Origin of the sequence: Sorangium sp. So ce327 (assembly GCF_051530205.1) — a bacterium.
GTDB lineage: Bacteria > Myxococcota_A > Polyangia > Polyangiales > Polyangiaceae > Sorangium > Sorangium cellulosum_B.
In genome coordinates this window covers 10,952,947-11,009,956 of record NZ_CP150330.1, presented here as the reverse complement: position 1 = coordinate 11,009,956, position 57,010 = coordinate 10,952,947, and the positions used below count along the sequence as shown (strand labels likewise).

General features: G+C 71.3%; 46 protein-coding genes and 3 pseudogenes (1 of these 49 cut by a window edge). 20 read left to right on the top strand and 29 right to left on the bottom strand.

Features of this window, described 5'->3' with window-relative positions:
* Positions 1–495 carry the 5' end (the start) of a hypothetical protein gene (locus tag WME95_RS41295; protein ID WP_437904747.1) on the bottom strand. 1,947 nt of this gene lie to the left of the window's left edge, so the window shows 495 of its 2,442 coding nt (coding positions 1–495); the start codon lies at positions 493–495; its stop codon lies beyond the left edge, outside the window.
* Between the two features lie 576 nt (positions 496–1,071).
* On the opposite strand from WME95_RS41295, the gene WME95_RS41290 reads away from it, so the two are divergent.
* The 3 genes from WME95_RS41290 to WME95_RS41280 all read left to right on the top strand — a co-directional run bounded on the left by WME95_RS41290 (position 1,072) and on the right by WME95_RS41280 (position 9,105).
* Positions 1,072–2,820 (top strand): S53 family peptidase, encoded by a 1,749-nt coding sequence (locus WME95_RS41290; protein WP_437904746.1) that lies wholly within the window; start codon positions 1,072–1,074, stop codon positions 2,818–2,820.
* A 70-nt stretch (positions 2,821–2,890) separates the two neighbouring features.
* The gene (locus WME95_RS41285; protein WP_437904745.1) at positions 2,891–6,349 is read left to right on the top strand and encodes a poly-gamma-glutamate biosynthesis protein PgsC/CapC; all 3,459 of its coding nucleotides are present in this window, start codon (positions 2,891–2,893) and stop codon (positions 6,347–6,349) included.
* Positions 6,346–9,105, top strand: coding sequence for a hypothetical protein (locus WME95_RS41280; protein WP_437904744.1), 2,760 nt, complete (start codon positions 6,346–6,348; stop codon positions 9,103–9,105). The genes WME95_RS41285 and WME95_RS41280 overlap by 4 nt, the downstream gene beginning before the upstream one ends.
* A 138-nt stretch (positions 9,106–9,243) precedes the next feature.
* On the opposite strand, the gene WME95_RS41275 is transcribed toward WME95_RS41280, so the two are convergent.
* Genes WME95_RS41275 through WME95_RS41265 form a run of 3 tightly spaced genes read right to left on the bottom strand, consistent with a single transcriptional unit; the run spans position 9,244 to position 11,219 of the window.
* Positions 9,244–9,444: a hypothetical protein gene (locus WME95_RS41275; protein WP_437904743.1), complete on the bottom strand. Its 201-nt coding sequence runs from the start codon at positions 9,442–9,444 to the stop codon at positions 9,244–9,246.
* Between the two features lie 3 nt (positions 9,445–9,447).
* A complete protein-coding gene (locus tag WME95_RS41270) occupies positions 9,448–9,885 on the bottom strand; it encodes a hypothetical protein (protein ID WP_437904742.1) in 438 nt (145 codons plus the stop codon).
* On the bottom strand, positions 9,882–11,219 hold the full coding sequence (locus WME95_RS41265; RefSeq protein WP_437904741.1) for an AAA family ATPase: 1,338 nt from the start codon (positions 11,217–11,219) through the stop codon (positions 9,882–9,884). Before WME95_RS41265 ends, WME95_RS41270 begins: the two co-directional genes overlap by 4 nt.
* Before the next feature lie 514 nt (positions 11,220–11,733).
* Between WME95_RS41265 and WME95_RS41260 the strand changes: the two genes are divergently transcribed.
* Together WME95_RS41260 and WME95_RS41255 are read left to right on the top strand one after the other, a co-directional pair.
* Positions 11,734–12,816, top strand: coding sequence for a PEGA domain-containing protein (locus WME95_RS41260; protein WP_437904740.1), 1,083 nt, complete (start codon positions 11,734–11,736; stop codon positions 12,814–12,816).
* 26 nt (positions 12,817–12,842) lie between these two features.
* Entirely contained in the window at positions 12,843–13,691 is an 849-nt protein-coding gene (locus tag WME95_RS41255; protein ID WP_437904739.1) for a formylglycine-generating enzyme family protein, read from the top strand.
* Positions 13,692–13,853: 162 nt separating this feature from the next.
* Here the strand turns inward: WME95_RS41255 and WME95_RS41250 are convergent, their stop codons facing one another.
* Complete coding sequence (locus tag WME95_RS41250; RefSeq protein WP_437904738.1) at positions 13,854–15,095, bottom strand: AAA family ATPase; 1,242 nt, start codon at positions 15,093–15,095, stop codon at positions 13,854–13,856.
* A 506-nt stretch (positions 15,096–15,601) separates the two neighbouring features.
* On the opposite strand from WME95_RS41250, the gene WME95_RS41245 reads away from it, so the two are divergent.
* Positions 15,602–21,013 (top strand): hypothetical protein, encoded by a 5,412-nt coding sequence (locus tag WME95_RS41245; protein WP_437904737.1) that lies wholly within the window; start codon positions 15,602–15,604, stop codon positions 21,011–21,013.
* Between the two features lie 291 nt (positions 21,014–21,304).
* Here the strand turns inward: WME95_RS41245 and WME95_RS41240 are convergent, their stop codons facing one another.
* Positions 21,305–21,736 (bottom strand): nuclear transport factor 2 family protein, encoded by a 432-nt coding sequence (locus WME95_RS41240; RefSeq protein ID WP_437904736.1) that lies wholly within the window; start codon positions 21,734–21,736, stop codon positions 21,305–21,307.
* 228 nt (positions 21,737–21,964) lie between these two features.
* On the opposite strand from WME95_RS41240, the gene WME95_RS41235 reads away from it, so the two are divergent.
* The gene (locus WME95_RS41235) at positions 21,965–22,399 is read left to right on the top strand and encodes a hypothetical protein (protein ID WP_437904735.1); all 435 of its coding nucleotides are present in this window, start codon (positions 21,965–21,967) and stop codon (positions 22,397–22,399) included.
* Here the strand turns inward: WME95_RS41235 and WME95_RS41230 are convergent.
* The 8 genes from WME95_RS41230 to WME95_RS41195 all read right to left on the bottom strand — a co-directional run bounded on the left by WME95_RS41230 (position 22,389) and on the right by WME95_RS41195 (position 30,549).
* Positions 22,389–23,006, bottom strand: a complete 618-nt coding sequence (locus WME95_RS41230; RefSeq protein ID WP_437904734.1) for a CAP domain-containing protein — start codon at positions 23,004–23,006, stop codon at positions 22,389–22,391. The genes WME95_RS41235 and WME95_RS41230 overlap by 11 nt on opposite strands.
* A gap of 433 nt (positions 23,007–23,439) precedes the next feature.
* Positions 23,440–24,564 carry an alpha/beta hydrolase family esterase gene (locus WME95_RS41225; protein WP_437904733.1) on the bottom strand — a complete coding sequence of 375 codons (1,125 nt, stop codon included), beginning with the start codon at positions 24,562–24,564 and terminating at the stop codon, positions 23,440–23,442.
* 215 nt (positions 24,565–24,779) lie between these two features.
* On the bottom strand, positions 24,780–26,690 hold the full coding sequence (locus WME95_RS41220) for an aldo/keto reductase (RefSeq protein ID WP_437904732.1): 1,911 nt from the start codon (positions 26,688–26,690) through the stop codon (positions 24,780–24,782).
* A gap of 190 nt (positions 26,691–26,880) precedes the next feature.
* A complete protein-coding gene (locus WME95_RS41215) occupies positions 26,881–27,870 on the bottom strand; it encodes an RNA polymerase subunit sigma-70 (protein ID WP_437904731.1) in 990 nt (329 codons plus the stop codon).
* Positions 27,860–28,501, bottom strand: coding sequence for a glutathione S-transferase family protein (locus WME95_RS41210; protein WP_437904730.1), 642 nt, complete (start codon positions 28,499–28,501; stop codon positions 27,860–27,862). The genes WME95_RS41215 and WME95_RS41210 overlap by 11 nt, the downstream gene beginning before the upstream one ends.
* A gap of 206 nt (positions 28,502–28,707) precedes the next feature.
* Complete coding sequence (locus WME95_RS41205; protein ID WP_437904729.1) at positions 28,708–29,883, bottom strand: WD40/YVTN/BNR-like repeat-containing protein; 1,176 nt, start codon at positions 29,881–29,883, stop codon at positions 28,708–28,710.
* A gap of 1 nt (position 29,884) precedes the next feature.
* Positions 29,885–30,163 (bottom strand): MoaD/ThiS family protein, encoded by a 279-nt coding sequence (locus WME95_RS41200; protein WP_437545718.1) that lies wholly within the window; start codon positions 30,161–30,163, stop codon positions 29,885–29,887.
* Positions 30,164–30,291: 128 nt separating this feature from the next.
* Positions 30,292–30,549 carry a LysR substrate-binding domain-containing protein gene (locus WME95_RS41195; RefSeq protein ID WP_437904728.1) on the bottom strand — a complete coding sequence of 86 codons (258 nt, stop codon included), beginning with the start codon at positions 30,547–30,549 and terminating at the stop codon, positions 30,292–30,294.
* 41 nt (positions 30,550–30,590) lie between these two features.
* Here WME95_RS41195 and WME95_RS41190 point away from each other — a divergent pair.
* Positions 30,591–30,692, top strand: a pseudogene (locus WME95_RS41190) (SDR family oxidoreductase); the annotation flags it as partial.
* A gap of 16 nt (positions 30,693–30,708) precedes the next feature.
* On the opposite strand, the gene WME95_RS41185 reads toward WME95_RS41190, so the two are convergent.
* From WME95_RS41185 to WME95_RS41175, 3 genes are all read right to left on the bottom strand, one after another.
* Positions 30,709–31,941 (bottom strand): flavin-dependent oxidoreductase, encoded by a 1,233-nt coding sequence (locus WME95_RS41185; RefSeq protein ID WP_437911083.1) that lies wholly within the window; start codon positions 31,939–31,941, stop codon positions 30,709–30,711.
* A gap of 256 nt (positions 31,942–32,197) precedes the next feature.
* Positions 32,198–32,470 (bottom strand): hypothetical protein, encoded by a 273-nt coding sequence (locus WME95_RS41180; RefSeq protein ID WP_437904727.1) that lies wholly within the window; start codon positions 32,468–32,470, stop codon positions 32,198–32,200.
* Positions 32,471–32,853: 383 nt separating this feature from the next.
* Positions 32,854–36,168 carry a kelch repeat-containing protein gene (locus WME95_RS41175; protein ID WP_437904726.1) on the bottom strand — a complete coding sequence of 1,105 codons (3,315 nt, stop codon included), beginning with the start codon at positions 36,166–36,168 and terminating at the stop codon, positions 32,854–32,856.
* Between the two features lie 840 nt (positions 36,169–37,008).
* On the opposite strand from WME95_RS41175, the gene WME95_RS41170 reads away from it, so the two are divergent.
* Positions 37,009–37,317 (top strand): hypothetical protein, encoded by a 309-nt coding sequence (locus WME95_RS41170; protein WP_437904725.1) that lies wholly within the window; start codon positions 37,009–37,011, stop codon positions 37,315–37,317.
* Positions 37,318–37,323: 6 nt separating this feature from the next.
* Here the strand turns inward: WME95_RS41170 and WME95_RS41165 are convergent.
* The 3 genes and pseudogenes from WME95_RS41165 to WME95_RS41155 form a co-directional block, all read right to left on the bottom strand.
* A pseudogene (locus tag WME95_RS41165) lies at positions 37,324–37,761 on the bottom strand (LysR substrate-binding domain-containing protein); the annotation flags it as partial.
* Between the two features lie 97 nt (positions 37,762–37,858).
* Positions 37,859–38,317 (bottom strand): N-acetyltransferase family protein, encoded by a 459-nt coding sequence (locus WME95_RS41160; RefSeq protein ID WP_437904724.1) that lies wholly within the window; start codon positions 38,315–38,317, stop codon positions 37,859–37,861.
* 53 nt (positions 38,318–38,370) lie between these two features.
* The gene (locus WME95_RS41155) at positions 38,371–38,979 is read right to left on the bottom strand and encodes a GyrI-like domain-containing protein (protein ID WP_437904723.1); all 609 of its coding nucleotides are present in this window, start codon (positions 38,977–38,979) and stop codon (positions 38,371–38,373) included.
* A 606-nt stretch (positions 38,980–39,585) separates the two neighbouring features.
* On the opposite strand from WME95_RS41155, the gene WME95_RS41150 reads away from it, so the two are divergent.
* Complete coding sequence (locus WME95_RS41150) at positions 39,586–40,788, top strand: IS110 family transposase (RefSeq protein WP_437904722.1); 1,203 nt, start codon at positions 39,586–39,588, stop codon at positions 40,786–40,788.
* 589 nt (positions 40,789–41,377) lie between these two features.
* Here the strand turns inward: WME95_RS41150 and WME95_RS41145 are convergent.
* The 3 genes from WME95_RS41145 to WME95_RS41135 all read right to left on the bottom strand — a co-directional run bounded on the left by WME95_RS41145 (position 41,378) and on the right by WME95_RS41135 (position 43,461).
* Positions 41,378–42,244 carry an alpha/beta fold hydrolase gene (locus tag WME95_RS41145; RefSeq protein WP_437904721.1) on the bottom strand — a complete coding sequence of 289 codons (867 nt, stop codon included), beginning with the start codon at positions 42,242–42,244 and terminating at the stop codon, positions 41,378–41,380.
* Positions 42,234–42,380, bottom strand: coding sequence for a hypothetical protein (locus WME95_RS41140; protein ID WP_437904720.1), 147 nt, complete (start codon positions 42,378–42,380; stop codon positions 42,234–42,236). Before WME95_RS41140 ends, WME95_RS41145 begins: the two co-directional genes overlap by 11 nt.
* Before the next feature lie 238 nt (positions 42,381–42,618).
* A complete protein-coding gene (locus tag WME95_RS41135) occupies positions 42,619–43,461 on the bottom strand; it encodes a hypothetical protein (protein WP_437904719.1) in 843 nt (280 codons plus the stop codon).
* 208 nt (positions 43,462–43,669) lie between these two features.
* On the opposite strand from WME95_RS41135, the gene WME95_RS41130 reads away from it, so the two are divergent.
* From WME95_RS41130 to WME95_RS41115, 4 genes are all read left to right on the top strand, one after another.
* Positions 43,670–44,605: a LysR family transcriptional regulator gene (locus WME95_RS41130; protein WP_437904718.1), complete on the top strand. Its 936-nt coding sequence runs from the start codon at positions 43,670–43,672 to the stop codon at positions 44,603–44,605.
* A gap of 114 nt (positions 44,606–44,719) precedes the next feature.
* Complete coding sequence (locus WME95_RS41125) at positions 44,720–45,802, top strand: zinc-dependent alcohol dehydrogenase family protein (RefSeq protein WP_437904717.1); 1,083 nt, start codon at positions 44,720–44,722, stop codon at positions 45,800–45,802.
* A gap of 115 nt (positions 45,803–45,917) precedes the next feature.
* Positions 45,918–46,790: an SDR family NAD(P)-dependent oxidoreductase gene (locus WME95_RS41120; protein ID WP_437911082.1), complete on the top strand. Its 873-nt coding sequence runs from the start codon at positions 45,918–45,920 to the stop codon at positions 46,788–46,790.
* Positions 46,750–46,881, top strand: a complete 132-nt coding sequence (locus WME95_RS41115) for a hypothetical protein (protein ID WP_437904716.1) — start codon at positions 46,750–46,752, stop codon at positions 46,879–46,881. The genes WME95_RS41120 and WME95_RS41115 overlap by 41 nt, the downstream gene beginning before the upstream one ends.
* A 15-nt stretch (positions 46,882–46,896) precedes the next feature.
* On the opposite strand, the gene WME95_RS41110 is transcribed toward WME95_RS41115, so the two are convergent.
* Positions 46,897–47,451 carry a hypothetical protein gene (locus WME95_RS41110; RefSeq protein ID WP_437904715.1) on the bottom strand — a complete coding sequence of 185 codons (555 nt, stop codon included), beginning with the start codon at positions 47,449–47,451 and terminating at the stop codon, positions 46,897–46,899.
* A 410-nt stretch (positions 47,452–47,861) separates the two neighbouring features.
* Between WME95_RS41110 and WME95_RS41105 the strand changes: the two genes are divergently transcribed.
* Positions 47,862–48,542 (top strand): TetR/AcrR family transcriptional regulator, encoded by a 681-nt coding sequence (locus WME95_RS41105; protein WP_437904714.1) that lies wholly within the window; start codon positions 47,862–47,864, stop codon positions 48,540–48,542.
* Positions 48,543–48,677: 135 nt separating this feature from the next.
* Positions 48,678–49,430, top strand: a complete 753-nt coding sequence (locus WME95_RS41100; protein WP_437904713.1) for an SDR family NAD(P)-dependent oxidoreductase — start codon at positions 48,678–48,680, stop codon at positions 49,428–49,430.
* A gap of 187 nt (positions 49,431–49,617) precedes the next feature.
* On the opposite strand, the gene WME95_RS41095 is transcribed toward WME95_RS41100, so the two are convergent.
* A complete protein-coding gene (locus WME95_RS41095; RefSeq protein WP_437904712.1) occupies positions 49,618–50,103 on the bottom strand; it encodes a DUF4260 domain-containing protein in 486 nt (161 codons plus the stop codon).
* A 113-nt stretch (positions 50,104–50,216) separates the two neighbouring features.
* On the opposite strand from WME95_RS41095, the gene WME95_RS41090 reads away from it, so the two are divergent.
* Positions 50,217–51,266 (top strand): LysR family transcriptional regulator, encoded by a 1,050-nt coding sequence (locus WME95_RS41090; RefSeq protein WP_437904711.1) that lies wholly within the window; start codon positions 50,217–50,219, stop codon positions 51,264–51,266.
* Here the strand turns inward: WME95_RS41090 and WME95_RS41085 are convergent.
* From WME95_RS41085 to WME95_RS41070, 4 genes are all read right to left on the bottom strand, one after another.
* A complete protein-coding gene (locus tag WME95_RS41085; RefSeq protein WP_437904710.1) occupies positions 51,187–51,609 on the bottom strand; it encodes a hypothetical protein in 423 nt (140 codons plus the stop codon). The genes WME95_RS41090 and WME95_RS41085 overlap by 80 nt on opposite strands.
* Positions 51,610–51,619: 10 nt before the next feature.
* Positions 51,620–51,820, bottom strand: coding sequence for a hypothetical protein (locus WME95_RS41080; RefSeq protein ID WP_437904709.1), 201 nt, complete (start codon positions 51,818–51,820; stop codon positions 51,620–51,622).
* A gap of 517 nt (positions 51,821–52,337) precedes the next feature.
* Positions 52,338–52,697: an addiction module protein gene (locus WME95_RS41075; RefSeq protein ID WP_437904708.1), complete on the bottom strand. Its 360-nt coding sequence runs from the start codon at positions 52,695–52,697 to the stop codon at positions 52,338–52,340.
* Positions 52,698–53,037: 340 nt separating this feature from the next.
* Positions 53,038–53,988 (bottom strand): TauD/TfdA dioxygenase family protein, encoded by a 951-nt coding sequence (locus WME95_RS41070; RefSeq protein ID WP_437904707.1) that lies wholly within the window; start codon positions 53,986–53,988, stop codon positions 53,038–53,040.
* A 558-nt stretch (positions 53,989–54,546) separates the two neighbouring features.
* Between WME95_RS41070 and WME95_RS41065 the strand changes: the two are divergent.
* The 3 genes and pseudogenes from WME95_RS41065 to WME95_RS41055 form a co-directional block, all read left to right on the top strand.
* Positions 54,547–55,056: pseudogene (locus WME95_RS41065) on the top strand (transposase); the annotation flags it as partial.
* 436 nt (positions 55,057–55,492) lie between these two features.
* Positions 55,493–55,852, top strand: a complete 360-nt coding sequence (locus tag WME95_RS41060; protein WP_437904706.1) for a transposase — start codon at positions 55,493–55,495, stop codon at positions 55,850–55,852.
* Complete coding sequence (locus tag WME95_RS41055; RefSeq protein ID WP_437904705.1) at positions 55,852–56,994, top strand: IS3 family transposase; 1,143 nt, start codon at positions 55,852–55,854, stop codon at positions 56,992–56,994. The genes WME95_RS41060 and WME95_RS41055 overlap by 1 nt, the downstream gene beginning before the upstream one ends.
* Positions 56,995–57,010: the final 16 nt, after the last annotated feature.

Genomic DNA, 57,010 nt, shown 5'->3' with positions numbered 1-57,010 from the left:
CGGCGCCTTCTTGAGCACCCAGGGCGCCGCCGAGACGCCGAGCGCGCCGAGCTCCGGCGCGCGCTCCCCCGCCGGGAGCGGGAAGAAGCCGACGACATCGCCGGCGCTCAGGCGGAGCAGCTCGGGCGGCATCCGGACGACCGGCGCGGCGCTCGCGGCGCTCGTGGCGTTCGTGGCGCCCGCGCGGCTCGCGGCGCCGCCGCCGCAGAACGCGTCGGCCGGGGGGATCAGCAGCGCGCCGCGCGCGCGCCCGCGCTCGAGAAGCCCGGGGAGCGAGCGCTCGCAGAGCCCCTCGCGCAGCGCCTCGGGCGAGGCCGTGACGAGCAGCACCTGCGCGGACGGCGCGGCGTCGGCGAGCGCGGACGCGGTGAGGCCGCGCGCCACGTAGTCGAGCCGATCGAGCGGCGCCACGGCGGCGATCAGCGCCCCCGCGACGATCGAGAGCACGTCAGGCGTGAGCCACCCGAAGCGCATCGCCTCCGCCTGCGCGGCCATCGGGCGCGGGATGCGAAAGGGCTTGGGGATCCGCGGACGGTAAGTCTTCGCCATAATCGCTGAAGGCCGCGGCCCTCGAGGGGGGCGCGGGACGCCCCGGGCAGCCTGAGCGTCGCATCGTGGTCGAATCAATACAATTGTCCACCCGGGTCCGCCGCGCCAAAAACATCGGCTGTGCGACGAGACCGTCGCTCCCAGGGCAGCAGGCGCAGCCGTCGCGCCCGCCTCTAACGTCCTCCGGTGCGCCGCGATCTCCGACCTGGCCGCGGCGCCGCGGTGTGTTCTGGGCCGCGGCGCCGCGGTGTGTCCCGGGCCGGGGCGGAGCGGTTCGCGACAGGGTGCGACGTGGTGCTCCCAACGCTCCGCCGACGCGCGTTGTGTTGCGGGCGGCGCACGTGTGATGCGACGTCAGCGCGCTGTGACGATTCGGCTGGATCGGCCTGTCGGAAGCGGTTTGAATCCTTGGTGCCTATGCGCCGTGCTTCACCTGTGCTTCGTGCCGCGCCCGTCCTTGGTCTGCTCAGCTTGGTCAGCAGCGTGGCCTTCTCGGCCTCTGGCTGTGGCTGCGAGTCGGATGTGAAGATCGCAGATTCTTCGGGCAGCGGGGGCGCGGGCGGCGGCGCTGGCGGCGGGGGCGGCGGCGGCGCGGCCGGGAGCGGCGGCGGCGCGGCCGGGGGCGGCGGTGGCGGCGGCGGCGGCGCGGCCGAGGCCGGCGGCGGTGGGGCCGGCGGCGCCGGTGGGGAGGAGCTGCCGGACGAGCTGCCCGACTTCACCGAGGAGGAGCGTGAGCCCACCGAGGCCACGGACGGCATCCCGAGCCCGCTGCCGGGCGTGTACACCGACAAGGGCGTGGCCGGGGGCGACGAGGTGGTCCGCGCGCTGATGGGCTTCCCCATCCGCAACTCGGGGCTGCTCGAGCAGCGGATCGCCGAGATCTACGACCCGGCGAGCCCGCGGTTCCGCCAGTACCTCACCCGCGACGAGTGGATCGCCGCGTACGCGCCGCGGGAGCGCGACGTTCACCTCGTGAAGCTCTGGCTCGAGGAGCAGGGGATGCAGGTGAACTTCACGGCCACGAACCGGCTGCTGATCCAGTTCACCGGCACGGTGAGCCAGTTCAACGAGACCTTCGACACGGAGCTCCGGGTCTTCGAGCGGGAGAACCCTCAGGCGGGGAATCCGCCCTTCGACGTCTTCGGCTCCCTCGGCCAGCTCACCGTGCCGACGTGGGTGTCCGCTCGCACGACCGGCATCATCACCGCGGATCTCGCGGCGAGCACCCGGGCGCTCCCGGGTGAGGCCGGGGAGATCGAGCCGGATCCGCCGCCCGGCGTCGAGCGGGGGCTGACCCCGGCGCAGATCGCGGGCGCGTACGACGTCGATGATCTCTACGAGCTCGGGTTCACCGGCGAGGGCGTGAAGCTCGGGGTCACGATCGGCGCGACCTTCAAGTACAAGGACCTGCAGTCGTTCTGGCGGGCGCTCGGCGTGGAGCGGGCGAACCCCGAGGTCGTCCAGACGATGGAGCCGGTCGCGACGCGCTACGTGGAGTCGACGCTCGACGTGGCGTGGTCGGGCGGCCTCGCGCCGGGCGCGGACCTCGTGGTGTACCAGGGCCCCGACGCGCGCAACACGTCGATGGTCTACACGTTCAACGAGGCCATCGGCCGCGGCGAGGTGTCGGTCATCACGGACTCGTTCGCCCACCGCGAGGACTCCGAGCCGCCGGCCGTGCGGCTCCAGTACCACCGCTCGGCGCAGATGGCCGCGGCGCTCGGGATCACCGTGGTCGCGGCGACAGGCGACTCGGCGCAGACCGACACGCCCTCGGCGAGCCCGTACGTGACCGGGGTCGGCGGGACGTCGCTCTCGCTCGGCGAGGACGGCGAGGTCGAGGACGAGCGCGCCTGGTCCGGCTCCGGCTCCGGCCCGACGCTCTCGTTCCCGATCCCCTCCTGGCAGGTCGGGATCGTCGAGGGATCCGGCGGCAAGCGGGCGGTCGCGGACGTCGCCATGCACGCCGCGACCTCGCCGAGGCCGTACTGGGTCTACTACCTCGGCGAGTGGCGGACGTACGGCGGGACGTCGTTCTCGGCGCCCGCGTTCGCGGGGCTCATGGCCGTGGTGAACAGCTACCGCGCCGCGCAGGGCCTGCCGCGCGCCGGGTTCCTCAACGCGATCCTCTACACGACCCCCGCGGTGCAGGCGACGTTCCGCGACGTCGTGCGCGGCGAGACGGAGTTCTTTGCCGCGGGGCCCGGCTGGGACTACCCGACGGGCTGGGGCGCGCCGAGCGCGATCGGCCTGGCCACCACGCTGCCGTAGCGCGCCCGCGCCGGCAACCGCGCCGGGCGCCGGCGCGCGCCGACCCGCCCCGCCGCCGCCGTCCCGCCGCATGCTCGAGAACCTGCCGCTCTTTCCCCCGAACGGGCTCGATCGGAGCCTCCACACCGCGGTCCTGATCGGCCTCGTCTTCGGGACGTTCTTCACCGAGACGCTCGGCTGGACGTACGCGGGGCTCGTCGTGCCCGGCTACCTCGCGACGGTGTTCTTCGCGGCCCCGGTCACCGCGGTGTTCATCGTCGCGGAGTCGATCGTGACGTACCTGTTCGTCGCGCTGATCGGCCGCTGGATCACCCGGACGGGCGCGTGGTCCACGGCGTTCGGGCGCGAGCGGTTCTACCTGTTCATCGTCGGCGCGGTGATCGTGCGGCTCTTCGTCGAGGGCTTCGTCGTGCCCGAGGTCTCGGCGCGCTACGACTTCGTGCACTCGCGGGAGCTCTACAGCATCGGGCTCGTGCTGGTGCCGCTCATCGCGAACGCCTTCTGGAACAGCGGCCTCCTGCGCGCGGCGCCGCGGCTCGCGCTCGTCACGGCGCTGACGGCGCTCGTGCTCGGCGTGCTGCTCCGGACGACGAACCTCTCGGTCTCGCGCTTCCAGGTGCTCAACGAGAGCCTGTCGCTCGAGTTCCTCGAGCTGCCGAAGGCCCACATCATCCTGGTCATCGGCGCGCTGCTCGGCGCGCGCAACAACGTCCGCTACGGGTGGGACTACAACGGCATCCTCGTGCCCGGCCTGCTCGCCGTGGCGTGGTACGAGCCGACGAAGCTGCTCACGACGACGATCGAGGCGCTCGTCGTCTTCTACCTCTCGCGCTGGATCACCTCGGTCCGCCCGTTCTCGCGGATGCTGCTCGTGGGGCCGCGGCGGATGATCTTCGTGTACGTGCTCGGCTTCGTCCTGAAGATGGCGATCGGCTTCGCCATGGTGCGGTACGCGCCGGGGCTGCAGATGGTCGACTACTTCGGCTTCGGTTACCTGCTCCCGAGCCTGCTCGCCGTGAAGATGTGGAACAAGGAGCACGTCGGCATCGTGATCATGCCGACGATCCAGGTGTCGCTCACCGCGTTCCTCGTCGGCAACGGCGTCGGCTACGCGCTCGTGGCGCTCGGCTGGGGCGGCGCGCCGCCGCCGCCCGCGGCCGCGGCGAGGCCGCTGCCGCGCATCGAGAGCGCCGCGCTGTCGCTCGTGCTGGCGGACACGGCGCCCCGGCCCGGCCCGCGCCCGAGGGCGGCCGCGATCGCCGCCGACATCGAGTCGCGGCGGATCGCCCACCGGCTCGCGCGCGGCGTGCTGCGCGACGGGCGGCCGGCGGACGAGCTGCTCGGCGCGGCGGAGCGCGCGCGGGTGTCGGTGGCGCGGGAGGGCGACGGCGAGCGGCCGTGGTACGTGCTGAGCCCGCGGTTCGACGATCCGGACGACACGCCGAGCGCGCCGCGGGCGGCGATCCGGAAGCGCGTCGGCCGGAGCGCGATGTCCGCGCCCGCGCCCGAGTGGCTGGTGCTGGCCGCGCCCACCGAGCTCGGCTCGGCGCTGCCGGCGGTGGCGCTCCGGGTCGCGGAGCTGCTCGACGCGGCGGGGGTCGTGCTGCTGTCGCGCCACGGGGCGATCCGGCGCCACGACGAGGCGTTCGTGGCCGCGATGATCGACGCCCTGGAGAACCCCCAGGTGCTCCTCGTCGAGCCGGGCGGCGGCGACGGGCCGGAGCTCAGCGTGGTCGGCTCGCCGGCGGGGCTGCCCGTCGTGTCGATCGGCCTGGGGCTCGGCGCCGAGACGGCGATGACGTTCCGCCCGGCGGCGGAGCCGGCCACGCCCCTCGGCGACGCGCCGCGCTTGCACGTGCCACGCGAGGTCGCCGAGGCGGTCGGCGCGCGCTCGCTCGGCGCGCCGGAGGCCGTGCGCTGGACCGGGACGCTGGAGGAGGAGCTCGCGAAGCGGATGGTGTCCTTGACGGAGGTCCAGCCGGGCCGCTTCCGCCCGCCGTCGCTCGAGGAGCTCAGGCTGTTCGACGCCGTGGTGGCGCCGCGGCTGATCGCGGCGGCGACGCGCCCCGACGGCGCGTCCGGCGCGGCGCCGCCGACCGCGTGGGAGCGGGCGATCCTCGGGCGCCTCGGCTTCCGCGAGGTGCGCATCGGCGGCACCGACGCGGCGCCGGCGGCGTGGGGCATCGCGGAGCCCGGGCCGGCCGAGGGCGGCCCGGAGCGGCGCGGGAACCCGGCGTGGCTCGTGCTGGCGCATGCGTCGGCGTCGCCGCCGGCGGCGTCGACGAGCGCCATCTTGCCCGCGGCGCCCTCGACGGAGGCGGTGAGGTCGCCGCTGACGGGCGCGATGCTCGTCGAGGTGCCCGCGCCGCGGTGGCAGATCGGGGCGTTCGGCGCGGGGCTCGCGCTCGCCGACGCGCTCTCGGCGCAGTCGCTGCTGCTCGCCGGGGCGGTGCCCACGGCGGAGCCGGGCGGGGCCGCCGACGTGCGGCGCGCCGAGGGGCTGCGCAGCTACTTCCAGCGGGCGCACGAGGTCTGGGTCGGGGACGGCGGCAACGCGCTGTCGGTGCAGGCGATCGAGGCGGATCGGACGTACGAGCGGGACGCGGTGATCTCGTTCGGGTACGAGGTCGTGCGGCCGGGGCACGTGCCGACGTTCGCTGGGCCGCTGCTGGAGACGCTGCGCGATCTCGAGCTGCGCGTCGGGATCTTCGACGGCTCGCGCGAGCAGGTGCCGTTCAGCGGCGCGACGGACATGGCGATGGCCTACGCGAAGCGGTTCGCCGAGGGGCGGTTCGCGATCGTGTACCTGGGCAGCGCGATCCGGCGCTTCTTCGAGCTCCGGCGCTTCGTGGAGCCGGGGCAGGGGGAGACGCGCCTCGAGGCGCGGCTCGCGCGGCTCGGCGTGACGCCCGAGCCGATCGACGTGGCCGCGCGGGCTCAGGCGCTCGCGTCGTGCGCGGGGAGCGCCGGCGCAGGCGCGAGCGGGGACGAGCTCTGCCCGACCCGGGCGGTGACCGCGGCGTGCGATCTCTCCGCTGCGATAGAGCCCTTCCGGCGCTACACGACCGAGCGGAACCCGTATTACCTGAGGGCGCACTTCGCGACGCAGGCGGCGCCGACGGCCGGGCCGGCGAAGGCGGACGCGACGCGGGCAGCGGTGGCGGACGCGACGCGGGCCGGGTCGGACGCGTCGCGGGCAGCGGTGGCGGTGGCGCCTCGGGCAGGGCTGGCGGCCGCGGCGCGCGCCGCGGCGGCGGCCGCGCTGCGCGGGAGCGCGCCGGCCGCGCCGCGGCGCGAGGCGCAATGCCATGTGGAGATCGGGCGCGACGTGATCACGGGGCGACCGTGGGTCATCGCGGCGCGGCCGGGGGAGGCGCAGCTGCTGCCGATCGACGGCGCGCTCGTCGCGGTGCCGGGCGCGGCCGTGCCCGGCGGTTCGCGGCTGCGGCGCGCGGTCACCGTGGGCACGAGCGCGCTCCGGGTCGATGCGGCCGGGCCCGGGGCGGCGCCTCAGCGGGGGGCCCCGTGACCGCCCCGGCGAAGCGCCGCGCGCCGGCGGGCCACGAGGCGCCCGCGCCGCCGCGCTCCCACGCGGCGCGGCCGCCGTCGCGGGCGCGCCTGGCGACGGCGGGGTTCCGCGCCCGCGACGGCGCGCCGCGCAGGGCGCTGAACCCGCGGTGGCTGATCGCGATGGCGCTGCTCGGGGTGACGGCGTTCGCGCTCTCGCAGCTGTCGAGCGCGCCGCCGCTGGGCAGCGCGCTGCCGGCCGAGGACGAGATCCTCGCCTACCACATCGAGCCGGAGCGGGACCTCGTGATCAAGGTCCCGGCCGAGATCGACGCGGTGGAGGTGACGACCTGGGGGAGCGTGAGGGCCGACGCCTGCGACTCGGCGCGGCGCTACCCGTACGGGTTCGTCGCGGCGTTCGTGAACGAGCGCGGGGAGGAGGTCGCGCGGCACGCGATCGATCTGGAGAGCCGGGTCAGCTGCGATCCGGATCGTCCGCTCGGCGAGGGCGAGTACGCGGCGCGGCTCGCGAGCGGCGGGGGCGCGGTGACGGATCCGCGCTCGACGCTGCTCATCACGCACGACGTGCTCCCGCAGGGCGGGCAGGTGCGGCTCCGGGCGAAGCCCGCGGTGGGGAGCGACGGCGGCGACGGCGCGCGTGTGCCGAGCGAGCTGACGATCCTGTCCCGGCTGGAGGGGCGCTACCAGCGCAGCGAGGCGTCGCGCGCGGTCTACGAGCAGAGCCTCGACGCGGAGGAGCGGCGGCAGCTCGGGCTCCGGGCGTCGGCGCTCGGCTTCGCCGACCTGCCGGAGCCGGCGCGGAAGGAGCTGCTCCGGGGCTGGGCGCGGCGGCTCGAGGCGGGGGGCCGCGAGGGGATCGACTACGAGATGTCGCGCCTGCTCTTGCGGCGGTTCCGGATGCCGTACCCGCGCGCCGAGGGGCGCGGCGCGTCCGAGTTCGTGATCGGCGAGCGCCGCGCGGCCGCGCTGAACTTCCGCGGCCCGCTGTCGCTCGACATCGAGGGCCCGCCGGGCCGCACGGTGCGGGTCGCCGACGGCGCGAGCGGGTCCGCGAGCGTCGAGCTCGGCCCGCTCGGGAGGGCCACGGTGCGGCTCCTGCGGGAGGACATCCGGACGGTGGTGATCGACGGCGTCGGCCCGGATTTCGGCGTGCGGTTCGGCGCGCCGGAGGCGCAGGCGATGCAGCAGATCGGCGAGATCGTCCACCCGGCGATGCCCTCGCCCGCGGGCGAGGGGGGCCCCGGCGCCGCGCCGGGGGCGCTTCCGTCGGCGGCCGCCGCGGAGCCGCCCGCGCCGTCCGCGCCCGCCGCCGCGGCGGCGGAGGCGGCGCCGGCGCGGCTGCAGACGCCGCCGGACGTGCGGATCGTGCGCTACCTGGCGCTGGATCCGAGCGACCCGGTGATCGCGCGGATGGCGCCCGGGCAAGAGCTCCTCGGGCTGCTGATCCGGACCGAGATCGACGCGAGCGGGGGCGCGAACCAGGGCGACGCGACGGTGGTGGCGCGGTGGGGTCCTGGGCCGTCGGAGCGGGCCGAGCTCAAGGTGACGCTCCCGCGATCGCGGTTCGAGTGGTGGAACGAGGGGTTCGACGCGTCCGAGCCGCGGCTCGCGATCCTCCGACCGCCGGCGGGGGTGGAGCGGATCGAGATCACGGGCGACGCGAGGACGCGCCTGCGGCTGCGCGCGATCGAGCCGGGCGTGAACGAGACGCTGTACCGGCTGCCGTACCGGGTCACGCTGGCCGAGGACGAGACGTGGCGCTACGCGCCGTTCGACGTGAGCACGTGGACGGACGTGCGGGCGTTCAACCTCGACGATCTGGAGCGGAAGGAGCGCTTCTCGGATCTGCGCGAGCAGGTGCGGATCGAGCGGGCGGGGGAGGGCGGGAGGTCGAACGCGGATCGGCCGGAGCGGGTGCTCGTCCCGGAGCACGCGCCGGTGCGCCGGCGGCTGCTGATGCCGGCGTGGCAGTCGGCGGGGGAGCCGTCGCCGGGCGACGCGTGGACGCCGCTGCTCGTGGCGAAGGACGTGCGGGTGGACGGGGCGGGGGCGCGGGCCGGGCGGCTGTCGGTGATCTACCGGGCCGCGCGCGCGTCGCTCGGCAAGGAGGTGGCGGTGCGCGTCGACGGCGAGGTGGCGCTGAAGGAGCCGATCGTCGCGCTGTCGGGATCGCTGCGGGTGGCGGCGCCGGCCGGCGCGCGGCGGGTCGAGGTCGAGGGGCTGGGCGAGACGGGGGTGGCGTACACGGACGCGCCGCCGGCGAACGGCGGGGCGATCGTGCGCCGGCGCGACGTGTTCGAGCTGACGCGCGCCCGGCCGATGACGTACGAGTTCGAGCAGGAGGCGGGCGAGACGCTGCACCTGGTGCTGTTCGTGGTGACGCCCGGGGAGAACGCGGACTACCGGATCCGGTACCGGCTCGAGGGGGCGAAGCCGGCGTCGCGGGAGGCGGCGTTCTTCCGGCGGGTGACGATCCCGGAAGGCGTGCTGGCGGGCCGGGGCGGCGACCTGACGCGCGCGACGCTGTGGGAGGCGGCGACGGAGAAGCGCGGCACGGACGGCGTGGGGCGCGCGGTGATCCGGCTGGGCGACGATCTGGAGCCCGGGGAGCGGGCGGTGCGGCTGTCGCTGCTGGGGGCGCAGCCGGGCGACACGGGGGAGCCGGCGAAGGCGGTCTGGGTCGGGGCGGTGCTGGTCGGGCAGAAGGCGCCGGGGCGGGACGACGGGCCGAGGCTGTGGGTGGAGGACGATCCGTGAGGAGAAGCGGGGGGCGCCGCAGCGCTCGGCTGCCGCACCCGTGAGGCGCCGCGCATGGGGCGTTGCGTTCAAGGCGATCTGGAGAGTGAGTTTTCCAGGGACCTCGGCAGTGGCGCGGTCGTATCGCTCGCGGCTCGATCAGGCGTGCGCGGCTCGAGGCCGCGCAGCCGCGAGAATCGCCTCGGCGAGCTGCTCCTCGAACCGGCGGAACGCAGGCAGTCGGCGTAGCGTCCGAGGGTCGATGTTGGCGCCGAAGAAATCGTAGAGATCGGCACCGCAGAGGCGACCGCCGCCGCTCGCCGTGAGGACCTCTTCCAGCGCACGCTTTGGATCGAGCACGCTCTATGGATCCGCCGGTAACAGAAGCGGCGACATCGGCGGCAGCAGCTTCTGGAACGGCAGCGCGTCGACGAGGAGCCATGCCTCGATCTCGCGCACAGGAACGCACGCTGCGGCCGCCAGATCAGCAAACTCTGCTCGGGCCAGCTCCAGCCCCGGCTCGATCTGCTCGCGCTGTGTCCGCTCGGAATCGCCCGATCCATCCGAGTGGATGACGAAGAGCGTACATTGATCCCAATACGCGCGAATGGAAGCCGCAATCCGGACGTCGCGCCGCCGTGACGTGCGGGCCGGGGCGTCGATGCCCACGCTCGGGCCGATCATGGGAACCTCGGGAAGCACCTTGGCGGCGAGCGCGGGGATCAGCTGATCGAGGAGCGGGAGTAGCAACGCATAGTCGGTTTTTCCCTCGGCGAAGAGCCCTGCGCACAGATACGTCATGCCTCCGCGAGCTCCGCGGGGCTGGCTGTCTCCAGGATGCGCCGGAGCTCTGCTGTGGAGATGTACCGTTCGCGATCGATGACACCCACAGGCGCAACCCTGCGTACCCGTGTATGCCGGAGCCCGCTGCCCAGCCGCACCAGGTCGAGCGCCATGATGCACTCCGGGTGATCCATCAGGGCCGCGAGGACGACTGGAGAGTGGCTGGTGATCAGCACCTGCGCAGTGCCAGCGGCAGCCGATTCGGTGTCGCTGGCGACGGGGCGCTGCGTCGCCTCCAGGATCCGCTCGATGAGCGTCCTTACGCGCGCAGGGTGGAGCCCGTTCTCCGGCTCTTCGATCGCGATCAACGCGTTCGAGGCGTCTGCACGGAGCGCTGTCGAGAGCGCCAGGATGCGCAGCGTCCCGTCGGAGAGGACACGCGAGGGGAGGCGCTGGCCATCGGACGTTTCCATCTGCACGACGAGCGTGTCGCCCTCGACGACGACCTCGAAGGTGCGGACTCCAGGTACGAGGCTCGCGACGTCCGCCCGGATCTCGGCGATCGCGCCGGGGCTCTGCGCCGCCAGCGTAGCCGCCAGGTTGGCGCCGTCCGTCGAGAGCCTCGCTGGTGCGCCAGGCTCGCTCGGCTCGCGGATCCGTTGGGCTTCCAGGTGCAGGACGCGCAGGCCGCTGAGCTCCTCGGCGACGGCGCGCAGGTGCGGCGAGCGAGCCTGCATCTCCGGCTCCGAGAGAAAGGTTGCCTCGGGAACGTACTGCACGGTCGCTGTCATCGAGAACTGGGACGCGCTCGGATCCGCGACGGTCAGAGCCCGCTCGTACTCCACCAGCGCGCCGCCATCTCCGTGGCGTAGGCGTGACGCAAAGGCGGGATGGCGCCTCAGCCATGTATCCTCATCCGACGTCATCGACCGCAGCACCTCGCGAACGACCGTCAGACGCTCTCTCATGGAGCTGAGCTGCTGAAGCTCGATGTTCACCTCATAACGGAGCCGCGTCGCCTGGAGCGGTACGTCGCGCAGGCCGACCCTCACCGCGGAACGCGGCAGGATCACCTCGATCGCGAGCGCCATGCTGGCGAGGGCGCCGAATCCGCGTGCGACCGTCGTGGTTGGCTCTTCGTCCCGGCGACGGAACTGCTCGCGGATGCGCCCTCTCCCCTCTCCGACGGCTGCGGCGAGCGGGCTGCCCGCGAGCCGCGCAAGCAGCGAGAGCGCGTCGAGCAGGTTCGATTTTCCGGCTCCGTTCGGGCCGATCAGAACGGAGAACGGCTCGAGATCGAGGGCGAAGCCCTGAAAAGACTTGAACCCGTCTATCTCGATGCGGGTGATCATCTCCGGCGCCCTTGTGGCAGAGCCTACAGCACATGAGTCCCGCGGGCCAGCGGTTCTCGGGGCTGAGCCTGCCACGCGAAGCGGGCGGCGCCAGCGGCTCGTGCCGGTGCGGCGTCGACGAAGGCAAACTGAGCCGGCACCCGGATCGAGGGCATGCGACCGGCCCGCCGAGAGCAGCCGCGTCGGTTGACCAATCCGTGCCGGTATGCAGCCAAATGGGTCACCTGAAAGCGTGTATGGCCGACGGGAACGAACTGGCACAGTGCCGCCTCGCACACGCCTGCGTTGTCACCATGGCCGCAGCTGCCGCGGTCCGTCGCGTCTCGGTGTACACGCTCCGCGCGCTGCACAGCTACGTGGGAGCTACGTCGAGCGGTGCGGATGGCATCGGAAGGGGCTCTTCTTAGTCAAGCCGAACCATGCGCTTGCTCACTGACGGGTTGGTCGTGCGGCCCTTTTTGTTGTAGGGTCTCCCCGCGCGCCCCTGCGGCTCGCTGCAGCGGAACGAGCACACATGGCGGAAACGACGACGAGCCCGCTCGGGAAATGCCTTGTTGCGGTGCCCATCCTTCGCCTCGCGGACACCCGTCGTGGCGCCAGCCGCGCGCGAGGCGCGCGCGCCTTCGCCGGCCTCGCGTCTGCCGTCGCGGTCGCGCTCGGCGGCGCGGCGGCACACGCGCAGGGGTCGGCGCGCGACCCGGTGGCCGCGGAGGCGCTCTTCAAGGCCGCGCGCGCGCTCGTCGACAAGGGGGACGACGCGGCGGGGTGCCCGAAGTTCGAGGCGAGCCTCGCGCTCAACCCCTCGGCGAGCACCCAGATCAACATCGCGCGTTGCCGCGAGCGCGAGGGCAAGCTCGCGACGGCCTGGCACGATTACCACCGGGCCCTCGTCCTGAACCGCGAGACGGCCGGGGAGCAGCGGCGGCGAAGCCTGGAGGAGGTCGCGAACAAGGGGATCGCGGCCCTCGAGCCGCGCGTGCCGAAGCTCGTGATCGTGGTCAAGGGCGCGCCCGCCGGCATGGAGGTGCTGCGCGACGGCACGGCGCTCCCGGCGGCCGCGCTCGGAGAGCCCCTGCCGGTCGATCCTGGCCCGCACGAGATCCGCGCGAGCGCCCCCGGGCACCAGGCAGAGACCCGCTCGATCACGCTCGCGGAGGGCGAGACGACGACGGTCGAGCTCACGCTGCGACCCGCGGCCGCGGCCAGCGCCGCGACGCCGCCCACCAAGGCGAACGAAGCGCGAGGCGGGGGCACCCCGACCTGGGCCTGGATCTCCGGAGCCGCCGGGATCGCCCTTGCCGGCGCGTCGGTCGGGTTCCTGATCGACGACCTCTCCGCGATCAGCGCACTGCGCGAGAACTGCCGCGATGTCGCCGGCGGGACGTACTGCGACCCCGGCTATGACTTCGCGGCCGACAATGCGCGCAAGAACCGCGATTTCGGCCTCTTCGTCGGCCTGGGCGCCGCGGGGCTCGTCGCGGTGGGGGTGGCGGCCTATGGGATCGTCCGGTCGGGCGGCGAAGAGGCGCCGGCGGCCGTCGCGCTCCCGTGGATCGCGCCGTCCGGCGCCGGCGCCAGCATCTCCGGGAGCTTCTGATGCGAACGGGCGAGACAAGACGCGTGGTGTTCTTCAGGGCTCTCTCCGCGATGGTGATCCCGCTGTTTGCAGCGGGCGCGTGTGTCCCTGACGTGGAGCCCACGGAGGGCGTGGTGGTGGGCGGCCAGTTCAACCGCCTGAACGACGCGCGTTATCCGGCCACGGTCGCCGATTTCCAGCTCGATCGCTTCGAGGCGACGGTGGGCCGGTTCCGGCAGTTCGTCGCGGGGTACCCGGCGACAAAGCCGAAGGCGGGGGCGGGCGCTCATCCGCTCATCGAGGGCAGCGGCTGGGACCCGGCGTGGGATGCGAGCTTGCCCGCGGGGCAGGACGAATTGCGGGCCTCGCTGCAATGCGACCCGAACTTCCGGACGTGGACCGATGAGCCCGCCGGTAACGAGGCGGCGCCCATCAACTGCGCGAGCTGGTATCTCGCGTTCGCGTTCTGCGCATGGGACGAGGGCCGGCTGCCCACGGAGGCGGAGTGGAACTACGCCGCGGTCGGGGGGAACGAGCAGCGCGCCTATCCGTGGGGAGACGAGGCCCCGAGCCAGGATCTGGCGGTGTTCGGCTGCGACTCCACGATGACGGTGTGCCCGATCCCGTCGGTCGGGTCGAAATCCCCTGCGGGCGACGGGAAATGGGGACACGCTGACCTGGCGGGCAGCCTGTTCGAGTGGGTCCTCGATTATCACGCCGATCTGACGGCGACGTGCATCAACTGCGCGACACTGACCGACGGAGGCTTCGGAAGGGGCTCCCGCGGAGGGGCGTTCTCGCACACGGAGGAGACGCTCAGTCCGACGTACCGTATCGGCGAGCTGCCGGAGAGGACGCTGTCTTTCTACGGGTTCCGCTGCGCGCGGGGCGAGTAGGGGGCAGACCGCGTCCTGGCGCGGCCGTGCTCCTCGACATGTCAACCAGTCGGGTTGCCTCGCGCTGTGCGGTGCGCACGACGCGTTGCTCCAGGAATGCGGTCCGCCAGCGTTCTTCATTCCGCGAGAGCACATCAGGCGCTGGCAGCCGCTTGATCGGGATCATTTCCCGTCTCCATGCAGCGTCTTCAGCCGCTCTTCGATATCGATGTACGAGAAGTACTCGGGGTTCTTGTCCTTGAGCTGCTTCTCGATCTCCTTCCGCCGGACGGAGTCCCCCGCCTCGAAGGCGGCCTTCCTTTCGTCCATCAGGCGCGAGATCTCCTCGCCAAACGGGTGCGTGCCATCGAACGCGGGGGAGAGCAGGATCTCCTCCACCGGCTTGTTCGCGTAGACGTCTGTGGCGTCATCGACCACGCAGGTCTTCCGCTCCCGGTCGTAGCGACAGACGAACACCCGGGCGCCTGGAACCGAGCCGACAATGAAGGGAGAGTGCGTTGTGGCGATGATCTGAAGATTCGGGAAAATGCTGAGCACGTCGCCCAGAAAGCGCTTCTGCCAGCGGGGATGCAGGTGGTTCTCGGCCTCGTCGATGAGCAGCAGCCCAGGCGTTTTGCAGAGCTCGGAGGCTTCCTTCTCGCGCAGGACGTGCACGGCGTACATCTTGCCGAGCAATCCGATCATGTGCTGGATGAGGTACGCGTTGCCGCTGCTCAGGTTGGAGAGCGGCACGAGGTGGCCGCTCTGCCGCACCATCGGCATGAAGGCGCGACGGTCCACGTGGCTCAGCTCTCCGTCGAGCACGCTGAGCTCGACGATGCGGCGTATCGTTTCGTAGAGGACCTCACCGTCCCGGCGATCGCGAGGATCGTCGCTGCCGCGAAGGTAGTCGAAAGTGCAAATGAGCTCGGTTACCGCGGCGTTGCGCTGGATGCCTTTGAGAGCATCTTTCAGGAAGAGCTTGGGCTCCTGACGCGTGAGCTGACTGATCGTGTAAGCATCGGCGGGAAGTGAAGAGCGCCAGAAATCCACCACCCAATCGGGGCACGGCTGCCCCGCTTCTACGGTGGTGGGAAGGAACGCGACCTTCGTATTGTGCGGAAGAAAGTCGAACGCTCCTTGTGAGTATTGCTTTTGGTTCGACAGGAATCGTTCCAGGTGTCCGTCGATGAACAGGGTTGCTTCTATCTGGAATGGTGTCCCGTTTCGCCAGAGCGCGCGCTCGAGGTGTCCGTAGTACTGGCCGAACAATCCCCGGATCGCATCAAGCAGAATCGTTTTTCCGGTCCCGTTCTCGCCGGTGATGATCGCCACCGGTACCGGGTCGTCGTGCGCCGACAGGAACTCTAGACGTGCCTCATCGAACGGACCGATGTTCTGGATGGACAGATCGAGCAGTCGCATGGGAGACCCATGTGCACCCGAGAGCACCGATCACGTTGAAACCCGGAGAATTTTCACAGGGAGGCGGGGAGGCGGGGAGGAAGAAGAAATGAATTTCTCCCTCCTCGCCGTCTCTCGCTCCCCGCCTCCCCGTCTCCCTGTGAAAAATTCCTGCTTTTTCTTGTGGTTTCAACCCGTTTGTCGCTCTAGCGGTCCGCCTCGCCGAGTACGACGTCGAAGAGCTCAGTGCATCGAGGCTGCTCGGCGGCCTGGCAGGCAGGTGTCCCGAGCGGTAACTCGATGGGGCAGGGCTCGCCGCCCTGCCGGAGGGCTGAAGCGCGAGCGGCGCTGCTCGCTGCCATAGGCCTCGGAGCGCCGCCCGCCAGCGGCAGCCTCGGCAGACACCGCCCCGGCGAGAGCCGCGGCTCCCCCTCGCCGATCGCACGCTTGCGCTCGAACCCGGAAATCGGGTAGCCCGGTAGGTCACGGCGCGGGGCGTAAGTGGGCATGGTGCAAGGGTAATCGCCGTGGATCTCGACGCCTTCCCCGGGGCCGCCGCCCGCCGCGCGCTGCTCGCCGCGGCGCTCGTGCTCGCGTTCGGCGTCGCCCACGGCGTCCCGGCGGCACGCGAAGCCGCCGCCGCAGAGCCGCTCGTCTGGGTGGCGCCGGGCAGCGCCGGCGTCGCGCCGTGGAGCAACGGCCCGCAGCAGGGGGCCCCCGCTCCGGACGAGGCGCGCGCCGCGCCCGCCGCGGTCGACCCCACCGCGCCCGTCGCGCTCGCCGCGGGGCAGCTGCTCCTCGTGCCCGTGGAGCCAGGCGACCGGCTGGAGGTGCGCGGCGACGTCGCGGGGATCGGCCTCGGCTCCGGCGTCGGGAGCGCGCCCGATGTGATCACCTGGATGCCGCTGCCTCCCGCCAGGGCCGGCGCGCGCGACGTCGCGGTGCCGACGTGGTCGAGCGCGCGCTTCGTCGTCGTGCGCGCGGCCGCCACGCGCGGCGCCGGGAGCACGCCGGTCGCCGTGCGCGTCGCCGCACGGGAGCGCGCGCCGCTGGCCTGGTACCGCCTCGACGAGGACGTCGCCGCATGGCTCGGCGGCCGCGCGCCCGCGCCGGCCACCGCGCCGGGCGAGGCGGGCGCGCTGCTCCGCTGGGTCGACGCCGCGCGCGCGGCGCTCACCGCCCCGGCCGCGGCGGGCGCGCCCTCCGCGCGCCTCGATCCGGCCGCCGCGCGACTCGCCCCGGCCGCGGCCGCATGGCTCACCGCGCGCTATCTCGAGGAGTCGCTGCTCCTCCGGCCGCTCGTCGAGCCGTACTTCGGGGCGCGCGGCGTCGAGCTGCGCGGAGGCCGCGAAGGCCCCGACCTCCCGGCCGTCGAGCGCGCCACGCCATGGCGCTCGCTCGGCGCCGGGGCGCGGCTCGAGCTCCGCGCGCCCGGCGCGGACGTGCTGCGCATCGCCCTCCGGGCGCGCACCTACGGGACCACGCGCGTCGTGGTGCGCGCCGGCGGCGCCGTCGTCCGGGAGCTCGTCGTGCGCACCGGGTCGCGCCTCGCGGACGCCGCGCGCTGGAGCGAGCCGCGGTGGATCCGGGTGCCGCTGCCGGTCGATGCGCGCGCGGCGACCGTCGACGTCGTCGAGGGGGAGCTCGCCGTCGCCGCCAGCGGCTACCAGCAACGCACCAGCGTCGCCGAGCTCCTCGCGCCGCAGCGCGACCGCGCCGGCCTGCTCGAGCGCGCGGCGCGACGCGATCAGGCCGGCGACGGCGATCGCGCGCCGGTCCACGCCGAGGCGCCGCGGCTCCTCGCCGCCGCAGACCGGGCCGCCGCGCCGGACGCCGCGAAGGCCGCGCTCGACCTCGCCGCGCGGCCGGCCGTGCCGCCGCCGCTCCGGGCGCTCCTCCTCGCCGAGTCGGTGCGGTGGGCGCCCTCCTCCGGCGCGGCGTTCGCGCGCGCGGCGCAAGCCTACACGGCGGCGCAGGCGTCGGTCGCGGCGCGAGGTGATGCGGCGGCGCAGGGCCGCGCGGCGGCGGGCGCCACGTCGCTCCAGCGCGCCATCCTCGCGCGGCTCGCCGCGGCGCACGCGGACCCGGGCGCCGCGGACGCGCCCTGGTCCTGGCCTGCTGGACCCGTGCCCGCTCAGCCCGGGGCCGCGGCGCCGCGCGAGCCCGCCGGAGCCCGCGCGCACCCGGACGACGTCGCGGCCGTGTCCGCGCTGGGCGCGGCGATGTCGCCGCCGCGCGATGGCCGCCGGCCAGCGGGGGCGCCGCTCGCGGAGCGCTATGCGCTCGCCCATGGCGACGTCGAGAGCGCGGCGCCGCTCGCGCGCACCGCCTGGGCGCGCGAGGCCCCGTGGGACGCGCTCGACATCCCCGACGGCGTGGCCGCGTGGAGCGCGATCGCGCCGCCTCGCGACGTGCTGTCGCCGGCGGGAGGCGGCACACCGGGGCGCGCCGCCGCGGACGGCCTCTGCGAGGTGGACGCGGAGTCCGGGCTCCGCTGGACGCTCCTCGACGCCGCGCGCGCGCAGATCGACGTCGAAGCGCCGCCGGGGGCCCACGCGCGGGTGCTCCTGCGGAGCGCCTCGAACCAGGTGGTCCCCGAGTCGCCGGTGCTCATCGACGGCGCGCCGGCCGCGGTGCACGGCGGCGCCGGGCTCACGTCGGTCGTCGCCGTGGCGCCCGGGGCGCGCACGTTCCAGCGGCCGGCGGGCGCTCCGCCGGTGCTCGCGCGCATCCCGCGCAGCGGGCGCGCGCCGTGCGCGTCCCTGCGCGAGATCGTGCAGTGGGCCTGGGTCGATGGCTCCGCGACCTTCGCGCTCCCCGACCCGGAGCGCGCCACGCTGGCCCGCGTCGTCCTCGCGCCGCCCGCCGTGGCGGGCGAGGCGGCGCTGGCGTCCGGAGCGCAAGGCGCCGCTGCGCCGGCGCCTGGAGCGCAAGGCGCCGCTGCGCCGGCGCCCGGAGCAGCGGCGCCGGCGCCCGGAGCGCGAGGCGCGCCGCCCCCGGCGGACGGCCCCGCACGTGTGCTCCGCGTGCGCGCAGGCGCCGCCGTCCACGAGGCCTGGGTGCGCGCCGGCGCCACGGGCTCGATCGAGGTCCCGGTCCCCGCCGGCGCGCATGAGCTGCGCGTCGAGACCGATGCGCCGACGCTGCTCCGCGCCTCGGTGCGCCTGCACCCCGCCGCGCCCGGCGCCCCGCGCGCCGTCACGCCGGTGCGCCCGCCGGACGGCGCGCCCGTCGACGGCACGCTCGAGCAGATCCGCGGCGCCACACGCGCCCTCCGCGCCGCGCCCTCGCCTGCCCGCGCCGCGCTCCACGCGCAGCGCGCCGCGGCGCTCGACGCCCTCGGCTTCCCGGCGCTCGCCGCGCTCGACCGCCCCGCCGAGGAGGATCCCTGGGACGCGGCGCACCTGCCCGGCGCGTCGACCGCGGGCGCGCCGCCGAGCACCGTCTTCACCCTGCCGCCGGGCAGCCCGGTGGCGGTCCCGCTCGGCCTGCCCGCGCGCGTGCCGCCGCTCCCGCTGCCCGACGACCGCGCGCCCCTCGCGGCCGCGCGCGCCGCGCGCCTCAGCGTCGACCCGCGGCGCGGCGTCGCGCTGCTCGCGGGCCCTGCGGGCGACAGCTCCGGCGCGGACGCGCTGCTGCTCGGCCTCCTCGCCGAGCGCTCCGGCGAGGTGCAGCTCGCCGCCGACGCCTTCACCCGGATCGGGCTCGCCCACCGGTCCGCCGCGGCGCTCGCCCGGGCCGCGAACCTGGCCACCGACGTGGCTTCCGCCGCCCCGGCGCCCGATCGACGGCTCACGCTGCGCGCCCTCGTGCTCGCCGAGCTCGCCGTGCAGGAGGCCGCCCGCGAGGCCTCCGCCGGTCAGCAGGGCGCCGCGCCCGCAGCCTCGGGGAGCGCCCCGCAGCGCCCGGCCGTCGCTCCTCCCGCCGGCGCCGCGCCGCCGCCTGTCCAGCTCCCGCCGGCCGCCCTCGCGCGGCTGGCGCCGGTGACCGGCTGGACCGTGCCGCCGCGCGCCGACGCCACGGCCGGTACGGCCACGCTCGAGATCCGGGCCAGGGCCGATCGCGATCTGCCGCTCCGCGTGCGGGTGCGGCGCGCGCTCGTCGATGCGCCGGAGGCGTCGCTCCTCATCACCGACGGCGCGCGCGCCGAGTTCCGGCTCGACCGCGCCGCGCCGGGCGCGATCGCGCTCGACGGCGTCTGCCGGGCGCTCGACCGCGAGGAGACCCCCTGCGCGTTCTCGATCGCGCTCGACGGCGAGCCGGTCGCGTGCTCGCCGGCTTCCGCGCCGATGGCCGACCGCTGCGTCGTGCAGGTGCCGCGGGGCAGCCACCGCATCGAGGCGCGGCCTCCGGCGGACCGGAGCGTCCTCGGCTGGATCCGCGCGACCGCGGCCGGCGCGGCGCAGCCCTTCTCGGGCCGCGTCCTGTCGACATGGAACGACATCGACCCCGCGCGCCCCCTGGAGCTCGCGTTCGTCGGCCCGACCGTCGTGCGCATCCGCGCCCGCGCCGCCTACGAGTGCGCGTCGCCCCGCGCGCGCGCCGCGCCCGCGGACGGCGGGGATCCGGCTTGCCGTCCCGAGGTCGCCGCGGCCGCGCCCTCCGGCCAGCTGCGCTTCTCGGTGGCGCCGCTCGACGGCGTCGGCGGCGAGGCCGGCGGCGGCGCGGTGGGGGAGGGGACCCTCGCGCTCGACGCCTCGGAGGACCGCGCCGCGCGCCGCCTCGGCGTCACGCGCGCGCCGTTCTTCTGGCTCGGCGGCGAGGTCGAGTCCCGCGTCGCCGTCCTCCCCGAGGGCCCGCATGTGCTGCGCGTCGCCTCGCCCGGCGGCCGGGCGCTGCTCCGCGTCGAGCTCGCCGTCGCGAACGGCGCGCCCCGTCCCCGCGTGCCGCCGCCCGCGCCGCCGCCGCTGCCCGCGCCGATCGCTCCCGCGGACGAGCCGCTTCGTCCGGCGCCCCCGGTGGGAGAGGACCCGGACCCGGGGCCGCTCTCCGTCGGCGGCTACGCGCGCCTCGTCGACAGCGAGCTCGCCGAGGAGGACGCCCGTCTTCCGGTCCGCTTCCTCGAGCTCGGCCTCGACGTGCACCGCGAGCTGATCGAGCGGCGCGCCTGGATCGCGGCCGCGGGGTTCGGGCGCCTGCGCGACGGGCCGGAGAGCTTCGGCGCGGAGGCGCGCTTCGACCTGAGCTCGAGCGGCTGGGTCCCCGGCGGTTCGCTGAGCGGCCGCGTGGTGTTCCAGCCGGACGCCAGCGACGCCATGGGCGCCAGGGCGAGCGCGAGCGCGTTCTGGTCCATCCCGCTCGGCGAGCTCACGCTCTCGCCGTGGGCGGGCTTCACGTGGCTCATGGTGGACGAGTCGCTGAGGGGCTTCGTCGGCGCCGACAAGGACGTCTACACGCCCTACGGCGCCACGCACGACACGCAGGCCTCGCTCGGGGCGCGCCTGCGGTACCGTCCGTTCGTCGACGCGCTCGTCACGGCGGGCACGTCGCTGCGCCTGAGCCCGGTGCCATCGGCGCTCGACCGCATCGACGCGACGCTCGACCTCGACGTGCTCCCCGGCCGGGGGCTGTGGCCATGGATCCAGCTCGGCTGGCTCGCGAGCTACCGGCCGGTGAACGAGACGCGCGACGAGGCCTTCCTGCGCGACGCGTTCACCGCGGGGCTCACGTTCTGGAGCTGGCTCGCGCGCGGGCACCGGGTCTCGCTCGGCGCGGAGGGGACGTTCCTGTTCGACCTCCCGAGCCCGGCCGAGGCCTCGCCGCGCGCCTCGCCGCGCGTCTCGGGGCTGGTCTTCCTCCGCTACGACTACACCGCCCGCCGCGGCCTCCGCGACTTCCCGCCGGCGTCGACGCCGTTCCGCGACCGGCAGGAGGAGGGGAGTGGGCGCATCATCGAGCGCGAGCGACCCGCCGTCGAGCCCTCGTGGGAAGAGCCGTGAAGCAGGTTGCCCTGCCGGCCCGGGCGCGCGCCCTCTCGCCGCAGCACGCGTGCGCCGCGTCCCCCGCGGATTGACCGGCTCGTAGCGCAGGCCGCCACAGGCGGCTGCAGTGATACCCAACGAGCCGCAGATCTGTGCGATCGTGCGACATCGACCAAACCGCAAGAACCATTGAAAGTGAACAAGTCGAGCGGGAACGCACGAGCATGACACTCAGCAAGCTCTCGATTCCACTCTTCTGGATACCTTCGAGATCATCGATCGGCTCATGTGCGCCGATTGAGCTCGCGTCTATTTCTTCACCGTTGAATGCACGAAGTGCAGCTTCCATTCATTCCCAACCTTCTTGAAGATCGCGCTCTCCAGAAAGTCGCGTGTCATGGTGCTCGCGTCGTTCTGCGTGAACTTGCCGTGGTTGATGTAGATCATGCTCCCTGAGTTGTTGTCGACGTCGATCTTGACATCGTCCAATGAAAAGGTGGCTTTGGCTATCGGGGATCCGTTGATGATCGTGATCAGTCCGTCGTTGTCGATGATCTTTCCGTTTTCGTAGATGACAAAGTCGGGCGTCGTCAAGGTCTTCATTCGTGCGAAGTCCCTCCGGGTGACGCAGTCGAAATACGACACGACGACTGCCTTCAGCTTTTCGGGACCATCGGGTCGATTCGGCTGACAAGCGGACAACGCTCCGGCGAGCGCCAGGGGAATGAACGCTGCTTTCATGGATGCCGTCGACATTGCCATCGTCGAGAGCTGGTATCAATAGATATTCCCGGCGGCCGTTCACGGGGGGGGGAGGCGGTGCGGGCGCGGGCCGCGGCGCCGCTCGCTTGCGCCCCGTGACCTCCAGGCAACCTATCACGCCATGCGTACTGAATAGATCGGCGGCAGGTTATTGGCGACGGTCGTCCAGCCTTCTCCGCCGTCATCGCTCACGTAGAGCTGAGCCCGGTGCCGTCGGCGCTCGACCGCATCGACGCGACGCTCGACCTCGACCTGCTCCCCGGCCGGGGCCTGTGGCCGTGGATCCAGCTCGGCTGGCTCGCGAGCTACCGGCCGGTGAACGAGATGCGCGACGAGGCCTTCCTGCGCGACGCGTTCACCGCGGGGCTCACGTTCTGGAGCTGGCTCGCCCGCGGGCACCGCGCCTCGCTCGGCGTGGAAGGGACGTTCCTGTTCGACGTCCCGAGCCCAGCCGACACCTCGCCGCGCGCCTCGGGGTTGGTCTTCCTCCGCTACGACTACACCGCCCGCCGCGGCCTCCGCGACTTCCCGCCGGCGTCGCCCTCTCGCCGGACGGCGCGTGGGCCGCGCCGGCGCGCGATCAGCGCGAGGACGCCGCCCTCGATCTCGGGCGCGGGGCCCACCCGCGCTCTCAGCGCGTGAAGTTTTGGACGGCCCAGACTTTGCCGCTGCTCGTCGTGTAGAAGCCGCAGGCGACTTGGGTGACGGAGTCGTCGGTCATGTTGATGAAGTGGCCGTGCGTTTCGTAGCAGTCGCCGGTGCAGTTTGCGGTGGGTGGCGGGCCTTCGTCCCACATCTGTTGCATGCACAGGCCGATGACTTGCTTGTTGGAGGAGTAGCCAGGGCAGGAGTTTTGCGCGCCGCCGGGCTGACAGATTTTTGCTTGGATGCCGGCGTGAGCCATGTTGTGATCGGCGTCGTATTTCGCCATCTCGTTGGCGCAGGCTTCGCCGTCTTCGCGGCGCTTGAGCGCCGGCAGGCAAGCGCACTGCGTGAGGAACTGGTTGATGCGATTGACGCAGTCTTGCGCGAGGTCGCCGGTGCTCGGCGGTGGGTCCAGCTTGCAGGCGAGGTTCTTGACGCAGGCCCCGCCGCCGCCGGTTCCGCCGCTCGCTCCGCCGGCTCCGCCGCTCGCCCCGCCGGCTCCGCCATCCGCTCCGCCAGCTCCTGCCGACGCTCCGCCGCTCGCTGTGCCCGCGCTTTCCGAGGAGCCGCCGGCTGGCTCGCCGCCCGTCGACGCTCCGCCCATCGCGTCTCCTCCTGTCGTTGCGCCGCCATTCGTCGCATCGCCGCCGGGGCCCGTCGCGCCTCCGTTTGGTTGGGTGACGCCGCCAGTGCCGCTCGTGCTCGGGGCGCCCGCGGCGGCGCCCCCTGCGCCTCCTGAGCCGCCGGGCTCGTCTGGTGAGCTGGAGCAGGCGAATGCGAACGCGAGCACGCTGAAGGAAACGATACGCATACCTGCAACTGTGCAGCTGCTGCGACTAAACGATCAAGTAAAAGCGGGATGACGCGAGACGTTCGAAAATTCCGCTGCGTTTGGACGAGGTTCGCTTCCAACCGCTCGCTTCGTTACGGACAGCTCTTGATGTCGACGGACGCCGGCACTGGTCGACTGGTACAGGCGGCGGGCCACGGAGCGCCTCCCCATCGTCGTTGCGCCCGACGCAGTCCTCGACTCGAGATCAGAATTGCGTGATGAATTTCCACGCCTCGGGGGCGTTCCAGCTCGTCGATTGCCCGGGGTCCTTCGGCTCCCAGCCGTGCGGGCCGTCGAACACGCAGTACTTGGTGGGGTGACCTGCGGAGCAGCCCTTGTACTCGGTACACGTGTGGGGCTGGCCAGCTGCCGGGAAGGTGGTCGCCGACGGCTCCTCCATGCAGCCGTTGACCTTCGCGAATTCGGCTTGTTTGACGCGACCGCTGGTCGGCATGGGGGGGCCGCTGCTGTCACCGCTGGCTTGCGACGCGTAGTAGGCGATCGGCTTGGTCAACGTCGCCGTGCAGGAGCCCGTGAGATCTGCGCCCGAAAAGAAGGCGACGCCTCGGAACACGTCCGCGCGGGTGCAGGCGAGAGCCAGCGACATCGCTCCCCCGAAGCTGAAGCCGGTGGCGAAGATCCGAGTCTTGTCGATGCAGAGATCTCCCTCGAGCTCCTCCAGGATCGCGTCCGTCAGCTCCACGTCCGACTTGCTCCAGGAACCGGCGCCGTTCGCGGCGTCCGGCGCGACGAAGATGGTGGTAGCTCCAGCGTCGAGCGTCGCCATCGTGAAGTAGTTCCGGTTCGCCACCGACATGGCGGAGGAGCCGGACTCCGCGAAGGCGAACACGAGCCGATACGGCTTGTCCTTGTCGTAATCGCTCGGCACGCGAAGGATGTACTTGCGAGAGGCGCCGCCGAACGAGATGTCGATCGTGCCGTTTTGCAGCGTCTTCGCTTTGCCGCAGCCGGCGCTCTTGGCCGCGTCCGTGCCGGTCGCGCCGCCTGCGCTGCCGCCGGCTTGACCGCCACCACCGCTCGCCCCCCCCATGCCCGCGCCACTCGCGCTGCCGCCCTCGCCGCCGCTGGCACCGCCGGAATCGGAGCCACCCGACGCGGCGCCCGCTCCGCCCGCGCCCGCGGAGCCGGGCTGGCCATCGCCCGGGGTGCTGCCCGCGCTCTCGGCGTTACCACCGGCGCCCGCCTGCGCTTGGCCGCCCGCGCCTGCGACCCCCGGTTCTTCCGACGGAGGGGTGCTGCTCGACGAACAAGCAACACCCGAGAGTGAGAGCAGGGCGAGGACCAGGGAGGAGCAACGGGCGCTTGTCATCGGTGACTCCGCGCGCGCGAAGGGCGCGACTGGGACTCGACCCTAGCTCATGGCCTCCCGACCAGCAATGGATTGAGGCGCGCCGGTTCAGTTGTGAAGCAACAGCTCAAAATAGGCGCGTCACCATACCGGCCGCGACCGTATCGCTCGGCGCGCAGGTAAAAGAAGCCGGGCGCGTAGGTAGAAGGCGGGCCCACGCTCGTCATCGCGGGCGCTCACTCGCCTGGGAAGAGCTCCTCGGCCGTCATGTACTTCGCCCCGAGCGCTTGCGCGAACTCCCGGTCGCTTTCCATATCGCCGACCATGACCAGGTGCTCGCGCGCGAGCTTGTGGCGCTGGATCAGCGATATCCCGAGCCCCGGCAGGGGCTTGCGGCAGAAGCAGCCGACCGGAAACGCCGGGTGCGGGCAGTACACGACCTCGGCCACGGGCAGGCCGAGGAGCTCGATCGTCCGCGAGAACGCGGCCAGGACAGCCTCTTCGGTCACCGATCCTTTCGAGATGCCGCTCTGGTTCGACACGAAGAAGAGCGTGTATCCGTCGTTGATCCAGCGCTCCAGGGCCGCGCGCCGACCGGGCAGGAGCGCGACGTCGTCGGGGTCGCGCGGGTAGATTTCGCCGCTCTTTGTCGTTCGCAGCGTACCGTCCACGTCGAGGAGCAGGCCCTTGCCCGTGAAGAGCGGATCGACGCGCCGGGCAAACGGGATCTCCTCGACCACCGAGAAGCCCTCATCCACGTGCGGCGCCTCGAAATTCGCAGCCCACCGCGAGAGCGCCTGCGGCGGCGGCAGGTTGGGATCCTCCTTGCCGAGCGCTTTCATGTCCTCCGGCCCGAGCAGCTTGCCGTAGCGCTCGAGGACGCGGAGGACGACGTTCGCGTAGGCCTCGTTGATGGGCGTGGCCAGGTACCGGCACCGGACCGGCACGCCGTGCGCGTGCGCCATCCGGAGCACCGCATAACGCGACGCGCGCGTGCCGTACGTATTGTCGAGGACCACCCGCGTCTGCCCCGAGGAGAGCAGCTCTCCGAGCTTTTTGACCACGCCGTCGAGCGTGCCGCCGAGCTCATCGCGGTTCAGGCGCGCGTACCCTTTGGCCGTGTAGCGGGCGACCTCCGACGATTTGCCTGCCCCTTGAATTCCCATGATCACGACCACCTCGGGCGCATCGCCGGGGCCCTCTCCGGGCTCGAGCTTGCGCAGACCGGCGGGGATCACGGGCGGCGCGACCGAGGCCAGCACATCGGCCGTGGGCGCAAAGCTGGTCTTCGAGAGGTCGGCTCGATCGCGCGCGCCAAAGGGGACCCGGAGCGCGCGCAAGCAGGACTCGACGCTCTCCCGCCTGGTCGCCCCGAACAGGGGGAGGACCGGGGGGCCGAGATCGAGCAGGGCCGCGAGGGCCGCCTCCTGGGACGTGACGCTGTGCCGCGCGGCGATGGGCTTGATCGCGCGGTTCTTGAGGAGGCTATCGACCTTGGCGTGACCGCCGAGCGGCCGGTGGGCGAGGAACGGGATGCCCATTTGCTTGGCGAGCTCGAAGAGGCCTCGGGCTGCGCTGCCGCGATCGAGGACGCTCAGCTCCTCCTGGAGGGCCCGCACCGGAAAGTGCCGCTGGGCCTGGCGGACCTCTGCGATGGAGGTGTTGCTGAGGCCGAGGTGCTCGATGAGGCCCTCTTTCTGGAGCTCGGCGAGCGCGGCGAGGCTCTCTTCGAGGGGGGTCCTGGGGTCGGTCACGTGGAGGAGGAGCATGAATATCCGCGAGACGCCGAGCGCCTTCAGGCTGCCCTCGACCGTGCGGCGCAGGTGGTCGCGGCCGCCGTTCGGGGCCCATCGCCCTTTGGGTCGGGTGAGGCCCGCCTTGGTGATGACGCGCACGTCGTCGCGCGGGCCGGACCACGCGTCGAGCGCCTTGCGGACGAGGCGCTCTCCATAGTGGGCCTCGCGGTCGGTGAGGCAGTAAGAATCGGCGGTGTCGAGGAGGCGTATGCCTCGATCGAGGGCAACGTGGATGACGGCGGTCGCGTCCTCTTCGGAGGGGCGCCCCTCCGTGGCCAGCCGGAGCAGGCCGAGGCCGAGGGGGACGTCGAGGTGGCCTAGGACACCGTAGGGCGAGGGGGCGGGAGTCACGGAGACGATGACGTAGCCAGGTCCGCGGATCGATGCAAGCGCCAGCGCTGATGTCGTGATGTCGCGAGGGCTCGGCGGCGCGCGCAGCGAGCGGCCCTCGACGGGCCCGCGCTGCGCGCCGCGATGGCCGAGTTCGTGGCGCTCGTGCTCGCCGGTACGCGCGCGGCGCCTGGTAGCAGCATGGGCTCGCTCACGAGGTGGGCAGCTCCGACGGCACGCCGAACAGCGGGTACACCTCGGGCAGCATGAAATGGTCGACGGTCGCGATCGCGCCGTCGCGCGTGGTGACGAGCTGAATCGCCGACAGGGTGTGTGGCGCGCCGGCGGCTCGGGGACGATAGAAGGCCAACGCCGGTTGTCCGTTCGCGGCGATGCGCAAGTGCAGGAATTGCCGAGGGACGATGCTGCCGAACATCATCCGGTAGAAGCGCTCGTTGGCGGGGCGCCCGGAGACCCAGGTCGGCGCCGGCGGCATGGTGGTGCGCATCTCTTCGTGGAACAACGCGACCAGGGCGTCCAGGTTCGCCTCCTCGAAGGCGCGCACGTACTGCTCGAGCAAACGCGGATCCACCTGCGTGGTCGTCGCGATGTCGACCGGCTCCGCCCCGCCGAGCTTGCTGCCGATCGCGCTGCGGGCGCGGAACAACGCGCTGTTCGCTGCCTCCACGCTCGTGGCGAGCGCCTGCGCCGTCTCCGCCGCCGACAGCCCGACAACGTCGCGGAGCAGCAGCGTCGCGCGCTGGAGCGGGGACAGGCATTGCAGGGCCGCCACGAAGGCCAAGGCCACGCTCTCCTTGAGCGCGTAGCGCGCCTGGGGGTCGCGCTCCTCGACGCCTTCCAGCCAGGCGCTGGGCATCGGCTCCAGCCAGACGGGCTCTTCGACGCGGGGCAGCGGGGGCCTGGCGTCCTCCGTCGCGGGGAACGCGTCCGTCGGAAACAGGCGCCGTGGCCGGCGCTTCAGCTCGTCCAGGCAGACGTTGGTCGCGATGCGGTAGAGCCACGGCTTGACCAGCGCCTCGTTCTCCAGCGAGTCCTTGGCGCGCCAGGCGCGCAGCCAGGTCTCCTGCAGCACGTCGTCGCTGTCGTGCGCGGAGCCGAGCATGCGGTAGCAATGCAGGCGGATCGCGCCGCGCAGGGGCTCGACCGATCGCAAGAACGTGGCGTCGTCTTTAGGCGGCATGGGGCCTCATGGCGGCCTGGGCGTCGGCGAGGGCGCGGCGCATGCTATCGCGGCCGAGCACGCGCGTGAGCCACGACTCGAGGTGCGGAAACCCGGCCAGCGAGAGCCCGCACAGGGGCGCCAGGCTGTAGTGCGACGCGAGCGCGAAATCGGCGAGCGAGAGCGATCCGGCCAGGTAATCGCGCCCGGACAGCGCCCCATCGAGCACCTTGCTGAGGTGCGCGAAGTCGGCGCTGCTGGTGGCGATGACCGCCTCGTTGGGCGCCCCCTGGCCGGTCAGGCGCTTCACGACGCGCTCGAACGCGACCGCGGTCATGGCCGGTCCGAGGTGGGCGAGCTGCCAGGCCAGCCAGCGATCCAGCTCGGCCTGGGCGCGCGCCGTGGCCGGCACCAGGCCGCCGCCGCATTTGGCGGCCAGGTAACGCATGATGGCGGTCGACTCCCAGAGCACCAGGTCGTCGTCCACCAGCACCGGGACGCGCCCGTTCGGGTTCAGCTCGAGAAATTGGGGCGCGCGCGAGGCTCGTTGAAACAGGTCGACGTGGACCGGCTCGAACGAGACGCCGAGCTCGTAGGCGACGGCACGGACCTTGCGGCAGTTGGGAGAAAACGCGAAATCGTAAAGTTTCATGGCAGTCTTGTCCTCTCCCCTCCAAGACTGCCGCCGGGGCCGAAACTGTTCGGGGGCCGCGAAGTTTTTTCAACCGCGGCCGGCCGGCCGGCGCGCCCGCGCCCGGTCGGGCCAGGTCGGACGCCCCGGTCAGCTCCAGCAGTGCGGACAGCTCCGCCTTCTGCGCGGAGCTATCTGTATACCGCTTTCCCTGGCCAACCAACCCATCACGCCATGCGTACCGAATAGATCGGCGGCAGGTTATTGGAGACGGTCGTCCAGCCCTCTCCGCCGTCATCGCTCACGTAGAGATTGCCCGTGGTGGTGCCGAACGCGACAGTGCCGTCTTTGTTGGCGAGCGCGTGGCGGTAGATGACGTCGTAGGCTTGCTCCTGGGGCAAACCCCTGCGGAGCTGCTCCCAGGTCTCACCGCCGTCCTTCGTGCGAGCCACGAAGAGCGCGCCGTCGACGGTGATTCGCTGCATGTCCGATTTCCCGGGGACGACCCACGCCGTGCGTCCGTCCTTCGCGTCCGCCGTGATGGGGAAGCCGAAATGAACGCCTTGCTCCGGGCGGCTCACCTTGCGCCAGCTCTTTGCGCCGTCGCTGCTGTAGTAGATCCCAACGTGATTCTGCTGCCAGATATGGTCGGGATCGCCCTCGCATTGCTCGATGTAATGCGTATCGTGGCCCCACTCGGCGTCCGGTTCGGGCGTGTGATCGAGCCGCATGCCGCTGTTGCGCGGTCGCCAGGTCTCTCCACCGTCCGCTGTTTCGATGACGCCCGCCGTGGACACGGCGATGAGCATCCGCTTCGGGTCACGCGGGTCCACCACGATGGAGTGAATGCCGGGGGCGAACTCGCCACCCTCGGAGGCCGGCGTGCCAAACCATTTCGTCTCGCCTTTGCCCTCGCCTGTGAACAGGTCGCCGCCGCGTGACTCGTGGTTCCAGAGCGGCCGGTTGAGCTCGAAGGACCCGCCGCCGTCGCGGCTGACGAACAGGCCACCCGGAATGGTGCCCACGTAGACCGCGCCGCCCGGGCCGAAGCCGATGATCCAGAGCTTCTGTACCGTGGCCGGGCGCGTGACGATCTTGATGCCGACGCCGAAGTCGCTGCCGGCGTCCTCGTACATGTCCTGGCCGATGTAGCGAGCGCCCTCGGGATACTTGATCTGGGCGGGGTTGTCATTCCATGTCTCGCCTTCATCCGTCGAGACGGACAGCTTGGCCCCCCAGTGGCCGAAGCCGAGCAGCGCCCAGAGCTTGCCCGTGTAGGGATCGCGCGCGACATAGTTGACGCCGCCGCCGGCGTGGCCCGCGAGGCGCGGCTTCCACGAGCCGTTCTTTTTCTCGACGATGAACGTGCCTTTTCGCGTGCCTACCAGGATACGGCTTGCCATTTCACCCTCCGCTCAACGCTTGCAGAATGTGGACCTCGTCGTCGGCAGCGACCGCGTCTGTGAGTCCCTTGCGGTCGCGGATCATCTGCTTGCCGACGAAGATGTTGACGTGCGTCCGCAAGCGGCCGCGCTCGTCGCAGATGTAGAAGCCGATGCCGGGCGCGAGCCTCTCCAGGGCCGCCACGACCTCGCCTGCCGTCGACGCCTCGACGAGGAGGTGTTGACCTTCGAGGTGCGGGAAGAAGGTGAAGAGATGGCGCGTCAGGTGGACAGACGGCATGGTGGGCTCATCCTACTCCCGAGCTTGCCGCGGGTCAATTGGTTCTGCCAGGCCGGCAGGCGAGACGCAGCCTCACGCAGCCACACGCAGCCACACGCAGAGCCCCGATGTTCTCAGGGCCCAGACATTCACCTTCTGAGGCTTCTGTCGAGCGAAGACGGAAGCTCAGGGCGACAGCATCCTCGGTCGATACCGTCCTTCATCACGTCGTCATGGATGTGGCTCGCGAGGTGCTCGATCAGCGCCCGGACCGAGGGCGGTAAGCCGCGGCGCGAGGTGAACACGATGTGGACGATGCCCTCGGTCACGTACCACTCGGGGAAGACGCGGACGAGCTTGCCAGCCCTCAAGTCCGCCGCAGCGATGTGATCGGGCAACAACGCCACGCCCAGCCCTGCGATCGCCGCCTCTCGCAGGGCGGCGCTTGCCGGAAGAGGTGGCCAAGGCCGCCGTCTTCCTCGCCTCCGAGGACAGCAGCTTCATCAACGGAACCGAGCTCTTCGTCGACGGCGGCATGGCGCAGGTCTGAGCGCTCGGCGCCTGGTTCACGCCGGCGCGAGGGGCTCCGAGGCGCGCTTCAGGCCGGTCAGCACCCTGTAGCGGGCGGCGATGGCCTCCAGCTCGCCGGGGGCGAAGACGTCCTCGATGCGGTCGAAGCCGTCGGGCGCGCGCTCATAGGCGATCTGCAAGCACTGCTCCGGACCGCTGCGGCGATTGGCCGCGACGATGGCGGCGGTGGCGGGCAGGCGCTCGGCCTCGTAGGCGGCCAGCGCTTCCACCGGATCAGCGTGGGCGGCGAGCGCGCGGACCAGGGCGCGGGCGTCCAGGATGGCCTGGCTCGCCCCGTTGGAGCCGTTCGGATACATGGGATGGGCGGCGTCGCCGAGCAGCGTCATGCGCCCATGGCTCCAGCGCGGCAGCGGATCGCGGTCGACCAGCGGGAACTCGTAGATCGCCTCGGCGCTGCGGATCAGGTCGGGCACATCCAGCCAGCCGAAGCGCCAGTCCTCGAACCTGGGCAGGAAGTCGGCGGGGTCGCCCCGCCGGTTCCAGTCCTCGCGTCGCAGGCTCCTGGCGAACGCGAGATCGGCGGCCCAGTTGATCCTCTGGCGGCCGTCCGGCCCCGGTGGGGAAATCGGATAGACGACGAACTTCTGGTCCTGATGCCCGGCAATGATCATGCTGGCGCCGGTGAGGAAGGGCATCGCCAGGCTGGTCCCCCGCCAGAGGATGTGACCGCCGTAGATCGGCGGCCCCTCGTCCGGATAGAGGCCGGCGCGCGCCGCCGAGTGGATGCCGTCGGCGCAGATCAGGAGATCGGCGGAGACCTTCCACGCCGCGCCCTCGCGGTTGAGGAAGCGCGCCACGATGCGGCCGTTGCCCTCTTCGTGGCCCGCGAGGCGCCGATCGCAGAGCACCCGGTCGGGGCCCAGCCGCTCGACGGCGGCGTCGAACAGCACGCCTTGGAGGGCGCCGCGGTGGAGGGAGAGCTGCGGCGTGGCATGACCCGCGAAGCGGCCGCGGGGCTCGTCCCAGATGCGCTGGCCGAAGCGGTTGAAATAGATGAGCTCGCGGGTCGCCACACTCTGGGCCAGCAGGGCCTCGAGAAGACCCAGCTCGCCCAGCACCTCGGCGGCGTGGGGCAGGAGGTTGATGCCGACCCCGAGCGGCAGGATGGTGGGCGCCGCCTCGAACACCGTCACCTCATGACCCGCGGCGTGCAGCGCCAGCGCCGCGGCCAGGCCGCCGATCCCACCGCCCGCGACGATCACTTGCATAAGTCCTCCCGTAGACATGCGGCTCGACGCCGCCCCGTGTTGAAGCCGCCGCTCTCGATAGCCGGCACGGCGGCCGCCGTGCATTAAAACGGGCGCGCCGAGCGGTCCACAGCTCCTTACCACGATGGCCTCGCCGCCGCGCGATCACAGCACGTACCTGGCGTCCAGCGCCGTGCCCGATCCGAGCCGCTGGGAGTCTCCTCCCCACCAGGTCCTGAACGTCGTCGAGCAGGAGGCTTTCGGGATCACCCGCAGGCTACATGTCCGAGAACTCGATCCTCTCGGCTTCGAGGAGCAGCGCGAGGTTCGCGGGATCGGTGCGTGACGGCGCGAAGCCGATCCACCGGAGGCCGCTGGCCCTCGCCCTTTCCCATGTCGCGCGGCATGCCGCGAACCATTCACGAATGAACTCGTCCTGGCTATCTCGGAACATTTCCGGCCGGTACATCATGGATCGATAGGCCATGAGCATCATGATCTTCGTGAACGTGGACATCTCGACGTCGCGCGGTTCCTCATCCGACCACATCAGGATCCCCTTGCTCAGCTCGTAGCCGACCGTCGCGTTGGGATCCTCCGTGAGCGCCTAGATCTTCGCCCGATCGGCAGGCGGGAACAGATCGTTCGAGTCGCTGTCGAACACGTCGTTCATTCGATGAGCGTATCCAGGTGTCCATCCCGCGTCCAGGGACCGCGCGCCTCCGCTTGGCGGCCGCGCGCGTGACGCAGCGTGCGGCCAAGGACGCCGGCGAGAGCCTGCGGTGGAGCTCTCGCTCGTCGAACGGCTCTCCTCGTATGTCGTGGGGATCGACGTGGTAGCCGGTGTAGGACGTCCCGAAATGGGACCCTTGATGTGAGCTCTCTCCGGGCGAATGCGACCGCTACCGCATTCGGCCCGCGCGAGCAGGCGAGTCACCTTGCGGAGCACCCGGTGCGGCGCCGGGCGCCCCGCGCTCCGAGCAATGCGGCCAGCAGGAGCCAGGGGGCCGCCGAGCCCACCGGGCGCGGTGAGGCGCTGCACCCGCCGCTGCCGCCGCCCGCCGGCCCGCTGGATCCCGGGCTGCCGCCGGCCCCAGCGGCGCTGGTGGAGGCGCCGCCCGTGCCGCTGGCGACCGCGGCGTCTCCACTGCCGCCGGTGCCGCCGCCGCCCGCTCCGCCCTGGCCCCCGGCTCCGGGCGCCGCGCCGCCGCTGCCTCCAGCGCCACCCGCGCCACCTGCCCCGGTGGCCGCTCCCGTGCTCGCCGTGACGCCGGCGCCGCCAGTGCTCGCGCTGCCGCCCGCGTTCACCCCGCCGTCGCCACCGGCGCCACCGGAGCCCGCTTCGCCACCGGCGCCACCGGAGCCCGCTTCGCCACCGGCGCCACCCGAGCCGCCCGCGTCGACCGTCACGCAAGCACCGCTCTGGCACACGCCATCTCCAGGGGAGATGACACCGGGCGCATACAGCAGCACGTCGGCAAAGCCACACCAGTAAGCGTCGTTCTCGCAACCACCCAGGACGAGCACACGGCCATCCGCGAGCTGCGTCACCGTCTCCAGCCTCCTCGGAGAAACAGGCATCGGCACGTCCCACGTCCAGCCGACGCCGCTGGTGAGGTCATCGCGCCCGTCCGGCGGCCCCGCAGGGGCCCAGGTGTTCGTCGCCGGATCGAACAACCGGCCACCATCACGCGTGCCGACGACGAGCACCCTGCCGTCCTGGAGCAGCGTGGCCGTGAAGAAGCCGGATCGCAAATCGAGCATTGGCGCGGTGGGCGCCCAGGTGTTCGTCGCCGGATCGTAGATCTCGGAGCTGGCCCAATCCGGAATACCGCCGAGGACGAGCACCTTGCCGTCCTGGAGCAGCGTGGCCGTGTGCCTGTCGCGGCGCTCGGGCGCCACCGTCGCTCCGGTCACCGTCCAGACGTCGGCCCTCGGATCGTACCGCTCGGCCGAAGGCCCCTGGGCAGCGTCGCCGGTGCCGCCGACCACGAGGACCGTGCCGTCCTGGAGCAGCGTGGCCGTGTGATATGCGCGCGGCTGCAGCATCGGGCGGACCGCCGTCCACGTATCGTTCGCTGGATCGTACCGCATCGCGCTGTCGAAGCGGGGATCGCTCGCTCCATACCACCTTTGCACGTGGCCCGCGAGCCCTCCGGTGACCAGCACGGTGCCGTCCTGGAGCAGCGTGGCCGCGTGCCCGCCTCGGCCGGTTTCCATGGGGGAACCGGCGGTCCACGCGCTCGTGGTGGGGTTCGAGCACGGCGCGCCGTCGGGCAGCCGCGGCCCCGCCTGACACGCGCCTCCAGAGCCAGCATACCGGTCGCAGAAACCTGGCTGATGACAGCCATTGACAGCCGGACAGACCGTCGGAGCACCGGTCGTGCACACGCCTGCCTGACACGCGCTGTCCGTACAGCGCTCGCCGCACGGGGTACCGTCAGGCAGCGGAGCGTCGGCGCAGAGCCCCGTGGCCTCGTCGCACGCGGCGGCGTGACAGGCGTCCGTGGCCGTGCACGAGACCGGCGTTCCGACGCAGGCGCCCGTCTGACATGCGTCGTCCTGGGTGCAGAGGTCGCCGTCGTCGCACGCGGTGCCGCCGGGGGCAAGCGCGGGGATGCACTGGCCGGACGCCGGATCGCAGAGGCTCAGCTGACACGTGTCCGCTGCGGCGCAGGCCACCGGATCGGCGCCGGCGCAGGCGCCCGCCTGGCAGGTGTCGATCCGGGTGCAGGCGTCGCCGTCGTCGCACGGCGCGCCGTCGCTCGCCGGCGCGCCGGTGCAGGCGCCCGCCTGGCAGGCGTCGCCCTGCGTGCAGGCGTCGCCGTCGTCGCACGGCGCGCCGTCGCTCGCCGGCGCGCCGGCGCAGGCGCCCGCCTGGCAGGCGTCGCCCTGCGTGCAGGCGTCGCCGTCGTCGCAGGCCGGGCCGGTGACCGGGGCGCAGACGCCGTCCTGGGCCGCGCCGGCCGCGACCGCGCAGGCCTCGCACGCCCCGTCGCAGGCCGAGCTGCAGCAGACGCCGTCCACGCAGCGCTCGCTGCCGCCCCCGCACTCCGCCGCGGAGCTGCAGGGCTCGCCGGGGCGGCGGCGCTCCAGGGTGAACAGCTCGGCGCTCGCGATCGCGACGACGTTGTCGCCCGTCGCGCCGTCGTGGTCGCCGATGAGGCCGCCCGCGAGGAGGACCCTGCCGTCCAGGAGCAGCGTCGCCGTGTGATGGCCGCGCGGGGAGAGCATCGACGGGCCGGCCGTGAAGCGGCCCGCCGTGGGCTCGTAGATCTCGGTGCTGTCGCGAAGACGAACGCTCGGGCAGGGCCACGCTCCATCGTCGCAAGGGAGCATGTAATCGATGCCCCCCGTGAGCAGGACCTGCCCGTCCGGGAGCGACACGGCGCGCTGCCCTGAGAAATTCCAGACGCCAAACGAGGGGGTCGCTCTGGGGACCGGGGTCCAGGAGCCCGTCGCAGGATCGTAGATGTCGGCGCTGAGCAAGGTCTCGGGGCCTAGGTCGCCGGCGCCGGCCACGAGGATCCGGCCGCCCGGCAGCAGGGTGACGGTGGCCCCTGGCATGCGCCTATCGCCTCGAGCCCCCATGGTCGACCAGGCGTCGCTCGCAGGGTCATAGATCTGGCTGCGGTGCTCGCCATAGGGACCCTCGTTGCCATCGAGGAAGACCCTGCCGTCGGCGAGCAGCGCGGCGCCGTCGCTGTTGCCGTACCCGCCGCGCGGCAGCCTGGCGCCGAGGTGCCATTCGCCGGTCACGGGATCGTAGATCTCGCAGGTGAACGTCGCCTCTTCGCCCCCTCCTGCGACGAGGACCCTGCCGTCGAGGAGCCGCGTCGTCGCGTGCCGCCAGGGGCGGGGCAGCGCCATCGGCGGGGTGGCGGTCCAGGCATCCAGCGCAGGGTCGTAGAGCTCGGCCCTGAGCTCCGGGCTCCCGCCGACGACGAGCACCCGTCCGTCGGCGAGCAGGGTCGCCGTGTGAAGCTGGCGGATCGTGCCCATCGAGGCCGCCGGCGCCCACGTGTCCGTCGCGGGATCGTAGAGCTCCGCGCTCGCCTCGCCGGTGCCCCCCGCGACGAGGACCCTGCCGTCGAGGAGCCGCGTCGCCGTGTGGTACGCGCGCGCGACGCTCATCGAGGCGGCGGCCCGCAGCGGGAGCCGCGCCTGCTGCGCGACGCCGGGAGCGCCGCGCTCGGGCTCTCCCCCGGCGCAGCCCGCGACGAGGGCGAGGCTCAGCAACAGAGGCACGAGGAGCGCGGCGCGCCCCCTGCACCGGGCGACGAGATCGCGCGCGCTCCGCCGACGTGGAGCCCAGGACGGTGATCGAGGACGGCCCATGGTTTCGCCTTTTTTTGGCGGAGAGCTCACGACATACCGGACGGACAGACCTTCGCGGCCGACGCCGCGCTTCGCGTCTGGTGCGCGCGCCCGCCCCTGAGTTCACGGCGCGCGCGTCGCGATCGAGGTTCTCGCCGCGCGGTGGCCCGGTCAGGAGCGTCGACGGCGGGACCGTCGAAGTCGCGCACGGCGTCATCACCCAGGGGTCGCTGCAGTGGGCGTCGCGGGGGCCCTCCCGCGTCCGGCTGAACGCGATGAGGCGCCCGTCGGGCGACCACGCCGGGTCGCTCTCGTTCGCGTCACCGCGCGTGATCTGCCGCGCCTCACCCCCGCCGGCAGGGACGAGGAAGAGGTGCGTCCGGCGGTCCAGCACGAACCCCACCCCATCGCTCTTGTACAGGGCCCTCGTCACCACCCGCGGAGCCCCCGGCGGCGCATCGGAGGCGACCTTCGCCGAGAGGACCAGGGCAGCGCCGTCAGGCGACCAGGCGGGGATACCTGCGCCCGACTTGAGGTCGGTCAGCCGCTTTGCCTCGCCGCCGTCGATCCGGACGGAATGGCACTCAGGGAACTGCGCATCTTCCCGACATGAGCGCCGACAGGCTCATGCGCTCGTCGCGGTCCACGGCGAGGGTGACGGGCTCGCCTTCAGGCGCTCGGCCTCGTTCAGGGCGCCGCCGCAGCTGGGGGAGCGCCGCGCTGCAACGGAGAGTCTTCGCCTGCGCCACCGATCTGTCACGAGCGCGGAGCATGCTGTGGAACATGCGGAGCGACCCACCTGCCACGCTGGGACGACACACCGTGACCCTGTACGTCGGGCCGGCGGAGGACGAAGGCCCGGAGGCCAGCGAGTCGTCTGGCGAAGCCATCTGGTTCGACCGCCGAGATCCACGATCCATTCGCCGCGCCCAGGAGATCCTCAAGGACCGGCTGGGACTCTCGGTCGCACCGACGCTGTGCGACGAGCCTTCGCCTGGCCTCGGGGCAGCGCTGGGCCGGATCCTCGCGGCTCTCGTCGACTGGTGGGCGCCGGGCTCGTGGTCGCCCGAGCGGTATTGACGGCGCTCATCCCTCTGCGAGCGCGAGAGGCCGCTGGGCGATGACGTCCACGAGGTAGTCGCGCAGGGCTGTCACCTTGCGCGGCACGTGCTGAGCCGGCGGGTAGACGAAGAAGAGCGTTCCGACGGTTTGCTTCCAGCTCGGAACCACCCGTACCAGCCGCCCCGCGAGCACGTCCTCGTGTGCCAGGTAGCCGGGCAGCACGGCGAGCCCCGCGGCCATCCGCACCATGCCGTGGGCAAGCAGCAGATCATCGGTGGACACGCGAGGCGACGGCGGGCCTTGCAGCTCCTTCGGCAGGCGGCGCATGTCGGAGAAGGACACCCAGCGGTGCCTGGCGCAGTCGGCCAGCGAGCGCGGCGCACCGAATTGCGCGACGTAGCTGGGCGCAGCGAAGATCCCCAGATCCACGGCGCCGAGTCGGCGCGCCACCAGGCTCGAGTCCTTGAGCCTGGGAAGTAGCGTCGCGCCCGGCGGATCCGCGGTTCACCTGCGCATTGTGCCGCCGTCGCTGGACGCGACGGCCAGCTCGAACGTCGACTCACACACGCTTCATCATGGCTCGCTCGCCCGATTCGCGAGACGGACCGACGTCGATGAAACCGTGGCGGACGTACAGCGAGATGGCGCTGAGATTGTCCTGCTTCACGTCGAGGCGGAGCTCACTTCCGCCCTGCTCGCGTGCCCACCGCAGGATCTCCTCGACCAGTGCATCTCCGACGCCGCGGCCGCGCACCTCCGGCGCTACCCACATGCTGATCAGCTCGTAGGTGCCTTCGAAGGGCGCGCCTGTAGCCATGCCGACCGGCTCGCCGTCGACGTAGGCCACGAGGTTGCGGGAACCAGGCAGCTCCAGGCGCGCGCGCCAGCGCGCCTCGGATGCATTTTCCCATTCCTCGAGCGTCGAGCCGAAAGCATGGGGAGCGTCCGCGAGCGCGCGCAGCCTGACGTCGCGCCATGCGGCCCAATCTTCAGACGTCAAGGCCCGCAAGTCGATCACGTGAATCCCTCATGTGCTTGTGGCGAACTGCCCGAGCCGAACGTTCGAGGCCATCACTCCATGGGTTGGCGGATGATGGTCTTCCACTTGGCCGGATCGGCGCGGCGGATGTCGCTCAGATACACCTCGTGGTGCTTTCCTGCAAGCGCCGAGCGCGCGCCGATAAAATCGTGGACTCGCTGAATGGTCGGCCCTTCTTCCGTAAAGGGGCCAATGTGAAGTATCTGGGCGCACGACCCTTCGGTGAAGCTCTCCAGTCTGAGCGCGTCCAGCGCGGGGAGCGCCTTCTTTCGCCTCACCTCCGCCATGGCCGCCTGAATCACCGCCTCCCCAACGAAATGAGGCTGCATGATCATCATCGTCCATTTCCATCGTGACCTGTCGTTGGAGGTGAAGACGGACATGTCGTCCGACCACCAGAGGCCTTCGAGGGGCATGACCGCGTAGTCGATTCCTCGCGCCCCCTTCTTCACCATGAACTTCGTCGTGTAGGAGACGGAGAACAGCGCTTCCACGGCCTCGGCATACTCCCGTGATGTGTTGGGATCGCCCTTGCCGTCGATCATGAGGAACTGAAACGTCGGCACGTCAACCTGAACCACCTCCTTCGCGGATGCCTGGTAGAGATGTTTGAGTTCCCGCTTGAGATCGACTTTCGACATGAATGCACCTGATGATAGCCAACGTGTTGCGCTTCAGCTAGAGCGACAAACGGGTTGAAGCTACGAGAGAAAGCAGGAATTCCACAGGGAGGCGGGGAGCGAGAGACGGCAAGAGGGAGAACTTCATTTTCTTCTCTTCCTCCCCGCCTCCCCGCCTCCCTGTGAAAATTCTCCGGGTTTCAACGTGATAGATGGGATGAGGCAACCCAAGCGGAGCCTGGATCCACGATGCCGACCGCACCGACCCGTGCGTCTGCTCGACGTGTCCGCGCGGCGGGGCCTGCGAAGACAGCCCGCTGCACCGTGGAGGTCGGCCCATCGGCAGCAGCAGAGCGTGCTGGAGTGCTCGGGGGCGTCAAGGGTTCGCGAGCGGAGCTCGCCGGCTCCGCCGCCCTTGACTCCCCCTGCGCGCTCCAGCCGGACAAAGCTGCGGGCGACGGGCGGACGGAGGCCTCCGGCGGGGGCTCCAAGCTCCGGAGAGCAGCGCGCAAGAAGGAGCCACTCGGAGCAGCAAGCAAGATGGCTGACCTCTCGCCTGCAGGGTTGCCTGCGGGCACCCCCACGCGTTCGAAGACGCAGTCGACGGGGGCCCAGGAGAGGTCAGCCATGCGAAGTGTAGCGCTGGATCTGGGGGTCAACGAGATTTCGTTCTGCGAGGTAGCGGGCGGGCAGGTGGCGCTGCGACGCACGGTCCGCTCGTTTGATTCGCTTCAGGACGTCCTCGGTCCGTCGTCCTCGCCGGCCCGGGTGGCGCTCGAGGCGTGCCGCGAGGCCTGGGTGGTTCACGACAAGCTCCGCGATTGGGGCCACGACGTCTTGGTCGTCGACACCACGCGAGCACGTCAGCTCGGCGTTGGCCAGCACGGCCGCAAGAATGACCGCCTCGATGCCGAGGCGCTGGCGCGCGCCGTCGAGCGCGGGGGCATTCCGCTCGCTCACGTGCTGTCGCCCCACCGGCGAGCCATACGCCACCAGCTGGCCGTGCGACGCGCGCTGGTCGAGACGCGGGCCCAGTATGTCACCACCGTGCGCGGCATCCTGCGCGCCTGCGGACACAAGGTCGCGACATGCATGACCGAGGATTTTCTCGCGCGGCTGAGCGAGGCCTCTTTGCCAGCCGATACCCGTCAGCTGGTCGGGCCCTTGGTGACCGCGCTGGAGGTGCTCAACCCCCAGATCGCGCTGGTCGATGCTGCGCTCGAGCAGCTGTGCGCCCACGAGCCGGTGATCGCGCGGTTGACCACGGCGCCCGGCGTGGGGCTGGTCGTCGCTGCCGCGTTCGTCTCGGTCGTGGACGAAGCCAAGCGCTTTCGCCACGCCCACCAGCTCGCCTCCTACCTGGGTCTGGTTCCCTTGGAGGACACCTCCGGCGGGCGCGACAAGCGGCGGCTGGGTTCGATCACCAAGCAAGGCAACGCGTACGTGCGCATGCTGCTGACGCAGGCCGCGCACACTATCCTGCGGCACAAGAACAAGAGCGGCGACGACCCACTGCGTCGATGGGCAGACGCCATTGCCGAACGCCGGGGTCGCCACATCGCCGTCGTGGCGCTGGCGCGGCGGCTGTCGGGGGTGCTGTGGGCCATGTGGCGCGACGGCACGCTCTACGACGCGCAGAGCGCAGCGGCTGCCTCGGCCAAGGGCCTGCGCCTGCAGGCGCAGTCGGTCGAGCAGCAGGCGCACGCCTTGCAGCGAGCCACGGTCAAGGCGCGCCGCCGGCAGCGGTCCGTCGACAAGGGACTCAATGCCGCCACGGCAGCGGCTCCATCGAGGCCGAGCTCGACCTCAAGGAGGGCCTCGATGCACTGACTTCCCCCACACGGGGGACCTGCGCCACGAGCGCGCCACGTTGGGAGCGTGAAAGAGGGCTACGTGGATGAGCGCGGGAACACCGAGGGTGATCCGCCTCTGGGTAGAACACGCCGTTTGATAGATTGCGCCTCCACGATCCCGTTTCGGACCCCAGCCTGCATCCAGGCCACCAGGGCAACCGCCGGCCTGTGAATGCGGATCGTCGATTGAGCCACAGCTCGCTCCTGCGGACGCGACGCGGCGCTCCAGCACAACCGTAACGACGCCCACCAGGGCGAAGGGAGACGTCCATGCCGAAACGACCTGCACTGACGACGCCGAGCGCTACCGCTGCCGCTTCGAAGCCGGTCAGCCGCGGAAAGAGAGCGCTAAAGCCCTTGACCTCGGGGTTGCCTCATCGTCGGTGTTCTAGGGAGCGTCAGCGCCGTGGGCTGCAAGCGGCGGTCAGGCGCCTCTTGCTGACCGGCAAGGCTTCTTCAGAGCGGGGTACGTCGACGCAGGATGCGCCCGGCTCGTCCACCGGTCGGCATCCGCGTCACGCGCCCGGAACCCAGCTGCCGAGCGTCGGGCTCACGGTGCGCACGTCCTAACGCGGTCCCTCCACGCGCCTGACGAAGGCGCTCATCAACGCGGCGCATTCGGCCGGATGGGTCTCCAGCAAAAAATGCGGGCCGTCGAGGATGTGCGCCTCCATGCGCGGGAGCGCCTTCATCCAGGAGAGGGTCTCCTCGAGATCGAAGAAGATATCGTGCCGCCCCCACAGCATCAGCGCCGGGGGTTGCCAGCGACCGAGATAATCGGCTATGTCCCCGAACCGCGCGACATGGCTGCGATAGTCGAGCACCAGCGCGCGCTGCGTCTCGAGCCGGCCGGGGAGCGACATGATCCGCCAGTCCTCCTCCCACAGTCGGGGATCGATGCGCTCGGCGATGTCCTGGGGCACGCCGCCCAGATATTGGTCGCGCGTGCCCTCGAAGGTCAGGTGCGCGGTCGCCTCGGCTTCCCGCTCCGGCGTGGGATCGTCCCAATAGGCCCTGGTCGCCGACCATTGCGGCCCCATCCCGCTCTCATGGGCATTGGCATTCTGGACGATGAGGCTGCGTATCCTGCGCGGCGCGCGCGTGGCAAGATGAAGTCCTACCGCGGTTCCAAAATCGTGGAGGTAAAGGTGGAAAGACCCGGCCCCGAGCCGCGCGAGCAATCCGTCGATCATGTCCGCGAAACGCGAGAATGAGGGGCGCTCGACCGGCTCGGAGCCGCCGAACCCCGGAAGGTCCGGGGTGATCACGAAGCAGTCCCGCGCGAGACAGTCGATTACGTTCCGGAACGATTCCGAGGAGCTTGGAAAGCCGTGGATCAGGAGAAGCGCCGGCTTCTCCCGATCGCCCGCCAGGCGGACCGCGATTTCGGCACCTTCAATCTCGAACCTCACCAGCTCCGGTTTACTCGCCATTGAACGCTCGCTGTAGGTTCTCCGGCAGCGGCGCGTCGAAGTCATCGGCGATCTGGACCGTACCCCGATCCATGCCAAGTGCTGCCCGCTTGTCGCGTGGCGCAGCCTTCTGCGGGGCGGTGATGAGGACGATCACCTCCGCTGGACCTTCTGGAAGGTCTGCGGGCACCTGCAGCTCTACTCGACGGTCTGCGGGGATGACGATGGGGCGCCTGGCGGCTTGCACGCTGCTTCCTACTGCTCCGTTACCAGCGATTTCAGTCTAGCGTCAGAGCTCCGCGGCGTCACGCGCGATGTCCGAGGTAGGCCGGCCGGTGCGCGCGGCCCGGACGAACACGTCCGGCAGGTCATGCATTCGTCTCCGCCCGCCGTCCTCAGGCCCTGCCGAGGATGCGGCGGAAGAAACCGGTCTTCGGGGGCGGCGCCTCGACGGGTCGCCCGACCAGCCAGCAGTCGGCGACCACGAGCGTCGCGCGCTCCGGGACCTCCACGGCGTCCGCCGGCGCGACGATGTCGATGGGACCGCCGAGGGTACGGACGCGCGTGTGTACGAACCTGCTCCCGGTGATCTCGTTGCGTGCAAGGGTGACCGACTCGACGTTCCCCGTGAGCAGGGCGCGGGCGCGCGCGCCGAGCTCGCCCTCGGCGCCGAACATGCCGTGCGGCAGGAATGCCTGGTCCGCGAGGCGCATGGGCTTGCCGGGCTCGCGCGGGACGCCGGGCTCTGCCTCGCCGAAGAGCGCCGCCTGCGCGCGCTCGAGGTCGTCGGGCGTGGTGCAGAGTGAAAGGGACGAGGCGAAGCCCACGATCACGACCTCGAACGTCCGCTCGTCCGCGAGCCAGGCCTGATAGGGCTCGAAGAACAGGAATTGCAGCGCGGTCCGCGTGCACATCTCGCCGGACGAAGGGTCGAGCACGTCGCAGTCCGCGCCGCTACAATGCAGGCATTCGCGATCGAGGTGCGGCGCGCTCGTGTGCACCCGCCAGCGCGTGCCGCCGTCGGGCGCGGCGAAGAAGGGGGTGATGCAATCGATCGCCTTCTGGTCGTCAAGCCGGGCAGCGAGCGCGGCGCCGCTCGCGTCGCGGAACCAGAGGTAGTGCGCCGCGGACGCGCCGAGGTCCGGCGGCGGAGCGGCGCGCTCGAGCGCGGCGCCGACCGTACGCCGCAAGTCGTCCTCGGAGGAAGCAGCGAAGCCGATCGCGGACAGGTTGCTCATGGGGGAGGTATACCCGAGATCTGCACGCGTGCGTTCATGCGCGCGATTGGGTCGAGGGCGGCACAGCGCCGCCGCGGATGAGCTGCGTCGTTCCGAAGTTCTTCATCGAGCCACCGCGACCGGGCCTGGCGGGGGCGCCGTGGTCAGCATCTGCCTGGAGGAGGCCATCGCGAGGCCCGCCATCGCCCTTCCGTGATAGGAGAGGCCGATGGACCGGCTCGACGCCATGCTCGTTTTCCTGGCCGTTGTCGACACCGGCAGCCTGTCCGCGGCGGGCCGGCGGCTGCAGGCGCCGCTGCCTACCATCAGCCGCAAGGTCGCGGAGCTCGAACGTCATCTCGGCACGCAGCTTCTGATCCGCACCAGTCGCCGGGTCGAACTGACCGAGGCGGCGCGGGAATACGCGATTGCCGCGCGGCACATCCTCGAGCAGCTGCAGGAAGCCGAGCAGGCCGTCGCGGGCGAATATCAGGAGCCTCGTGGGGAGCTGTCCGTCACGGCGCCGACGATGTTCGGCGAGCTGCACGTCCTGCCGATCGCCAGCGAGTTCCTTGCCGCGCATCCGAAGATCGATCTGCGCCTCTTCCTGACGGACGTGATGGTGAACGTCGTGGAGGAGCATGTGCACGTGGCGGTCCGGATCGGAGAGCTGGAGGACAGCTCGTTGATGGCGAGGCGTGTCGGGTCGACTCGCTCCATCACCTGTGCGAGCCCGGGCTACCTGCGGGCATTCGGCGGCCCTCGGGCGCCAGAGGACCTGACGGGACGGGACGGCGTGACCTATCGTGGGTTCGTGCCCTCGCCCTGGCGGTACGTCCGGGACGCCTCCCACGTGATCGCGGAGCCGCGCGCGCGGGTCGCGGTCAATTCGCCCGCTGCGGCGGTGGTGGCGGCCAAGGCAGGCCTGGGGATCACGAGAGCCCTGGACTACCAGATCGCATCGGAGCTGCGAAGCGGAGCCCTCACGCCGCTCCTCGAGGCCTTCGAGGTGCCTGCTCTTCCGATCCACCTCGTCTTCTCCGGTCAGGGCCGCCTACCGCTGAAGGTCCGCGCCTTCCTGGACTGGATGGCGCCCCGGCTGCAGGCCCGGCTTGCGGCCGAAGGCGTCGGGGCGCCGGCGGGGCAACCGAGACCAGGCGCCTAGCGGCCCGCCGAGGCGACGGCAGCCTCTCGTTTTACGAGAGGGAGCCTCACGATCTGATCCACTGCAGCGCCGCCGGCGCGACGGCTAAGTCTCCGCAAGGACGAATTGCCGTCGATGCACGGGAGGCACGAGATGATCAGTTCAGGTATCACGACACCGAAGCGCTCCGACGCCGGACGAGCTCTGCAGAGGCCGCGCATGCGGCGCTGGGAGCTCGATGCCCCAGGCGTCCGGAACCTGACGCTCCGCGATGCTCGAAGGCCCGAGCCTGGGCCTCGTGAGGTCCTGGTGAGGATCCAGGCGGTCTCGCTGAACTACCGCGATCTTCTGATGTGGGAAGGCCGCATGGGCGAGCTGGCGCACCCGTATGTGCCCGGGAGCGACTTCGCCGGGCAGGTCGTGGAGCTCGGACCGCTCGCGACGCGGTTTTCCATCGGCGATCGGGTGGTCGGCGTCGACATCGAGGACTGGATCGACGGGGCGGCCCCGGGGCTTCACACGAATACCATCGCGGTCTCGGGCCGCCTGGCCGAGTTCGCGGTGGTGCGCGAAGACATGCTGGTCGCAGCGCCCCAGACCCTCGGCCCCGAGGAGGCGAGCACGCTTTCGACTGCAGGCCTGACCGCCTGGATGGCTGTCGTGGAGACCGGGCGTGTCAGGGCGGGGCAGACCTGGGTCGTGCAGGGTACGGGCGGCGTTTCGCTCTTCGCGCTGCAGTTCGCGGCGGCGCACGGGGCGAAGGTGATCTTGACCTCCAGCAGCGATGAGAAGCTGGCGTTCGGCATGGGCCTGGGCGCACGCGCGGGTATCAACTATCGTGCCCGTCCGCATTGGGACCGCGAGGTCATGGCGTTCACGAGCGGCCGCGGCGCGGACGCCGTGATCGAGATGGCCGCGGGCGAGAACCTCGCTACCTCCGTCGAAGCCCTGGCCTACGGCGGAAGGATCCTGCTCGTCGGCCTGCTGGACAGCGACCGCATCTCGACCCCGGTTGGCCCGCTGCTCCTGCGTCGCGGGACGATCAACGCGATCGGCGTCGGACCCCGGCGAGCGCTGGAGGACATGATCAGGGCCATCGATGGTCTCGGGATGCGCCCCGTCGTGGCCGCGACCTATGACCTGGGCGATCTGCCGGCGGCCGTCGCCCATCTCCAGGGGGGCGCCGTCGGCAAGGTCGTCGTGCGTGTCCAAGCCTAGGCGAACGATCCATCACGGGACGACCGCAGCGCAGGCTCGCGAGCCTGGCCGCGGAGGAATAGCGCTGCAGACCGCATGGCAGGCCGCAGAATGCGGCCATCAGGAGGAACAGAAGATGAGTGCCCAGACCTGGTTCATCACCGGAGCGTCGAGCGGACTCGGGGCCGCGATCGCAAACGCAGCCCTTCGCGCCGGCCATCACGTCGCCGTCACGGCGCGGGACAGCGCCCGCCTCGGAGGGCTCGTGGAGGCGTACCCCGACGCGGTGCTTCCACTCTCGATGGATCTCACCAGGCCATCCGAGATCGAGACCGCGGTGGCCGCCGCCGAGGCGTGGCGCGGCGGCATCGACGTGCTCGTGAACAACGCTGCGCTCGGCTATCTCGCCGCAGTTGAAGAGGGAGAAGATCAGAAGATCCGGACCGTCTTCGAGGCGAACTTCTTCGGCGTCGCGAGCACCCTACGGGCAGCTCTGGCCGGCATGCGCGCTCGGGGGCGCGGCACGATCGTCAACATCTCTTCGATGAACGGCGTCGTCGCCATGCCCGCGCTCGGGTATTATAGCGCTTCCAAGTTTGCGCTCGAAGGCCTCACGGAGGCATTGTCGCAGGAGGTCGCGCCGCTTGGCATCAAGGTGATGTCGGTCGAACCGGGCGGCTTCCGGACGGGCATCGTCGAACGGAATCTCCGGAGCCCGAGGATCGACGCCTATGGCGCCACCGCCCATGCGGTCATGGACCTGCTGGTGAACGACAAGGACGGCTCACTTGCGCCAGGTGATCCCGTTCGGATGGCGGAGATCCTCGTCCAACTCGTGGGTTCTGGAGAGATGCCCCAGCGCCTCAGCCTCGGCGCGGACAGCTGGACAGGCATCATGGCGAAGCTGGATGCGCAGCGCGCCGAGTACGAGGCATGGAAGGACGTATCCCACAGCACGTATTTTCGTGATGGAGGGCGGGCTCCCGAGCGTCGGCGGCAAGGGCGGTGACGGATTGCCCGGCGGCGCGGAGGACGGCGACGTCTCCGCGCTCGCCCCGGCGCAGCTCGACGATCTCGTGGCGTACCTCGAGTCGCTCTGACACCACGGAAGACGCTCAGCCGCAGCTGAGCCAGTACTCCTCGTCGTCGCAGTCGCCGTCCCCCTCGACGACCCACAACCCGGTCGCTCCATCGCAGTCGGCGCTCGCTGTGCCGCAGTCGGCGCGGTAGCTGCACCGCGTCGCGCCGTAATGGCCCTCGCAGCTCGTCCCGTTCTCGGGCAGCGCATCGGGGCACGGATTGCACTCCTCGACCCACACGCCATCGATGCATCTGCTCCAGCACCCCGAGCAGGGGTTGTCGCATATCTCGCCCTCGTTCGTGCAGGCCGCTCCGGGCGGAGCGCCGATTCCCTCGACGTCGCACTCCACGGGGCCGCCGCCGGTATCGCCCGACGCGCTCGACGACGTCTCGGGGCCGCCGCCGGTGCCGTTCGACGCGCTCGACGACGCCTCGGGGGTGCCGCCGGTGCCGTTCGACGCGCTCGACGACATGGTTTCTCCGGACGAGTTGCCCCCCGAGCCGGTTTCAGCGGGCTGCTCGACGGAATCGGAGCAGGCGAGCACCTGGAGCAGCGCAACGGGGATGAGCCATCGAATCGAGGTCTTCATGCCGCGCCCCTGAAGCACGCGGCGGGCCAGCGTCAATCGCGAGGATTTCTGCGGGATGCGGATGTGCCTGTGCCAGAGTGAGTCTTCTTGTGCGCCGTCCCAAGCCCGCCAGGGCTGCGGGCTGACGCCGCAAGTTCGGGCGGGTCGCCTGGCTCGAGCGTCGGGAGCGTCTCGAATTGCACAATAGAAGTTCCGCGAGCTCCACGGAGCCATGGTCGATCTGATCGCGCTCATGAATCAGCCGCAGCGCGATCAGGAGCTGCTCGGTCGAGTCGACATCGTGGTGACCGAACGCTGCAACGACGACGCGATCGGCACGACGCGCTGGCTGCTCGACGCCTCCACCTGCAAGTCGTCAGCGAGCCATGGGGCGCTTTACGCGCGAGGTTCACGGTGTCACCCTCCGTTGGATGACGGACGCCAAGGCCGCCTATCACCACGGAGATCTGCGCAATGCGCTGGTGGAGACCGCGACCGAGCTCGTGCGCACCTCCGGCACGGAGGGCTTCAGCCTCCGCGACGCCGCCCGGACGCTCGGGGTCTCGGCGAACGCGACCTACCGGCACTTCGACAGCAAGTCCGCGCTGCTCACGGCGGTCGCGAGCGCGGAAGCGGACAAGCTCGCGCGGAGGATGCGACGCAAGATGGCCGACGCCGAGCGAGCCCTCGAGGGACGAGACGACGCGGAGGTCGCGATCGAGTGTTTCAAGGCGATCGGTCGCGCGTACGTCGCCTTCGCGACGGAGGAACCGGAGCTCTTTCGTCTCATGCACGGGCCGAGCGGCATGTGTCAGATGAGGCGCGAGCCACGTGCGGACGCCGCGGACCATCCCACGGCAGATCGGATCCTCGGTGAGGCGCTCGACCGTCTGGTGAGCGGCGGGGTGATCCCGCCCGAGAGCCGCATCGACGGCGAGATCCGCGCCTGGACCGTGGTCCACGGCTTCGCTTCGCTGGTGCTCGACGGCGCCTTCGCCACGGTCGCTTCGCGCGCGGAGGTGCTCGAGGGCCTCCTGGACTTCGCGCTTCGAGGGCTCGGCGCGAGCCAGGCCGGCGCGAAGGGGCCTCGGCGACCGCGGCGGCGCCCGTGACCCTCGCGTCCTGACGACCGGCCCGAACCGCGCCGTTCGCGCGCTCGTGCGACGCGATGTTGACACTGTGAACTCTGGCGCCTATGTTCACAGTGTGAATATCGGGGGTGCGCATCCACAAGGAGCGAGCGTCCAATGGCGAAGTTGAACGGGAAGGTCGCGGTGGTGACGGGTGGGAGCGACGGCATCGGGCTCGCGACGGCGAAGCTCTTCGTCGCGGAGGGAGCCACCGTCTACGTGACGGGTCGGAGGCAAGAGAGGCTCGATGAAGCGGTCGAGGAGATCGGCGGCGGCGCCGTCGGCGTCCAGGGCGACGTCGCCAACCTGGCCGACCTCGACCGGCTCTTCGCGCGGATCCGGCGAGAGCAGGGCAAACTCGATATCGTGTTCGCCAACGCCGGCATCTCCGGGGTCGCGACGATGGGCGCGATCGACGAACACCACTTCGACCGCATTTTCGGCACGAACGTCAAAGGGCTGCTCTTCACGGTGCAGAAGGCCCTGCCTCTCATGAAGAGCGGAGGCGTCGTCGTCCTCAACGGCTCGATGAGCGGGAGCAAAGGCTTCCCGAATCAGTCGGTCTACAACGCCACCAAGGCCGCCGTGCGCTCGTTCGCGCGGACCTGGACGACCGACCTGAGAGGCAGCGGCATCCGCGTGAACGTGGTCTCGGCGGGGGCCATCGACACGCCGGGCATGCGCCGCTTCGTCGGCGGCCACACAGAGGCTGCAGAGGCGCAGATCTCGGGCCTCAGTCAGTCCGTGCCGCTCGGGCGGTTCGGGGGCGCGGAGGAGGTCGCCAAGGCCGTGCTCTACCTGGCGTCGGACGACAGCAGCTACGTCGCGGGCGCCGAGCTGTTCGTGGACGGCGGGGTCGTCGCGGTTTGAACGTCGTGACGTCAACTCCGCTGCGTGAGCCCCGCCTTCCGGGATAGCCCGCCCGCGCCCAGGATGGCGGCGTGAACACCTCGCCCCAGGGCGTGGGCGCAGGCGGCCACGCGACCAGCGGGCGCGCTCGTCGAAGGTGGCGCGACGCTCCACCTCGGGACGGTGGCCGACGCGCTGGAGCGGCTGGTCACCGCCGCCCCCTGGGGACGAAAGAGCGCTTCGCGCCCACGCGGCCGAGGTGCGTGTCGCCGAACGCCGTCCCGTACTTGAGCCCATAGCCCAGCATCCGATCGAAGCCGATGTGCCCGACCCAGATCGCCGCGCCGAGCAGCAGCGCCGGCGAGCCAAGCGCGACCGACGCGGCCGCGAGCAGCCCCGGAGCCAGATGGCTGTGCCCCGCGTTGTAGGCCGCCGCGCCCACCCGCGGGCCCGCAAGGTAGCCGAGCATCGACAGGTCGGGCACGAGGAACAGCGCCGCGAACCAGCCCCAGCTCCCGCCCAGGTGGCCGTAGGCGAGCAGCGCTGCTCCGAGCACGAGCGCGCCCTCGAGGCGCAGGAGCGCGCGCGGCATGCCCGTGGCCCCGCCCGCCGAGACCTCGCAGGTGGGCTGCGGCGCGGGGCGGCGGGGAGGGGGAGCAAGGTCGAGCGCAGGGAGCATCGCGGCGGTGGTCATGGTCGTTGTCCTCGTCGTGCGTACCGGCGCGGGTGCCGGCGACGTGGAGAGCATGGTCGCTGCGGGTGCTCATGAACATTGTACAAATGCCTCCATCTGCTCATCATCTTTTGATGAGCCCTGCCGAGCCCTCGTGGGACCTCTACGGTGCCTTCCTTGCCGTCATGCGCACCGGCAGCCTCTCCGCCGCCGCGCGTACCCTCGACGTCGCGCAGCCCACCGTGCGCCGCCAGATCGAGCAGCTCGAGTCGCAGCTCGGCGTCGTGCTGTTCACCCGCGCGCCGAACGGCCTGGTGCCGACCGAGCTCGCGCTTGCCACGCTGCCCTACGCCGAGTCCATCGCCGCGAGCGCGCGTGCCCTCGTGCGCGCCGTGTCGAGCCCCACCGAGGCCGACCGAGGCACCGTGCGCGTCACGTGCAGCGAGGTCGTCGGCGTCGAGGTGCTTCCCCGGATGCTCGCCCCGCTCCTCGTTGCTCATCCGCGCCTTCAGATCGAGCTCGTCGCCACCAATCGCACCGAGGATCTCCTGCGCCGCGACGCCGATGTCGCCGTGCGCATGACGGAGCCGACGCAGGCCGGCCTGGTGAGGCGCTGCGCCGGGCGCATCGAGCTCGGCCTCTTCGCCACCAAGGCGTACCTCGCCGCGCACGCTGCCCCGACGTCGCTCGCGGGGCTCGTGCCGGGCCACGCCCTCATCGGCGCCGACGGCTCCCGCGCCATCATCGACGCGCTCGCCGCCGCCGGGCTCGTCACCACGCCGCGCGATTATGCGTTCCGCAGCGACAGCGACATCGTGAAGCTCGCCGCGGTGCGCGCCGGCCTCGGCATCGGGGTGTGCCAGCTCCCGCTCAGCCGGCGGCCGGTGCCGCTCGTGCGCGTGCTGCCCGCGCTCGCCTTCCACCTGGATGCCTGGGTCGTCATGCACGAGGATCTGCGCGCCGTGCGCCGCGTCCGCCTCGTCTTCGAGCACCTCGTCGCGCAGCTCGGTGCCTACGCGACCCAGGCACGCGCCCCCCGTGCCGCGCAGCTCCGAAACAGGCGCACTGTCAGCACCAGCCGCTCGTCCGGCGGCGGCGCCGCAGCTAGGGTCGCTGCGCAGGTCGAATCTCGAAGATCTGACGTGCCCGGAAGAAGCACACATCGAATTCCAGGAAGAAGTTGATCTGGCCCAGAATGACAGGCACGGTGTCTACTCTTGCCCAGGCGAACGCCAAGCGCACCGGAGCGAAGCCCGCAACGACCGCCGACACGAGGACGGCGCGCGCCTCGGCGATCGCCAGATTCCCGCTGAGCTGCACCGCGGTGCTCTGCTGATCCCAGTCGAACCCAAGGTTGACACCGACCGTGTAGGGCAGGACGCTGACAGCAGCCCCCGTGTCGAGCAGGCCCAACGCTTGCACGCTGCGCCCTCCCACCAGCGTCAGCGGGAGCATCGGCGCAAGGCTTCCGGCGACATGCTCAGAGGCGCGCGCCAGGAAGGGGAACTGCTGACCCGTGACGGACACGTTGCGGTTCCTATTCGGTGCGCAAGGTCTGGAGGAGCGTCTCGGCCGCCGCAAACGCTTGGTCGGGCGACCACACGGAGTAGGACTGGCCCGCCCGGAGCGCAGGTGGCTCCTCCGCCTCCGCCAGCTCCTGTGCGAGGAACTGGATCAGCTTGAGCTTGTCAGCACGCGGCAAAGACTGGATATCCGGGAGCAACTCCACGAGCGACATGACGCGTCACCTCAATTGGTTATTAATAATACCATGGATCGCTCATCGCCGCAAGCGCTGCCGCCTCGGCGAGCAGCCCGTCGGGCCGGGCTCGTGTCCACCATTCATCGGTTCGAACGACACCACTACGCCGCCCGCGATGCTCGAGTGGCCCAGTTGCTCCGCTCCGATACGTGGGTACTCGGCCTGTCCGACGCGCCGTTGGAGCAGGGCGAGAAGCTGCTGACCGTCACGCATCCCTCCGCGGGACAAGCCGGATTCCTGCCTTGCGACAGGCCGCGTCAGGGTCCGGCCGGTTGCTCCGGTGGCCCAGCCGGGTCAGTTCGGCGTTTCACGATCGCTCTGCGGATGCTCCGTGGTGCAGGAGAGGTCCCTGGCCATATCTGAAGAGATGTCGGGGCCTCTCCAATCTTATCGAGCATCGACGAGGCACGAGACCTCAGCGATGAACTCGTCGCCCAGCCCGGGGCGCCTCTCGTCGTAGGAGATGGCCGCCGCGCGAAGCTGAGCACGCGCTTCAGGATGAAGCTCGACCCGCACGCCGGTCCTCGAGCTCCTTCAGGATCTCCGCGCGTGCCGTGCCCCAGTCGACCGTCTGGACCTTACCCTCCGCGACCTCGCGCGCGCGGCGCGTCAGCTCACCCGTCCACGCTGCTGCGACCTCCTCGGCGTCGGGCTCCTCAAGGCTGGAGAGCACTTCTTCTGCCAGCCGGGCCCGCTCGTGGCGGGGCAACAACAGCACCTGCGCGAGGAGCTCCTCGGTGGACATAGGGGAACTGTAGCGTGCCTCGGGTCTGCCACGCACGGCGATGCGGCCTTCGGCTCGATGGCTCGCCGCGCCCGCCAGGCTGGTCTGCTCGCGGGCCAGAACAGGCATCAGGGTGGCCGGCTGGGAAGCGGACTGGGCCGGCGACGGCGGCTGGGGCACGCTGGGCCAGGGCGGCGGCGGAGGCGGCCGCAGGGGCGGGCTCGGCGGGTGCGGCGCGGCATCCAAGGCGGGCGCCAGGGGAGGCTCGGGCGGGCCGGCGACTGCGGTGACCGAGGCGGCAAGGGGGGCGAGAACGGCTACCCGAGTATCGGCATCGTCGCGCTGCACGCCAGAGTGACCGTGCGGGACAGCGAGATAGAGACGCTCGACGCCGGCCAGGGCGGCGACGGCGGCGAGCCCCAGCGAGGCGGACGGGGCGCCGGCGTGGAGACGGCGTGGGGGCGCGGCGTCAACCGAGCACGCCGAACAGCTCGCCTTCGAGCGGCCGCGAGCGGAACCCGTCGGGCCCCTGGGGCAGCTCGCCTGCGACGGTGATGCGGCGAACGACGCGCGGCAGGTCGAAGTGGGCGTAGTCGATGGGGCCGGCGTGGGCGGTGGCCTGGTTGTCCCATACGGCGATCGCGTTGGGCGTCCAGCGGAAGCGCACCGCGTACTCGGGCCGCGTCACCTCGTCGGCGAGCAGTTCGAGCAGCGCCTGGCTCTCGCGCTCTCGCAGGCCCACGATGTGGCTCGTCGTCCCCGGGTTGACGAACAGCGATTTGCGGCCGGTCCGCGGGTGCACGCGCACGAGCGGGTGAAGCGCGGCGAACGGGCCTACGGCCCTGCGGCCCGGCCTGGGCTCTCCGCTATCGTAGCTGCTCGTGCGGTGGACGGCCTGGAGCCCGTCGACGAGCGCCTTGATCGTGGGCGACAGGCCGTCGTAGGCGCACTCGAGGTTGCTCCAGAGCGTGTCGCCGCCGTACGGCGGGATCTCCACGCCGCGCAGGATGGAGTACCTGTTCGGGTTGGCGACGAAGGTGATGTCGATGTGCCAGCCCTTGTAGTCGCGCGGCGGCTTGGCGGTGGGGATGGAGAGGTCCGACCGGTGGTTCTCCTTGTACTCGGCGGCCTTTCGTTCCCAGATCTCCGGGTGCTCAGGGAGCCCCAGCGCGATCGGGTGGGCCGGCGTCAGCGGGCCGAAGGCGCGGCCGAAGGTGAGCAGCTGTTCGTTGGAGATGTCCTGCTCGCGGAAGAAGATCACCTTCCATTGGAGCAGGGTTTGCTCGATTGCCTGCACCGTGGCAGGGGCCAGCGGCTTGCGCAGGTCGACGCCGTGGATCTCCGCCCCGATCACGGGCGTCAGCGGTCGTACATCGAGCCGCAGTGGGTAGGTCTGTTGTTCGGCAATGAGGGCGGACATGGCACTCTTCTCGCAGTCTTGAACGATGAACGAGCCTGGACGCCAGCTCGCGGCTCGCCCTGAGCACGCGGCGTTCCAGTCCGGTGACTCGAGGAATTCTTGTAGGGCCGCACAGCTCGGGGCATGGCCCCACCCCGCCGTGGCGACGCGGTCGCGCGGTCCGTCGCGCCGAGCGCGCGTGGAGCAAGGGGGTGCTCTCAACGGTGCACCGCGAGGTGGCGGAAGCGCGATGTGCGGCCGCGCCTGTTGCGCAGGCAGCAGGGTTGCGGGTGCAGTGTTGCGCAGGAAGCAGTCCCCGGGGGGGAGCGATCAGCGAGTCCGGTTGGGAAGCAGACTGGGCTGGCGACGGCGGCTGGAGCATGCCGGGCCAGGGCGGCGGCGGAGGCGGCGTGTTGGGCGCGCGGTGCGCACGGCAGTGAGGTGATCGCCGGGCGCGGGGGGACCAGGCGGAGCGGCAGCGCGGCGGCCTCCTGCGCAGCCCATTGGCCTTCCTGCTCAAGACCCGGAACTGCACGAGGAGCTGCCGCAGAAAAGGCCCATCGAGTGGCGCGGCCACGACCAACGCATTGGCACCTCTACTGCCTGTACGTCGTCCTCGACCTGTTCAGTCGCATGACCGTCGGCTGGCTGCTCGCCGAGCGCGAGAGCGCAGAGCTCGCCGAGCACCTCTTCGCAGAGACTGTCGCCCGCCACGGCGTCGAGCCCGGCTCGCTCACGGTGCACGCCGACCGCGGCTCCGCGATGAGGTCGGAGGGGCTCGCTCAGCTCCTCGGCTCGCTCGGCGTCGTTCGCAGCTTCAGCCGGCCTCACGTCAGCGATGACAACGCCTTCTCCGAGTCGCAGTTCAAGACGCTCAAGTACCAGCCCGACTATCCGGACCGCTTTACCTCGCTGGCTCATGCACGAGCGTGGTGCCAGGAGTTCTTCAGCTGGTATAACGACCTTCATCAGCATTCTGGCCTTGCGCTCTTCACACCTGCTGATGTATTCTACGGCCGCGTCGACGATATCGCGGCTCAGCGCCGGGTCGCCCTCGACACGGCCTACGCCGCGCATCCTGAACGCTTCGGAGAATGCCAACGGGTTTGAGACAGGCCGGACGAGAATCCTATGAGGGGATCGCGCTGAGGGGCGCGTTCCGGCTCTGGGCCCCAACCGGTCGGGATCGGGGCGGCCGCAGCACGGCGGAGGGGGCCGCGGCGGGCTCGGGCGCGGCGCTGGTCGTGCCCGTGTGCGGCGGCGCCGCGTCCTCGCATGCGGCGGCGTCGACGGACAGCGGGTTGATGGCTACCGAAGCAGGCGGCCTGCGCACGACGGGCGGACCGTTCGGGATCCTCTGTGCCAATGTCGAGTGAGACAGGCTTCTCCTGGAAATCTGTGGTGAGAGGGCGGAGAATGGACCTGACCCGTGCCGAAGCCTTCCCATCTCCGATCCGTCGATCCTACCCCCGCCCCAGCGGCGCAGGGCACTGCTCCCCGCCCGAGTGGCGTCGCTGTCGAGACCATGCCGAAGGCGGGCAAGAGGCGGAAGTTCTCGGCGGCGGAGAAGCTGCGCATCGTTCGCGAGGCGGCCGCGTGCACCCAGCGCGGCGACATCGAGGCGCTGCTGCGCCGCGAGGGCATCTACAGCTCCCTCCTGACGGCGTGGCGCAAGCAACTCGCCCTCCACGGCAGCGAGGCTCTCGCGGGACGCAAGCCCGGCCGCAAGGCGAAGCAGGACGCGAAGGACCGGCGCATCGCCGAGCTTGAGAAGCGCTCGGCGCGGCTCGAGGAGAAGCTCGCGCTGGCTGAGAAGCTCATCGATCTCCAAAAAAAAGTCTCTTCCATTCTGGGCATCAACCTCACGAACGACGAAGAGCGCTGATGGACATCATCGAAGAGCTCGATGACCCGCACGTCCCCATCGCCCAGGCGTGTGCGGCACTCGGCGTCAGCCGCGCCACGCTCTACCGGAAGACCCAGCCCGCGAAGCTCCCCGCGCTGACCGGGGCCGCTCCGAGCCCACGCCGGCTCAGCGACCCCGAGCGGCAAGCCGTGCTCGACGTGCTGCACAGCGACGAGTTCGTCGACCAGCCGCCGCCGGAGGTCTACGCGACGCTGCTGTCGCGCGGCGTCTACCTCGCTTCCATCCGCACGATGTACCGCCTGCTCGCGGCATCCGGCGAGAGCGGCGAGCGACGCGCGCAGCGTGGGCCGATGAAGCATGCAAAGCCGACGCTCACCGCCACGGCCCCCAACCAGATCTGGACGTGGGATATCACCAAGCTGCGTGGGCCGCTCCCTGGGGTCTTCTACTGCCTGTACGTCGTCCTCGACCTGTTCAGTCGCATGACCGTCGGCTGGCTGCTCGCCGAGCGCGAGAGCGCAGAGCTCGCCGAGCACCTCTTCGCAGAGACTGTCGCCCGCCACGGCGTCGAGCCCGGCTCGCTCACGGTGCACGCCGACCGCGGCTCCGCGATGAGGTCGGAGGGGCTCGCTCAGCTCCTCGGCTCGCTCGGCGTCGTTCGCAGCTTCAGCCGGCCTCACGTCAGCGATGACAACGCCTTCTCCGAGTCGCAGTTCAAGACGCTCAAGTACCAGCCCGACTATCCGGACCGCTTTACCTCGCTGGCTCATGCACGAGCGTGGTGCCAGGAGTTCTTCAGCTGGTATAACGACCTTCATCAGCATTCTGGCCTTGCGCTCTTCACACCTGCTGATGTATTCTACGGCCGCGTCGACGATATCGCGGCTCAGCGCCGGGTCGCCCTCGACACGGCCTACGCCGCGCATCCTGAACGCTTCCCGAACGGTCCGCCCGTCGTGCGCAGGCCGCCTGCTTCGGTAGCCATCAACCCGCTGTCCGTCGACGCCGCCGCATGCGAGGACGCGGCGCCGCCGCACACGGGCACGACCAGCGCCGCGCCCGAGCCCGCCGCGGCCCCCTCCGCCGTGCTGCGGCCGCCCCGATCCCGACCGGTTGGGGCCCAGAGCCGGAACGCGCCCCTCAGCGCGATCCCCTCATAGGATTCTCGTCCGGCCT

What these genes read in the sequence shown, in the direction of transcription:
- WME95_RS41200 (WP_437545718.1), bottom strand. Translation starts at nt 30,163, where the DNA reads ATGCCGTCTGTCCACCTGACGCGCCATCTCTTCACCTTCTTCCCGCAC.
- WME95_RS41270 (WP_437904742.1), bottom strand. Translation starts at nt 9,885, where the DNA reads ATGACGTATCTGTGCGCAGGGCTCTTCGCCGAGGGAAAAACCGACTAT.
- WME95_RS41285 (WP_437904745.1), top strand. Translation starts at nt 2,891, where the DNA reads ATGCTCGAGAACCTGCCGCTCTTTCCCCCGAACGGGCTCGATCGGAGC.
- WME95_RS41230 (WP_437904734.1), bottom strand. Translation starts at nt 23,006, where the DNA reads ATGGGCGGAGCGTCGACGGGCGGCGAGCCAGCCGGCGGCTCCTCGGAA.
- WME95_RS41145 (WP_437904721.1), bottom strand. Translation starts at nt 42,244, where the DNA reads ATGGCGAGTAAACCGGAGCTGGTGAGGTTCGAGATTGAAGGTGCCGAA.
- WME95_RS41185 (WP_437911083.1), bottom strand. Translation starts at nt 31,941, where the DNA reads ATGCAAGTGATCGTCGCGGGCGGTGGGATCGGCGGCCTGGCCGCGGCG.
- WME95_RS41075 (WP_437904708.1), bottom strand. Translation starts at nt 52,697, where the DNA reads ATGCCTGTTCTGGCCCGCGAGCAGACCAGCCTGGCGGGCGCGGCGAGC.
- WME95_RS41240 (WP_437904736.1), bottom strand. Translation starts at nt 21,736, where the DNA reads ATGAAAGCAGCGTTCATTCCCCTGGCGCTCGCCGGAGCGTTGTCCGCT.
- WME95_RS41070 (WP_437904707.1), bottom strand. Translation starts at nt 53,988, where the DNA reads ATGTCCGCCCTCATTGCCGAACAACAGACCTACCCACTGCGGCTCGAT.
- WME95_RS41080 (WP_437904709.1), bottom strand. Translation starts at nt 51,820, where the DNA reads ATGTCGCTCGTGGAGTTGCTCCCGGATATCCAGTCTTTGCCGCGTGCT.
- WME95_RS41130 (WP_437904718.1), top strand. Translation starts at nt 43,670, where the DNA reads ATGGACCGGCTCGACGCCATGCTCGTTTTCCTGGCCGTTGTCGACACC.
- WME95_RS41115 (WP_437904716.1), top strand. Translation starts at nt 46,750, where the DNA reads ATGGAGGGCGGGCTCCCGAGCGTCGGCGGCAAGGGCGGTGACGGATTG.
- WME95_RS41100 (WP_437904713.1), top strand. Translation starts at nt 48,678, where the DNA reads ATGGCGAAGTTGAACGGGAAGGTCGCGGTGGTGACGGGTGGGAGCGAC.
- WME95_RS41205 (WP_437904729.1), bottom strand. Translation starts at nt 29,883, where the DNA reads ATGGCAAGCCGTATCCTGGTAGGCACGCGAAAAGGCACGTTCATCGTC.
- WME95_RS41225 (WP_437904733.1), bottom strand. Translation starts at nt 24,564, where the DNA reads ATGACAAGCGCCCGTTGCTCCTCCCTGGTCCTCGCCCTGCTCTCACTC.
- WME95_RS41150 (WP_437904722.1), top strand. Translation starts at nt 39,586, where the DNA reads ATGCGAAGTGTAGCGCTGGATCTGGGGGTCAACGAGATTTCGTTCTGC.
- WME95_RS41090 (WP_437904711.1), top strand. Translation starts at nt 50,217, where the DNA reads ATGAGCCCTGCCGAGCCCTCGTGGGACCTCTACGGTGCCTTCCTTGCC.
- WME95_RS41095 (WP_437904712.1), bottom strand. Translation starts at nt 50,103, where the DNA reads ATGACCACCGCCGCGATGCTCCCTGCGCTCGACCTTGCTCCCCCTCCC.
- WME95_RS41060 (WP_437904706.1), top strand. Translation starts at nt 55,493, where the DNA reads ATGCCGAAGGCGGGCAAGAGGCGGAAGTTCTCGGCGGCGGAGAAGCTG.
- WME95_RS41250 (WP_437904738.1), bottom strand. Translation starts at nt 15,095, where the DNA reads ATGCGACTGCTCGATCTGTCCATCCAGAACATCGGTCCGTTCGATGAG.
- WME95_RS41125 (WP_437904717.1), top strand. Translation starts at nt 44,720, where the DNA reads ATGCACGGGAGGCACGAGATGATCAGTTCAGGTATCACGACACCGAAG.
- WME95_RS41210 (WP_437904730.1), bottom strand. Translation starts at nt 28,501, where the DNA reads ATGAAACTTTACGATTTCGCGTTTTCTCCCAACTGCCGCAAGGTCCGT.
- WME95_RS41170 (WP_437904725.1), top strand. Translation starts at nt 37,009, where the DNA reads ATGCTGTGGAACATGCGGAGCGACCCACCTGCCACGCTGGGACGACAC.
- WME95_RS41155 (WP_437904723.1), bottom strand. Translation starts at nt 38,979, where the DNA reads ATGTCGAAAGTCGATCTCAAGCGGGAACTCAAACATCTCTACCAGGCA.
- WME95_RS41260 (WP_437904740.1), top strand. Translation starts at nt 11,734, where the DNA reads ATGGCGGAAACGACGACGAGCCCGCTCGGGAAATGCCTTGTTGCGGTG.
- WME95_RS41105 (WP_437904714.1), top strand. Translation starts at nt 47,862, where the DNA reads ATGACGGACGCCAAGGCCGCCTATCACCACGGAGATCTGCGCAATGCG.
- WME95_RS41215 (WP_437904731.1), bottom strand. Translation starts at nt 27,870, where the DNA reads ATGCCGCCTAAAGACGACGCCACGTTCTTGCGATCGGTCGAGCCCCTG.
- WME95_RS41180 (WP_437904727.1), bottom strand. Translation starts at nt 32,470, where the DNA reads ATGTGGTCGGATGAGGAACCGCGCGACGTCGAGATGTCCACGTTCACG.
- WME95_RS41135 (WP_437904719.1), bottom strand. Translation starts at nt 43,461, where the DNA reads ATGAGCAACCTGTCCGCGATCGGCTTCGCTGCTTCCTCCGAGGACGAC.
- WME95_RS41265 (WP_437904741.1), bottom strand. Translation starts at nt 11,219, where the DNA reads ATGATCACCCGCATCGAGATAGACGGGTTCAAGTCTTTTCAGGGCTTC.
- WME95_RS41120 (WP_437911082.1), top strand. Translation starts at nt 45,918, where the DNA reads ATGAGTGCCCAGACCTGGTTCATCACCGGAGCGTCGAGCGGACTCGGG.
- WME95_RS41110 (WP_437904715.1), bottom strand. Translation starts at nt 47,451, where the DNA reads ATGAAGACCTCGATTCGATGGCTCATCCCCGTTGCGCTGCTCCAGGTG.
- WME95_RS41055 (WP_437904705.1), top strand. Translation starts at nt 55,852, where the DNA reads ATGGACATCATCGAAGAGCTCGATGACCCGCACGTCCCCATCGCCCAG.